Origin of the sequence: Pseudomonas sp. B10(2017) (assembly GCF_002113295.1) — a bacterium.
In the GTDB taxonomy this organism is placed as follows: Bacteria; Pseudomonadota; Gammaproteobacteria; order Pseudomonadales; family Pseudomonadaceae; genus Aquipseudomonas; species Aquipseudomonas pudica.
The window spans coordinates 112,794-170,464 of the sequence record NZ_NEJU01000002.1; the positions used below are offsets into that span (position 1 = coordinate 112,794).

General features: G+C 64.8%; 45 protein-coding genes and 1 pseudogene (1 of these 46 only partly in view). 15 read left to right on the forward strand and 31 right to left on the reverse strand.

Features of this window, described 5'->3' with window-relative positions; translation table 11 throughout:
- Positions 1-76: 76 nt before the first annotated feature.
- The gene (locus CAF92_RS03085; protein WP_085599145.1) at positions 77-1,138 is read left to right on the forward strand and encodes a YeiH family protein; all 1,062 of its coding nucleotides are present in this window, start codon (positions 77-79) and stop codon (positions 1,136-1,138) included.
- 209 nt (positions 1,139-1,347) lie between these two features.
- The gene (gene ppnN / locus CAF92_RS03090) at positions 1,348-2,721 is read left to right on the forward strand and encodes a nucleotide 5'-monophosphate nucleosidase PpnN (protein ID WP_046615244.1); all 1,374 of its coding nucleotides are present in this window, start codon (positions 1,348-1,350) and stop codon (positions 2,719-2,721) included.
- A gap of 62 nt (positions 2,722-2,783) precedes the next feature.
- On the opposite strand, the gene CAF92_RS03095 is transcribed toward ppnN, so the two are convergent.
- Complete coding sequence (locus CAF92_RS03095) at positions 2,784-3,926, reverse strand: GGDEF domain-containing protein (RefSeq protein ID WP_046615243.1); 1,143 nt, start codon at positions 3,924-3,926, stop codon at positions 2,784-2,786.
- Between the two features lie 306 nt (positions 3,927-4,232).
- Here CAF92_RS03095 and CAF92_RS03100 point away from each other — a divergent pair, with 306 nt between their 5' ends.
- Positions 4,233-4,580 carry a hypothetical protein gene (locus CAF92_RS03100; RefSeq protein ID WP_046615242.1) on the forward strand — a complete coding sequence of 116 codons (348 nt, stop codon included), beginning with the start codon at positions 4,233-4,235 and terminating at the stop codon, positions 4,578-4,580.
- A gap of 49 nt (positions 4,581-4,629) precedes the next feature.
- Here CAF92_RS03100 and pssA read toward each other — a convergent pair whose 3' ends face one another.
- Together pssA and katG are read right to left on the reverse strand one after the other, a co-directional pair.
- Positions 4,630-5,958 carry a CDP-diacylglycerol--serine O-phosphatidyltransferase gene (pssA, locus tag CAF92_RS03105; protein ID WP_085599147.1) on the reverse strand — a complete coding sequence of 443 codons (1,329 nt, stop codon included), beginning with the start codon at positions 5,956-5,958 and terminating at the stop codon, positions 4,630-4,632.
- Between the two features lie 116 nt (positions 5,959-6,074).
- Positions 6,075-8,333, reverse strand: coding sequence for a catalase/peroxidase HPI (gene katG / locus CAF92_RS03110; protein ID WP_085599149.1), 2,259 nt, complete (start codon positions 8,331-8,333; stop codon positions 6,075-6,077).
- Between the two features lie 388 nt (positions 8,334-8,721).
- Between katG and CAF92_RS03115 the strand changes: the two genes are divergently transcribed.
- Together CAF92_RS03115 and CAF92_RS03120 are read left to right on the forward strand one after the other, a co-directional pair.
- Positions 8,722-9,627, forward strand: coding sequence for a LysR family transcriptional regulator (locus CAF92_RS03115; protein ID WP_025338767.1), 906 nt, complete (start codon positions 8,722-8,724; stop codon positions 9,625-9,627).
- A 99-nt stretch (positions 9,628-9,726) separates the two neighbouring features.
- Positions 9,727-10,323 (forward strand): hypothetical protein, encoded by a 597-nt coding sequence (locus CAF92_RS03120; protein WP_085599151.1) that lies wholly within the window; start codon positions 9,727-9,729, stop codon positions 10,321-10,323.
- A gap of 69 nt (positions 10,324-10,392) precedes the next feature.
- Here CAF92_RS03120 and CAF92_RS03125 read toward each other — a convergent pair whose 3' ends face one another.
- Positions 10,393-11,271 carry a DMT family transporter gene (locus CAF92_RS03125; protein WP_046615238.1) on the reverse strand — a complete coding sequence of 293 codons (879 nt, stop codon included), beginning with the start codon at positions 11,269-11,271 and terminating at the stop codon, positions 10,393-10,395.
- Positions 11,272-11,518: 247 nt separating this feature from the next.
- On the opposite strand from CAF92_RS03125, the gene CAF92_RS03130 reads away from it, so the two are divergent.
- Positions 11,519-12,343: an aldo/keto reductase gene (locus CAF92_RS03130; RefSeq protein WP_085599153.1), complete on the forward strand. Its 825-nt coding sequence runs from the start codon at positions 11,519-11,521 to the stop codon at positions 12,341-12,343.
- A gap of 169 nt (positions 12,344-12,512) precedes the next feature.
- Here CAF92_RS03130 and CAF92_RS03135 read toward each other — a convergent pair whose 3' ends face one another.
- The 5 genes from CAF92_RS03135 to CAF92_RS03160 all read right to left on the reverse strand — a co-directional run bounded on the left by CAF92_RS03135 (position 12,513) and on the right by CAF92_RS03160 (position 17,890).
- Positions 12,513-14,609 carry a bifunctional diguanylate cyclase/phosphodiesterase gene (locus CAF92_RS03135; protein ID WP_085599155.1) on the reverse strand — a complete coding sequence of 699 codons (2,097 nt, stop codon included), beginning with the start codon at positions 14,607-14,609 and terminating at the stop codon, positions 12,513-12,515.
- Between the two features lie 126 nt (positions 14,610-14,735).
- Positions 14,736-15,230, reverse strand: a complete 495-nt coding sequence (locus CAF92_RS03140; protein ID WP_046615235.1) for a GNAT family N-acetyltransferase — start codon at positions 15,228-15,230, stop codon at positions 14,736-14,738.
- Between the two features lie 118 nt (positions 15,231-15,348).
- Complete coding sequence (gene catA / locus CAF92_RS03145; RefSeq protein WP_046615234.1) at positions 15,349-16,284, reverse strand: catechol 1,2-dioxygenase; 936 nt, start codon at positions 16,282-16,284, stop codon at positions 15,349-15,351.
- A 43-nt stretch (positions 16,285-16,327) separates the two neighbouring features.
- Positions 16,328-16,618 carry a muconolactone Delta-isomerase gene (gene catC / locus CAF92_RS03150; protein WP_013973066.1) on the reverse strand — a complete coding sequence of 97 codons (291 nt, stop codon included), beginning with the start codon at positions 16,616-16,618 and terminating at the stop codon, positions 16,328-16,330.
- A 150-nt stretch (positions 16,619-16,768) separates the two neighbouring features.
- Complete coding sequence (locus CAF92_RS03160) at positions 16,769-17,890, reverse strand: muconate cycloisomerase family protein (RefSeq protein ID WP_085599159.1); 1,122 nt, start codon at positions 17,888-17,890, stop codon at positions 16,769-16,771.
- A gap of 135 nt (positions 17,891-18,025) precedes the next feature.
- Here CAF92_RS03160 and catR point away from each other — a divergent pair, with 135 nt between their 5' ends.
- Positions 18,026-18,898, forward strand: coding sequence for an HTH-type transcriptional regulator CatR (gene catR / locus CAF92_RS03165; protein ID WP_085599161.1), 873 nt, complete (start codon positions 18,026-18,028; stop codon positions 18,896-18,898).
- A 42-nt stretch (positions 18,899-18,940) separates the two neighbouring features.
- Positions 18,941-20,284 carry a D-serine ammonia-lyase gene (locus tag CAF92_RS03170; protein ID WP_085599163.1) on the forward strand — a complete coding sequence of 448 codons (1,344 nt, stop codon included), beginning with the start codon at positions 18,941-18,943 and terminating at the stop codon, positions 20,282-20,284.
- 155 nt (positions 20,285-20,439) lie between these two features.
- Here CAF92_RS03170 and CAF92_RS03175 read toward each other — a convergent pair whose 3' ends face one another.
- From CAF92_RS03175 to CAF92_RS03250, 16 genes are all read right to left on the reverse strand, one after another.
- Positions 20,440-21,273 (reverse strand): helix-turn-helix transcriptional regulator, encoded by an 834-nt coding sequence (locus tag CAF92_RS03175; protein WP_230384923.1) that lies wholly within the window; start codon positions 21,271-21,273, stop codon positions 20,440-20,442.
- A 53-nt stretch (positions 21,274-21,326) separates the two neighbouring features.
- Positions 21,327-22,739 carry an aminotransferase gene (locus CAF92_RS03180; protein WP_085599165.1) on the reverse strand — a complete coding sequence of 471 codons (1,413 nt, stop codon included), beginning with the start codon at positions 22,737-22,739 and terminating at the stop codon, positions 21,327-21,329.
- 34 nt (positions 22,740-22,773) lie between these two features.
- Complete coding sequence (locus CAF92_RS03185) at positions 22,774-23,877, reverse strand: polyamine ABC transporter substrate-binding protein (protein ID WP_085599167.1); 1,104 nt, start codon at positions 23,875-23,877, stop codon at positions 22,774-22,776.
- Positions 23,878-24,157: 280 nt separating this feature from the next.
- On the reverse strand, positions 24,158-24,859 hold the full coding sequence (locus tag CAF92_RS03190) for an NAD(P)H-dependent oxidoreductase (RefSeq protein ID WP_085599536.1): 702 nt from the start codon (positions 24,857-24,859) through the stop codon (positions 24,158-24,160).
- A 43-nt stretch (positions 24,860-24,902) separates the two neighbouring features.
- Entirely contained in the window at positions 24,903-26,318 is a 1,416-nt protein-coding gene (locus tag CAF92_RS03195; protein ID WP_085599169.1) for an aldehyde dehydrogenase family protein, read from the reverse strand.
- Positions 26,311-27,501 (reverse strand): pyridoxal phosphate-dependent aminotransferase, encoded by a 1,191-nt coding sequence (locus CAF92_RS03200; protein ID WP_046615226.1) that lies wholly within the window; start codon positions 27,499-27,501, stop codon positions 26,311-26,313. Before CAF92_RS03200 ends, CAF92_RS03195 begins: the two co-directional genes overlap by 8 nt.
- Before the next feature lie 24 nt (positions 27,502-27,525).
- Positions 27,526-28,755: an alanine racemase gene (gene alr, locus CAF92_RS03205; protein WP_046615225.1), complete on the reverse strand. Its 1,230-nt coding sequence runs from the start codon at positions 28,753-28,755 to the stop codon at positions 27,526-27,528.
- 34 nt (positions 28,756-28,789) lie between these two features.
- Entirely contained in the window at positions 28,790-30,397 is a 1,608-nt protein-coding gene (locus CAF92_RS03210) for a 5-guanidino-2-oxopentanoate decarboxylase (RefSeq protein ID WP_085599171.1), read from the reverse strand.
- A complete protein-coding gene (locus tag CAF92_RS03215; RefSeq protein WP_085599173.1) occupies positions 30,390-32,507 on the reverse strand; it encodes an acetate--CoA ligase family protein in 2,118 nt (705 codons plus the stop codon). Before CAF92_RS03215 ends, CAF92_RS03210 begins: the two co-directional genes overlap by 8 nt.
- Positions 32,508-32,524: 17 nt before the next feature.
- Positions 32,525-33,685: an acyl-CoA dehydrogenase family protein gene (locus tag CAF92_RS03220; RefSeq protein ID WP_015270769.1), complete on the reverse strand. Its 1,161-nt coding sequence runs from the start codon at positions 33,683-33,685 to the stop codon at positions 32,525-32,527.
- Between the two features lie 33 nt (positions 33,686-33,718).
- Complete coding sequence (locus CAF92_RS03225; RefSeq protein WP_085599175.1) at positions 33,719-34,513, reverse strand: enoyl-CoA hydratase/isomerase family protein; 795 nt, start codon at positions 34,511-34,513, stop codon at positions 33,719-33,721.
- Between the two features lie 339 nt (positions 34,514-34,852).
- Positions 34,853-36,259, reverse strand: a complete 1,407-nt coding sequence (locus CAF92_RS03230) for an amino acid permease (RefSeq protein WP_085599177.1) — start codon at positions 36,257-36,259, stop codon at positions 34,853-34,855.
- 217 nt (positions 36,260-36,476) lie between these two features.
- Positions 36,477-38,729: an ATP-binding protein gene (locus CAF92_RS03235; protein ID WP_085599180.1), complete on the reverse strand. Its 2,253-nt coding sequence runs from the start codon at positions 38,727-38,729 to the stop codon at positions 36,477-36,479.
- Positions 38,726-39,502, reverse strand: coding sequence for an ABC transporter substrate-binding protein (locus CAF92_RS03240; RefSeq protein ID WP_085599182.1), 777 nt, complete (start codon positions 39,500-39,502; stop codon positions 38,726-38,728). Before CAF92_RS03240 ends, CAF92_RS03235 begins: the two co-directional genes overlap by 4 nt.
- Positions 39,499-40,215: a response regulator gene (locus CAF92_RS03245; protein ID WP_012271826.1), complete on the reverse strand. Its 717-nt coding sequence runs from the start codon at positions 40,213-40,215 to the stop codon at positions 39,499-39,501. The genes CAF92_RS03240 and CAF92_RS03245 overlap by 4 nt, the downstream gene beginning before the upstream one ends.
- Before the next feature lie 75 nt (positions 40,216-40,290).
- The gene (locus tag CAF92_RS03250; RefSeq protein ID WP_046615218.1) at positions 40,291-40,935 is read right to left on the reverse strand and encodes a TetR family transcriptional regulator C-terminal domain-containing protein; all 645 of its coding nucleotides are present in this window, start codon (positions 40,933-40,935) and stop codon (positions 40,291-40,293) included.
- A gap of 102 nt (positions 40,936-41,037) precedes the next feature.
- On the opposite strand from CAF92_RS03250, the gene CAF92_RS03255 reads away from it, so the two are divergent.
- Positions 41,038-41,784: an enoyl-CoA hydratase gene (locus tag CAF92_RS03255; RefSeq protein ID WP_085599184.1), complete on the forward strand. Its 747-nt coding sequence runs from the start codon at positions 41,038-41,040 to the stop codon at positions 41,782-41,784.
- Between the two features lie 189 nt (positions 41,785-41,973).
- Here the strand turns inward: CAF92_RS03255 and CAF92_RS03260 are convergent, their stop codons facing one another.
- From CAF92_RS03260 to CAF92_RS03270, 3 genes are read right to left on the reverse strand one after another with little or no spacing between them, the layout of a single operon-like run.
- Positions 41,974-43,029 carry a lipocalin-like domain-containing protein gene (locus tag CAF92_RS03260; protein ID WP_085599186.1) on the reverse strand — a complete coding sequence of 352 codons (1,056 nt, stop codon included), beginning with the start codon at positions 43,027-43,029 and terminating at the stop codon, positions 41,974-41,976.
- Positions 43,019-45,481 carry an ABC transporter permease gene (locus CAF92_RS03265; RefSeq protein ID WP_085599188.1) on the reverse strand — a complete coding sequence of 821 codons (2,463 nt, stop codon included), beginning with the start codon at positions 45,479-45,481 and terminating at the stop codon, positions 43,019-43,021. Before CAF92_RS03265 ends, CAF92_RS03260 begins: the two co-directional genes overlap by 11 nt.
- Positions 45,478-46,146 carry an ABC transporter ATP-binding protein gene (locus tag CAF92_RS03270; protein WP_085599191.1) on the reverse strand — a complete coding sequence of 223 codons (669 nt, stop codon included), beginning with the start codon at positions 46,144-46,146 and terminating at the stop codon, positions 45,478-45,480. The genes CAF92_RS03265 and CAF92_RS03270 overlap by 4 nt, the downstream gene beginning before the upstream one ends.
- 211 nt (positions 46,147-46,357) lie before the next feature.
- On the opposite strand from CAF92_RS03270, the gene CAF92_RS03275 reads away from it, so the two are divergent.
- Together CAF92_RS03275 and CAF92_RS03280 are read left to right on the forward strand one after the other, a co-directional pair.
- Positions 46,358-47,425 carry an aromatic ring-hydroxylating dioxygenase subunit alpha gene (locus tag CAF92_RS03275; protein ID WP_085599193.1) on the forward strand — a complete coding sequence of 356 codons (1,068 nt, stop codon included), beginning with the start codon at positions 46,358-46,360 and terminating at the stop codon, positions 47,423-47,425.
- A 12-nt stretch (positions 47,426-47,437) separates the two neighbouring features.
- Positions 47,438-48,388, forward strand: a complete 951-nt coding sequence (locus CAF92_RS03280) for a PDR/VanB family oxidoreductase (protein WP_085599195.1) — start codon at positions 47,438-47,440, stop codon at positions 48,386-48,388.
- Positions 48,389-48,394: 6 nt separating this feature from the next.
- Here the strand turns inward: CAF92_RS03280 and CAF92_RS03285 are convergent, their stop codons facing one another.
- From CAF92_RS03285 to CAF92_RS03295, 3 genes and pseudogenes are all read right to left on the reverse strand, one after another.
- Positions 48,395-49,108, reverse strand: coding sequence for a GntR family transcriptional regulator (locus tag CAF92_RS03285; protein WP_046615211.1), 714 nt, complete (start codon positions 49,106-49,108; stop codon positions 48,395-48,397).
- Positions 49,109-49,311: 203 nt separating this feature from the next.
- Positions 49,312-50,564 (reverse strand): annotated as a pseudogene (locus tag CAF92_RS03290) (OprD family porin).
- A gap of 111 nt (positions 50,565-50,675) precedes the next feature.
- Entirely contained in the window at positions 50,676-52,016 is a 1,341-nt protein-coding gene (locus CAF92_RS03295; RefSeq protein ID WP_085599197.1) for an MFS transporter, read from the reverse strand.
- Positions 52,017-52,578: 562 nt separating this feature from the next.
- Here CAF92_RS03295 and mrdA point away from each other — a divergent pair.
- The 4 genes from mrdA to sfnR form a co-directional block, all read left to right on the forward strand.
- A complete protein-coding gene (gene mrdA, locus CAF92_RS03300; RefSeq protein ID WP_085599199.1) occupies positions 52,579-54,474 on the forward strand; it encodes a penicillin-binding protein 2 in 1,896 nt (631 codons plus the stop codon).
- Positions 54,475-54,872: 398 nt separating this feature from the next.
- A complete protein-coding gene (gene msuE, locus CAF92_RS03305) occupies positions 54,873-55,433 on the forward strand; it encodes an FMN reductase (RefSeq protein WP_085599201.1) in 561 nt (186 codons plus the stop codon).
- A gap of 9 nt (positions 55,434-55,442) precedes the next feature.
- Positions 55,443-56,630, forward strand: a complete 1,188-nt coding sequence (locus CAF92_RS03310) for an acyl-CoA dehydrogenase family protein (protein WP_085599203.1) — start codon at positions 55,443-55,445, stop codon at positions 56,628-56,630.
- A 9-nt stretch (positions 56,631-56,639) separates the two neighbouring features.
- On the forward strand, positions 56,640-57,671 hold the 5' portion of the coding sequence (gene sfnR / locus CAF92_RS03315) for a sigma54-dependent transcriptional activator SfnR (RefSeq protein WP_046615207.1). It continues 69 nt past the right edge of the window; only the first 1,032 of its 1,101 coding nucleotides appear in the window; the start codon lies at positions 56,640-56,642; its stop codon lies beyond the right edge, outside the window.

Consider the following 57,671-nt stretch of genomic DNA (forward strand, 5'->3'; position numbering starts at 1 on the left):
CCTAAATTACGATTTTTTATAAGCTTATAACCAGACTAACGTAAGCCATGTCGAAACACTTTTCCGGAGGACTCACATGGCCACGGCTCCGTCCAACCCCGCCTTTGCTCCTACCCTCTCTACCCGAGGGCGGCTCAATGGCATCCTGTTCGTCGCGCTGTTCGCGCTTGCGGTCACCCAGTTGGCTGCCCTGCCCGCCATTGCCAACATGGGCATCAGCCCGCTGATCGTCGGTATCGTCGCCGGTGCGCTTTACGGCAATGCACTGCGTGACGGTGTACCGGCAAGCTGGGCGGCGGGTATCAACTTTTCGGCCCGCGGCCTGCTGCGCATTGCCGTGGCCTTCTTTGGCCTGCGGGTAAGCCTGCAGGAAATTGCCGAAGTCGGCTGGTCCGGGCTCATCGTGTCGTTGCTGGTGGTGTCCAGCACACTGCTGATCGGCCTGTGGTGCGGCATGAAGCTGTTCAAGCTGGACCGCGATACCGCCTTGCTGACCGCAGCCGGCAGCGCCATCTGCGGCGCCGCCGCGGTACTGGCCTTCGAGTCGGCCCTGCGCAGTGCACCGCATAAAAGTGCCATGGCGGTGGGTAGCGTGGTGCTGTTCGGCACCCTGTCGATGTTCCTCTACCCGTTGGCGATCAATGCCGGCTGGCTGCACCTGGACACCATGGGCGCCGGGCTGTTCCTGGGAGGCACCATTCACGAAGTGGCCCAGGTGGTCGGTGCGGCCAGCAACGTCAGCCCCGAGGCCACGCATATCGCCACCATCGTCAAGATGACCCGGGTGATGTTGCTGGTACCGGTACTGCTGGTGGTGGGCCTTTGGATCAGCCGCGCGCGCCAGCCGGGCCAGGCACAGGGCAATGGGCGCATCGCCATGCCCTGGTTCGCCTTCGGCTTCCTCGCGCTGGTACTGGTGAACTCGCTGCAGGTGTTGCCGGGCAGCCTGACCCAGACGATCAACAGCCTGGATACCTTCGCCCTGACCATGGCCATGACCGCGCTGGGGATGGAGACGCGCCTCAGCCAGATTCGCCAGGCCGGGCCGCGGGCGCTGGCCACCGGGGCGATTCTCAACCTTTGGCTGGTGTTTGGTGGCGTGGCCATTACCCTGGGTGTGCAGAAGCTGTTGGGATGACTTGAGACCGAGTCGCCTGCTTCGCGGGCTTGCCCGCTCCCACAGGTCCAGCGCAAGCCTGAAAGCAGCGCGGCCCCTGGGGGAGCGGGCAAGCCCGCGAAGAAGCCAGCCTGGTCTCAAGCTTTTTCCACTCCCCCCTCGTTGCCGTCCACATTTCTCGGTATGGTGTTGTCAAAGAAGGATGTTTTACCCGCACAGGAAAGACTTAGATGCCTCAACGCAATGTCATCAATGCATCCGTCAGCCCCAAAGGCAGCCTGGAGACGCTGTCACAACGTGAAGTGCAGCAACTGAGTGAAGTCGGTACCGGTAGCCTTTACACCCTTTTCCGCCAGTGCGCCCTGGCCATCCTCAACACCGGCGCCCATGTCGACAATGCCAAGACCATACTCGAGGCCTATCAGGATTTCGAGGTACGTATCCATCAACAGGACCGCGGCGTGCGCCTGGAGCTGCTGAATGCCCCGGCCGACGCCTTCGTCGATGGCGAAATGATCGCCAGCACCCGTGAAATGCTGTTCAGCGCACTGCGCGACATCGTCTACACCGAAAGCGAGCTGGCCAGCCAGCGCATCGACCTGGAAAGCTCCCAGGGCATCACCGACTATGTCTTCCACCTGCTGCGTAACGCCCGCACCCTGCGCCCGGGCGTGGAGCCGAAGATGGTGGTGTGCTGGGGTGGCCATTCGATCAGCAGCGAGGAATACCAGTACACCAAGAAGGTCGGCCACGAGCTGGGCCTGCGCAAGCTGGACGTGTGCACAGGCTGCGGCCCGGGTGTGATGAAGGGCCCTATGAAGGGCGCCACCATTGCCCACGCCAAGCAACGCATGCACGGCAGCCGCTACCTGGGCCTCACCGAGCCGGGCATCATCGCCGCCGAAGCGCCCAACCCGATCGTCAACGAACTGGTGATCCTGCCGGACATCGAGAAGCGTCTGGAAGCTTTCGTCCGGGTCGGCCACGGCATCATCATCTTCCCGGGCGGTGCCGGCACGGCCGAGGAGTTCCTCTACCTGCTGGGCATCCTCATGCATCCGGACAACCAGGACCTGCCTTTCCCGGTGGTACTCACCGGCCCGCGCAGCGCCGAGCCGTACCTGCAACAATTGCATGCCTTCGTGGGCGCCACCCTGGGTGAAGCGGCGCACCGCCTGTACGAGATCATCATCGATGACCCGGCTGAAGTTGCCCGGCACATGGTCGAAGGGCTCAAGGCGGTGAAGCAGTTCCGCCGCGAGCGCAACGATGCCTTCCACTTCAACTGGCTGCTGAAGATCGAGGAGAGCTTCCAGCGCCCGTTCGACCCGACCCACCAGGCCATGGCCGACCTCGACCTGCGCCGCGAGCTGCCGGCTCACGAACTGGCCGCCAACCTGCGCCGGGCGTTTTCCGGCATCGTTGCTGGCAACGTGAAAGACAAGGGCATCCGCCTGATCGAGGAACACGGGCCATATCAGATCCGTGGCGACAGCGCCGTGCTGGACCCACTGGGCCGGCTGTTGCAGGCGTTCGTCGACCAGCATCGGATGAAGTTACCTGGCGGCGCGGCGTATGTACCGTGCTACCAGGTGGTGACCTGAGTCGCCATTCTTGCTGAGGCCCCACGGACGGGGCCTGCAGCTATTTGGCTTTTTGGATATGGCTAACTGAGATCGGCCATCGGTCGTTCGACGAAGCGGATGCTGTCGCGCCCACCGCGCTTGGACTGGTACAAGGCGACATCCCCCTGCTCGATCAAGGCTGCAAGGCTCGTCGGCGGTTGGTCGAACAGGTTGGCGCCGATGCTCAAGGTGACCGGCTGCGGCGTAGGTACCGTCTTGCTGGCATACTGCTGGAACTGCTCGCGCAGCAGTCCTCCCAGCTCCATGACCCGCTCGCTGCTCGCACCACACAGCAGAATGACGAACTCATCACCACCCAGCCGCGCCGCCAGCGAGCGCTCGGGCAGCACCGCACGAATCATCTCGCTCAGGGCAATCAGCAAGCGGTCCCCCGCAACATGCCCGTGCAGGTCGTTGACCAATTTGAAATTGTCGATGTCGATCAATAGCAAGGCCCCGGGTTGCGCCGAGTCCACTGCCTTGAAGAAAGGCCCCGCCCGCACCTCCAGTGCACGTCGGTTGTACAGCGCTGTCAACGGGTCACGGGCTGCCAGGCGGGCAATCCGCTCCTCGCGCCGGTAGCGCACGGTGCCAGTCATCGACAAGGCAATCAGCATGATCGCCATCGCACCTTCGACCAACGAAACCTGAATGATCAGCCCGCCGAAGGTGGCCAGGTCAATCAACGTACCCGGTGTGATCGCAATGATCGCCTTGGCCACATAGAACAACCCATGAACCAGCAACACATAGCGCAACTGCACCGCGCCAACACTCAGCGACCTGCCATGCGGCCGCAACAGCCAGCTGGCCTTGAGCGTCAACAGCGCCACCAGCAACGAGTTGACCATCAGCATCACCTTCGACCACTGCGGCCCCACAGGCAACAGCAGCAAGGCGAACCACACCAGCACGACCGATAACCAGATACGCGACAGCCGCTCCTGGGTGAAACGCAACACACCCATCAGGAAGAACCAGTGCGCCACCACCAGCAGGCCGTTGGCGAACCAGATACCGATCAGCAACAAACCGATGCCGCGCAGCAAGGCCAGGGTGGAACCAATCGTGATGGTGGCAAAGCCTGCGCTCCAGAACAGCAGTGACGGCTCGCGGACGCTGCGCCACTCGATCGCCAGGTACAACGCAGCCGCAGCAGCCAGGGCGATCGAGATAGTCAGCATCGTGGGTGGATCAAGCGCCATGAACGGTTCGGCCTATCTGGTTGACGAGGAAAAGGCCCGATTGTATGCGCTCGTGATGACTTTTCAGAGGAGCCTTACACCACCAGCCTGCAAATGATAGCCCAGCCCTGGCCAATACCGTGCGGGCGAAATGTCATATTGACATCAGCCAGTCATTTGCACCACAAAAACTGCTGTCGTTATGACAACACACCAGCGTAACACCCTCATCTGCAAGGGCTGCCCAGCTGGCACGAAAGCTGAACCATTCTCTTCGCCACTACCTGCCTTGCGGAAATAACCATCATGAAAAATATCCTTCTCCCTCTGGCGATGTCCCTGTCCATCGCCCTGCCCGCCTGCGCCGACGAGGTGCTCTCGGAAAGCCCCGACAACACGGTGGGCCATGGCGTCGGGGGCGTCACCGGCCTGATGGTCGGTGCCGCGCTCGGCGGCCCGTTCGGCGCCATCGCCGGTGCAGCCCTGGGTGCATTTGGCGGAGCCGCCGTGCAACAAGGCAGTGGACACAGCGATGCAGCCTACGTGGTACGCCATGACGACGGCAGTACCCAGCGCTATCGCTCGCCCAATGCCCGCTTCAAGCCCGGTGATCAGGTGCAGGTGAGTGGTATTCGCCTGGCCCCGGCGCAGTAAGCCGTTGCCCGGACAAAAAGGCCGCTCCCACAAAAACGCTTGAATTCCCTCAGAGCACCCGTTTGATCAGCGGCTCCAGCCGGCTATAGCGCAGCCGCCGCAGGAACCTGCGCACTTCCTTGGGGTGCTCGGCCTTGACTCCCAATTCCTCTGCCGAGCCGATCTTCGGCGCATGCCGGCGCAACTCGGCCAACTCTGCCTCCCGTGGCCCCAGCCATTGCTCTTGCGGGTCATCGATCAGCAGGCCGTTCTCCAGGTCCAGGTTGAAGCCGCGCGGGTTCAGGTTGTTGCCGGTCAGCAGCGAATAGCGCTGGTCGACCCACACGCCCTTGGCATGGAAGGTATGCCCGGGGTCGTTCCAGATCCGCACCTGCAGCTGGCCGCTTGCAATCGCAGCGTGGCGACGTCGGGTGAAAGCGCGCAGGTTGTCTTCGTACAGGTAGGGCAACGCGCCGCTGGCGCTGAACGGCTCGCCAGGGGCGATATAGAAATCGTTGGCCGTGCGATCACCAACGATCAGCTCCACCCGCACGCCACGCGCCAGGGCATGGTCGAGCTCGCGCATCAGCACCCGGGGTGGGTTGAAGTACGGCGTGCTGATGATGACCTGTGTGCGCGCCGCCGCCAGCAAGGCGCACAGCGCCCGGTTCAGCGGGTTGCCACGGCCCACACCCAACAGCGGAATAACCCGCAGGCCCTGCCCTGCTGCGCTGGCCGGTGCCTCATAGGCCATGCGCCGCAGCCGCGCGCGCAAGCGCCGGATGTCAACGCGCAGGCTGCGGGTAGAGGGTGGCGCCGGCAGGTCGAGGCGCGGTGTGGCGGTGTGGTGCAGCAGGCGTCGCACCAGCCCGACCATCGCATCGGCCAGCTCTGGTGACTGGAACAGGTGGTAGCGGTCCAGGCGGTAACGGTCGAAACGGTGCAGGTACACGTTGTTGAGGCTGGCGCCGGTGTAGATCACGCAGTCGTCGATGATGCTGCCCTTCAGGTGCAACACGCCGAACAGCTCGCGGGTCTGGACCGGTACGCCATGGATGACGATGTCCAGCCCATGGTGCTGGCGCTGTGCCTGGTACCAGGCGGCGTTACCCGGCTGGCGGCCGGCGCCCAGCAGGCCACGGCGGGCACGGAACCAGTCGACCACGATGGTGATTTCCAGCCCTGGCCGCGCGGCCTTGGCCTGGTACAGGGCATCCAGCACTTCCTGGCCAGCCTCGTCTTCCTGCAGGTACAACGCAACGATGACGATACGCCGGGTTGCGGCGCGGATGCGCTCAAGCAGGCAGGCGCGGTAGGCCTTGGCATCGGGCAGCACCTGGATGGACTCTGCCGACATGGCGTAGCCTGGCAATGCCGCCAGCATGGTTTCGGGGTTCACGAACGATTACCTTCTGTGTGCAACCACTGTCGTGCACCAGCTTGCACAGGAAGATTGAAATGGTCCAGCCCCCGGAGAGCATGGGGGCTGCTTCGCAGCCCCCATTTCTGACGAAGCTATTTCAGGTCAAAGCGATCCAGCTCCATCACTTTCTCCCAGGCCGCCACAAAGTCCCGCACGAACTTGTCCTGGCCATCACTGCTGCCGTACACCTCGCTCAACGCCCGCAACTGGGCATGGGAACCGAACACCAGGTCAACCCGGCTACCTGTCCATTTAACCTGCCCGGTCTTGCGGTCCCGTCCTTCGAAGGCGTCGTTATCCGCCGAGGTCGGCTTCCACTCAACGCCCATGTCCAGCAGGTTGCGGAAGAAGTCGTTGCTCAGGGTACCGACCTTGTCGGTGAACACGCCCTGCTGGCTGCCGCCATGGTTGGCACCGAGCACGCGCAGGCCGCCGATCAGCACGGTCATTTCCGGTGCGGTCAGGGTCAACAGCTGGGCCTTGTCCAGCAACAGCTTCTCGGCCTTGACGCTGTAGCGGGCCTTGGTGAAGTTGCGGAAGCCATCGGCCAGCGGTTCCAGCACGGCGAACGACTCGACGTCGGTCTGCGCCTGGGAGGCATCGGTACGCCCCGGGCGGAACGCCACGCTGACGTTGTGCCCGGCGTCCTTGGCAGCCTTTTCCACTGCGGCGGCGCCAGCCAGAACGATCAGGTCGGCCAGGGAGATTTTCTTGCCACCGGCATTGAACTCGGCCTGGATCTTCTCGAGCGCCGCCAGTACTTTGCCCGTGCCTTGGTTAGCCGGCCAGTCCTTCTGCGGCGCCAGGCGCAGGCGGCCACCATTGGCCCCGCCACGCTTGTCCGAACCGCGGAAGGTCGACGCCGCCGCCCAGGCTGTGGCCACCAGCTCGCCAACGCTCAGGCCCGTCGCCAGCACCTTGGCCTTGAGCTCGGCAACGTCCTGCTCGCCTACCAGCGGATGGTCGACTTTTGGCAGCGGGTCTTGCCACAGCAGCTCTTCGTTGGGCATTTCCGGGCCGAGGTAGCGCGCCAATGGGCCCATGTCGCGGTGGATCAGCTTGTACCAGGCGCGGGCGAAGGCGTCTGCCAGCTGGTCAGGGTTGTCCTTGAAGCGGCGGGCGATCGGCTCATAGATCGGGTCGAAGCGCAGTGCCAGATCGGAGGTGAGCATGGAAGGCGCGTGGCGCTTGGCCGGGTCATGGGCATCCGGCACAGTGCCTGCCCCCTTGCCCTCCTTCGGCCGCCACTGGTGTGCACCGGCCGGGCTCTTGGTCAGTTCCCAGTCGAAGTTGAACAGGTTGTTGAGGTATTCGTTGCTCCATCGGGTGGGGGTCGAGGTCCAGGTCACTTCGAGGCCGCTGGTGATGGTGTCGCCACCTTTGCCGCTGCCGAACTTGTTGGCCCAGCCCAACCCCTGCAGCTCCAGGCCTGCTGCTTCCGGCTCGGGGCCGACGTTGTCGGCAGGGCCGGCACCGTGGGTCTTGCCGAAGGCGTGGCCCCCGGCGATCAGCGCCACGGTTTCTTCATCGTTCATGGCCATGCGGCCAAAGGTGTCACGGATGTCCCTGCCCGAGGCCACCGGGTCGGGGTTGCCGTCCGGGCCTTCCGGGTTCACGTAGATCAGGCCCATCTGCACGGCAGCCAGCGGGTTTTCCAGGTTGCGCTCGCCGGCCAGGTCCCGGCTTTGCTCCTCTGCGTGCTTGGCTGGCTCGGCTACCAGGTCACCCTGGCCTGGCGGCTGGGCCTTGACCTGCTCATTGCCATAACGAATGTCTCCGCCCAGCCAGACCTTTTCCGAGCCCCAGTACACGTCCTCGTCCGGCTCCCAGACATCGGCACGCCCGCCAGAGAAACCGAAGGTCTTGAAGCCCATGGATTCGAGGGCGACGTTGCCGGTGAGCACGATCAGGTCGGCCCAGGAAATCTTGTTGCCGTACTTCTGCTTGATCGGCCACAGCAGGCGCCGGGCCTTGTCCAGGCTGACGTTGTCCGGCCAGCTGTTGAGCGGGGCGAAGCGCTGCTGGCCAGAGCCTGCACCACCCCGGCCATCGCCGATGCGGTAGGTGCCGGCGCTGTGCCAGGCCATGCGGATGAACAGCGGGCCGTAGTGGCCGAAGTCGGCGGGCCACCAGTCCTGGGAGTCGGTCATCAAGGCGGTCAGGTCTTGCTTCAGGGCCTGGAAGTCGAGGCTCTTGAACGCCTTGGCATAGTCGAAACCCGGGTCCATCGGGTCGGACTTGGAGGAATGTTGGTGAAGAATTCTCAGGTTGAGCTGGTCAGGCCACCAGTCACGGTTGGTGGTGCCGCCACCTGCGGTTTGATGGAACGGGCATTTCGATTCGTTCGACATCTGCGGGTACCTTTGGGTCGGTTATCCAGATTTCCGGTCATTGCCAGGTGTTCTTTCAGCCGAGCGCGTGGGCTCGTGCTACCCCTCATCAGGTCTACACGGGGCTTGCGAAGCTGTCACGATGGGGTTGGTGCGGTCTTGCACGCAGGTGCTGACACGCCGCCCGCTCGCGGAACTCGCGGGGCCAGGGGAAAGACTAGCCGAGCTTGGACAGAGTTCTAATAGAGTGGCTATTGAGGGGTGATAGGTTGGCTCTGTCAGCTTTCCGGTGATGATCCTGTGGGAGCGGGTTTACCCGCGAAGAGGCCGGCACATCCATACAAGGCAATCAGGCTGGCCACATGCTTCAATACACCGCCACCCCCTCTACTCCGGAACCCGCCCACTCATGAACCGCAACGACCTGCGCCGCGTCGACATGAACCTGCTGGTACTGTTCGAAGCCCTGATGATCGAACGCAACCTGACCCGGGTCGGCGAAAAGCTGTTCATCACCCAACCCACCGTCAGCGCCGCCCTCGCCCGCCTGCGCGAGCTGTTCGACGACCCGCTGCTGATCCGCAACGGCCGGGCCATGGAGCCGACCCCACGGGCCATGCAGATCTTCGCCGAGCTGGGGCCGGCCATGGACGTGATTTCCGCCGCCATCAGTCGCGCCCGCGAGTTCGACCCGGTCAACAGCTGCAACGTGTTCCGCCTCGGCCTGTCGGACGATGCCGAGTTCGGCCTGTTCCCGGCCCTGCTGCAGGCCCTGCGCGAAGAGGCCCCGAACATCAGCGTGGTGGTGCGCCGGGCCAACTTCCTGCTGATGCCAGGGCTGTTGGCCAGCGGCGAGATCTCGGTGGGCGTGAGCTACACCACTGACCTGCCGGCCACCGCCAAGCGCCGAAAGCTGCGCAACATCGGCGTGCGGGTGCTGCGCGCCGATGACCGCCCAGGCCCGCTGACCCTCGACGAATACTGCGCCCGCCCACATGTAATGGTGTCGTTCTCCGGCGACATGAGCGGCAATATCGACCTTGACCTGGCACGCATCGGCCGTTGCCGCAAGGTGGTGCTGGCGGTGCCGCAGTTCGGCAGCCTGCGCGCCCTGCTGCGCAACACCGAACTGATCGCCACGGTGCCGGACTACGCCGCCTGCGCCCTGGCCGACGACGGCAGCCTGCGCGCCGACCCGGCGCCGTTCGACATCACCGAGGCTGAACTGTCGATGGTCTGGAGCGGCGCCCAGGACAATGACCCCGCCGAGCGCTGGCTGCGCGAACGCATCCTGCAATTCATGGCCACGCAGTGATTCATCGACCTCATCGATAGCTACCATGAATGCCATCAAGTTCCGCTGCGAACAGCCCGGTTGGAAGATGGCGGCATTCACTGATTGATGAGGCCTCCCATGAAAACCGGCATGATCGCAGCCCTGCTCGCCTTGCTGGCCGCCCTTGGCGGTTGTGCCAGCCCGGCGGCTACCGACACGCAGCCCTACGGGCACTTCTATTCGGCCACGGCCATTTCCAGTGTCATCCTGGGCCCTGGCCAGCGGGTGGCCGTGCTGCTGGGACGTGATGCCGCAGCGACCCTCGAATACCTCGGCAGCCATCGCACCCAGGCCACCGCGCCGGCCCGGGGCCAGCGCGTCTCGGTGGCGACCCTGCGCAGCGAGAGCCAGGCGTATGACTGGCTGGCGCGGTCACTGGCGCAGCAGTTTACCGAAGTGACGTTCTATGACGACCTGGACACGCTGCTGGGCGACCACCCGGATGTGATCGTGCTGCTGGACACCGAAAGCCGTTTGGCCAGCGCGGATATCGAAAGCCGGGTGGTAGCTCGCTTTTTCGATGACCAGTTGACCTATATCGGCCGCGCTGAAGGACGGGCCAGCAAGCGCCTGGGCGATGTGGCGCGGGTGGTCGAGGATGAGCGGGCGGTGCAGGCAGATGCGCTGCGGGACTTTGACGATTCGTTGCAGGCGTTGTTGAAGGGTCGCGTTTGAGGGCCTTCCACTGGTCTAGCGCAATGCTTGGGCACAGCTCCTACAGGTCGGTGCTGTAATAACGGCCTTCTACTTACCCCGCTGCATCCACGCCGCCCCTAGCCCACTCAGGCAGATCACCGAGATGCCCACCAGGCTCAAGGTATCCGGCACCTGGCTATAGGCAACCAACCCAAGCAAACCGGCAAACACGATCTGGCAATAACTGAATGGCGCCAGCAACGCCGGTGCCGCATGGCGGAAGGCCTGGGTCAGCAGCAGGTGCGCAGTCATGCCAAAGCCACCCAGCGCCAGCATCAGCAGCGCATGGTCCCAACGCGGCATCTCCCAGAAGAACGGCACCAGCGCACTCATCGCCAGGGTGTTGCACAACCCCGCATAGAAGTTGCTGGTGGTCGGGCTGTCGTGCGAAGCCAGGATACGCGTCAACAATTGGTAGAAGCAGAAGCCCAGCGCCGAACCGAACGGATACAGGATGGCCGGGGTGAACATCGCCCCTCCCGGGTGCACCACCACCAGCACGCCGATGAAGCCCATCACCACCGCCACCCATTGCCCCACCGTCACCCGCTCCTTCAGCAGTGGTGCCGACAGTGCGGTGACCAGCACCGGGGCGAGGAAGTTGACCGCCGTGGCTTCGGCCAGCGGCAGGTACTGCAGGCCGGTGGTGAACAGCAGGCTGGTACTCAGCAGGCTCAGGGCACGTAACGTCTGCAACAGCGGGCGGCGGGTACGCAGCACGTTGAGGCCGGCCTTTGGCAGAAAGATGCCGGCCATCAGCAGCGTATGCACCACATACCGCGCCCACACCACCATGATGATCGGGTACAGGCCGCCGAGGAACTTGGACAGGGCATCGTGGCTGGCGAACAGGAATGTCGCCACCACCACCAGGGCGATGCCGCGCAGGGGTTGGTTGACTCCGGACAGCGGTGTGCTGGAACTCATGGCACTCTCGATGACGGCGCGGCTGGATGCGGCGCCCAGTGAAGGCCGCGCAGGCACAGCCTGGCGGATGCAACAGCTCGGATTCTAGAAGAGATGCCGAAGAATAAGGAAGTTCAATTGCCGCCAGCCAAGGCCGACTGCAGTTTCTGTTCGCTGATCGACCACTTTCCGCCCCGCGCGCATGGCCCGTGCCGTGCTGATCGCCGACCATCCAATGCGAACCCTGCACACCCTACAAGGAATTTACATGCAAAGGCTCACCACCCGAAACGGCCTGGACCTGCCCGCGATCGGTCTGGGCACCTGGCCAATGACCGGCAGCGAGTGCACCCAGGCCGTGCGCCAGGCGCTTGAATTGGGTTACCGGCATATCGATACCGCCACTGCCTATGAAAACGAGGCCGCCGTCGGCCAGGCCCTGCGCGACAGCGATGTACCGCGCGAGCATATTCACCTGACCACCAAGGTATGGTGGGATCGCCTGGCGCCCAAGGCCATGCGCCAGTCGCTGGAGGACAGCCTGCGCGCGCTGGGTACCGAGCAGGTCGACCTGTTCCACATCCACTGGCCCGCCCAGGACTGGGACCTGGCCCGCAGCATCGAAACCCTGGTGGCCCTGCGTGACGAGGGCAAGGCGCGCAGCATCGGCGTGGCCAACTTCCCGCTGGGGCTGCTGCGCCAGGTGGTGGAAACGCTGGGCGCACCATTGTCGGCGATCCAGGTGGAATACCACGTGCTGCTCGGCCAGCAACCGCTGCTGGACTATGCCCGCCGCCACGACCTGCTGCTCACCGCCTACACCCCGCTGGCCCGTGGGCAGGCGGCGGCGCAGCCGGTGATCCAGGCGATCGCCCGCAAGCATGGCGTGCTGCCCAGCCAGGTGGCGCTGAAGTGGTTGCTGGACCAGGACGGCGTGGCGGTGATCCCCAAGGCCGGCAGCCGCGAGAACCAGCTGGCCAACCTGGCGGCCTCGACCGTGCAACTGGATGACGAGGACCGCGCGGCGATTGCCGGGTTGCCGAAAAACCAGCGGGTGGTGAGCCCGGCGTTTGCGCCGGACTGGAACAGCTGATTGCTGCTCAATATCTGAAAGCTGGCACGATCTCTGTGGGAGCGGCCTTGTGTCGCGAAAGGGCCGCAAAGCGGCCCCGACAATTTTTGCGGCGAAGCTGAAAATGTTGGGGGCGCTGCGCGCCCCAATCGCGACACAAGGCCGCTCCCACAATGGGCCGCGCAAACCGTTATGCCGGCGTCATGACCTGCTTCAAGCGCTCGTTCGCCGGTGCAGGTCGCCCGTACAGGTAGCCCTGGAAGTGCGAGCAACCCTCCGCCGCCAACCGGCGCATCTGCTCCTCCGACTCCACCCCCTCGGCCGTCGTCTTGATCATCAGGCTGTTGGACAGGTCGGTAATGGCGCGGATGATCGACATCGCCTCGCGGCTGTCGCACATGTCATGCACGAACGACTTGTCGATCTTGATCCGGTCGAACGGGAACGAACGCAGGTAGCCCAGCGAGGAATACCCGGTGCCGAAATCGTCCAGCGAAATGGCCACCCCCAGGTCCTTCAGTGCACGCAGGGTACGCACGTTTTCCTCGCTGTTGCCCAGCAGCACCGACTCGGTGACCTCCAGCTCCAGCCGCTGTGGCGGCAGGCCTGAGTCGGCCAGCGCCAAGGCCACGGTGTGCACCAGGTTGGCATTCTTGAACTGCACCGCCGACAGGTTGACCGAGACCGTCTGCTCGCTGTCCCAGCTGGCCGCCTCCTGGCAGGCCAGGTTCAGCGCCCGGGCGCCCAGTTCATGGATCAGCCCGGTTTCCTCGGCGATGGGGATGAAGTCCATGGGCATGACCATGCCGCGGGTCGGGTGCTCCCAGCGCAGCAGCGCCTCATAGCCGGTAACGCTGCTGGTCTGCTGATCGACCACCGGCTGGTAATGCAACTGCAACTGGCCCAGGTGCAACGCGGTGCGCAGGTCGGTTTCCACCAGGCGGCGCTGGCGGGCGGCGACGTCCAGTTCGACGTTGAAACACTCGTAGCGGTTGCGGCCATTGCGCTTGGCCTCGTACAGCGCCATGTCGGCGTAGCCCAGCAGTTGCTCGGCCTGGTCGCTGTCGTCAGGCGCAATGGCAATACCGATGCTCACCCCCACCGTGAACTGGTGCCCCTCGATCTGGAACGGTGGGCAGACCGCGTTGATCAGGCGCTGCGCAGTGTTGCATGCGGCCTCCCGGCCTTCCAGGCCGGTCAGCACCACGGCAAACTCGTCGCCGCCCAGGCGGGCCAGGGTGTCGTGTTCGCGCAGCTCGCGGCGCAGGCGCTTGCCCAACGCGCGCAGCAGCTTGTCGCCAAAGGCGTGGCCCAGCGAATCGTTGATGTTCTTGAAGTTGTCCAGGTCCAGGCACAGGGCGGCGGTCAGCTTGGCGTGCTCGCTGTCACGCACCAGCGCCTGGCGCAGGCGTTCGTTGAACAGGGTGCGGTTGGGCAGCCCGGTCAGCGCATCGTGGTGCGCCATGTGGTGGATCTGCGCGTGGGCAGCCAGCTCTTCGGTGGCGTCTTCGGCAACGAACAGCACGTAGTCGGCCTGGCCTTCACGGTTCTGGCTGAGCAAGGTGCGGCTGCGCAGGGTGCGTGGGCCGCAGGCTGTGTCGACCCGGGTTTCGGCGGCATGGCCCTTGGTGCTGCGGGCGCCACGGGCCAGTTGCTGTTCCAGGTAGCCGGCAGCACCCGGTGCCAGGCATTCGCCGGGCAGCTGGCCGATCATGCTGCGCTGCGGCCCGCCGAACAGGCGTTCGGCCTGCTGGTTGGCCAGCAGGATGCGCTGGCTTTCCAGGTCCTGGACAATGACGCTGGCAGGGATGTTGGCAATCACCGAATCAAGAAACTGCGACAGCTTGGCCATTTCCTGGCTGTACTGCTCGGCCAGTTCCTTGGCCTGCAGCAGTTCCAGCTCTTGCCGGTGGCGCTCGGAAATGTCGCGGGTGACCTTGGCGAAGCCCACCAGTTGCCCGGCATCATCGTAAACCGCGTCGATCACCACATGGGCATGGAAGGTCGTGCCGTCCTTGCGCAGGCGCGAACCGACCTCTTCGAAGCGCCCGGTGCTGCGCGCCTGCTCAAGATTGAGCGCGGGCAGCCCGGCGGCGCGCTCGGCATCGGTGTAGAACAACGAGTAGTGCTGGCCGACGATTTCCTCGGCCAGGTAGCCCTTGGCGCGCTGGGCGCCGGGGTTCCAGTTGGCGACGATCCCTTCGGGGGTGAGCAGGTAGAAGGCATAGTCCACCACACTCTGGATCAACAGCCGGTACATGATGTCGGGGCTTGCGACTAGCGACATGAACTTTACCTGGGCCTTCGAAAGGCGTGAAAAGGATTGGTGGCATTATGCCTCCGATGACGATTTTGTGAAGTAGCTCACAAAAAGCCACGATCCCTTCAATTTGCGAACGAAGGCTGGCCACCCTCAATGACGTGCGCCCGTGACCAGGAAATTGAGCAAGCCTGGTTCGTCATCCAGGGCTATGGGCTGCGCCGGGCGCGACAGCTCGGCCAGCACGGCATTGCAGAAGGCCACGGCAGGCGCGTCCTTTGCGTAACAGCGCATCAGCCAATCACCATCGCCGCCCAGCAGCTGCAACGCCACCGCCCGGCCGATGCCCTGTCGGCGGTACTTTTTCAGGATGAACAGGTCGGCCAGTTCGAACGCATCGATGCCCGGCAGTTCGCTGCGCTCGACCAGCACGAAACCGGCGATGAAACCATCTGCCAGCACCAGATACGCGCCCCAGCCATCGGCCTGCCAATATCGTTGCAGGTGCTCGTCATGGATATAGAAGCGGCCGTCCACTTCGACGTCTTCCTGCTCCCAGTCCGAGGACTCGTAGGCGTAGAACTGGTAGAGGTTGCGAATCAGCGGGGCCTGGTCGGCAGTGGTCGCCAGCAGTTCGATGGGCAGCATGATGCGAAGGGCTCGGGTAAAAAGGCGGATTCTAGATCAACAGCCCCTGGCAGCAAAAAGCCCAGGCCCTCCCCGCACGGAAAGGCCCAGGCCAAAACCAGTCATCGATTGATAGGGCTCAACTGTTTTGCAACGCACGCGGGCGATGGCTGCGTGCCTCGGCGTCTGGCGCCTTGGCCGCCTGCAGATGGAAGTCGAACGTCAGCTCGGCAAAACGCTCACCTTCTACGCCGCGATCACGCGCCGCCGCAGCATCCTCGACGAAGCACAGCTCGCCGACCAGCCCGTCACGGGTGGCATAGGCGAAGTCATCCCACAGGTACTTGTCACCAGCCAGGTTTATCTGCGTGGTCAGATGGCGGTGCCCCGGCGCCGAGATGAAGAAGTGCACGTGCGCCGGGCGCTGGCCGTGACGGCCGAGCAGGTTCAGGCATTCCTGGGTCGGCCCCTGCGGGTCGCAGCCGTAACCCGACGGCACGATGGAGCGCGCGCGGTAGCGCCCTTCGGCATCGGTGATGATGCGCCGGCGCAGGTTGTACTCGGTCTGGGTCGAGTCGAAGTACGAATAGGTGCCTTGGGTGTTGGCGTGCCACAGGTCGACGGTGGCGCCGGCCAACGGCTTGCCTTCGGCATCGAACACCTGGCCCTGGAGGAACATCACCACACCCGGGTCGCTACCGTCATCCATTCGCGCTTCGCCCTGCGCCAGCGGCGCCCCTGCCACATACAGCGGGCCTTCGATGGTGCGCGGGGTGCCGCCAGTCAGGCCGGCCTCGGCGTCCTTGGCATCCTGCAGCAGGTCGAGGAAGTGCTCGATGCCCAGGCCCGCCGCCAGCAGGCCGGCTTCGTTACGGCCACCCAGGCGATTGAGGTAGTCGACGGCATGCCAGAACTCGTCTTCGGTGATTTCCAGGTCTTCGACGAGGCGTGCAGTGTCCTGCAGCACACGCAGGATGATCTGCTTGAAGCGTGGGTTGCCTTCGGCATGGCCCAGGCCGGCCACTTCCTTGAAGAACGCCTGAACATCGGCAGTATGGGAAATTTTCACGGTCATCGTGCTTGCCTCATCTTGTTCTTGTCAGGTTGACAGGTGCGTCTCAGCGGTCGTCGCTGTGAATCGACGAGGGGTGCCGGCACAGGCCGTCGACCTCGATGTCCATGTAAGGGAACAGCGGCAGCTGCATCAGGGTGTCGTGCAGCGCCTCGACACTGGGCACGTCGAACACGCTGTAGTTGGCGTAGTGCCCGGCAATGCGCCAAAGGTGGCGCCAAGTGCCTTCGCGCTGCAGGCGCTGGGCCAGTTCCTTTTCGTCGGCCTTGAGCCGGGCAGCCTTGGCCGGGTCCATGTCGACCGGCAGTTTCACGGTCATCTTCACGTGGAACAGCATGCTGGTATCTCCTTTCTCTGATTTGGCGCGAACACTGTGGGAGCAGGTTTACCCGCGAACACGGGCGAAGCCCGTGCCATCCACCGCGTCGCCTGCTTCGCGGCCAAAGCCGCTCCCACAGCGGTTGTGTGTTCTTTCAGCCAGCGTGACTCAGCGGCGGGCGAAGCGCGCAAGGCGCTGTTCGTCCAGGGTCAGGCCCAGGCCCGGTGTGTGTGGCACGTGCAGCTGGAAGTCGCGGTACAGCGGCGGCTCATTGACGATTTCTTCGGTCAGCAGCAGCGGCCCGAACAGCTCGGTGCCCCAGGTGAGCTGGCGCAGGGTCAGGAAGGCGTGAGCCGAAGCCAGGGTGCCGATCGAGCCTTCGAGCATGGTCCCGCCATACAGGGCGATGCCGGCAGCCTCGGCAATTTGCGCGGTGCGCAGCACGGCGCGAGGGCCGCCGTTCTTGGCTATTTTCAGGGCGAAGATGCTGGCCGCGCCGTCGGCTGCCAGGCTGAAGGCGTCCTCGACGCTTTCGATCGACTCGTCGGCCATGATCGGCGCCGGGCTGCGCTGGTTGAGGCGCACCTGGCCGCTGCGATTGATGCGCGAAATCGGTTGCTCGACTAGGTCGATGCCGTTGTCGCCGAGCACCTGGCAGGCACGGATGGCCTGGGATTCGTCCCAATACTGATTGACGTCGACCCGCACGCTGGCGCTGTCGCCCAGTTCGCGCTTGATCGCCACCACGTGTTTGAGATCCTGGGCCAACGGGTTGGCGCCGATCTTCAGCTTGAACACCCGATGCCGACGAATCTCCAGCATGTGCAAGGCTTCGGCGATGTCGCGGGCGGTGTCGCCGCTGGCCAGGGTCCAGGCCACTTCCAGGCTGTCGCGCACGCGGCCACCCAGAAGTTCGCTGACCGGCAGGCCCAGGCGCTTGCCCTGGGCATCGAGCAAGGCACTCTCGATACCCGACTTGGCAAAGGTGTTGCCCTTGGCCAGCTTGTCCAGCTTGAGCATGGCGGCGTTGATGTTGTCTGCCGGCAGGCCGATCAGCGCCGGCGCCAGGTGCGCATCGATGTTGGCCTTGATGCCCTCGGGGCTTTCGTAGCCATAGGCCAGGCCGCCAATGGTGGTGGCCTCGCCGATGCCTTCCACACCATCACTGCAGCGAACACGCAATACCACCAGGGTCTGCTGCTGCATGGTGTGCATCGCCAGCTTGTGCGGGCGAATGGTCGGCAGGTCGACGATAATTGCCTCTATACGTTCAATCAGCGCGCTTGTCATTGTTGCCAGGTCCCGTAGTTTCGGGCTGCCAGCCGCAGGCCCGAGTGGTGCATTTACTTGCTTGTTCAAGGATTGCGCGAGACCCTGATAGCCGTCCAATATCGAATGAATCTCCCACCATACCCTGGAGGTCTGATGGAGCTGCGCCACCTGCGTTACTTCAAGGTCCTGGCCGAAACCCTGAACTTCACTCGCGCCGCCGAGCTGCTGCACATTGCCCAGCCACCGCTGAGCCGGCAGATCAGCCAGCTCGAGGACCAGCTCGGTACTTTGCTGGTGGTGCGCGAGCGCCCGCTGCGGCTGACCGAGGCGGGTCGCTTCTTCTACGAGCAGAGCTGCACCGTGCTGCAGCAGCTGGAGAACATCAGCGACAACACCCGTCGCATCGGCCAGGGCCAGCGTCAGTGGTTGGGGATCGGATTTGCCCCCTCGACCCTGTACAAGGTGCTGCCGGAGCTGATCCGCGAACTGCGTCAGGACAACGAGCTGGAGCTGGGCCTGAACGAGATGACCACGCTGCAGCAGGTGGAGGCGTTGAAAAGCGGGCGCATCGACATCGCCTTCGGGCGCATTCGCATCGATGACCCGGCCATTCACCAGCAAGTGCTGTGCGAAGACCCACTGGTGGCCGTACTGCCCAAGGGCCACCCGCTGGGGAACAGCCCGCTCACACTCGCCCAGCTGGCTGGCGAGGCGTTCATCCTCTACCCGGCCAACCCGCGGCCCAGCTATGCAGACCATGTGCTGGCGCTGTTCGCGCACCACGGCATGAGCATCCGCGTCAGCCAGTGGGCCAACGAACTGCAGACTGCCATCGGCCTGGTGGCCGTCGGCGTAGGCGTCACGCTGGTGCCGGCGTCGGTGCAGCAGCAGCACCGCACCGATATCGAATATGTAAGCCTGCTCGACAGCGGCGCCGTCAGCCCGATCATCCTCAGCCGGCGCAAGGGCGATGTGAGCCCGATCGTGCGGCGCTGCCTGGCATTGATTGCGCAGCAGGCCGTATGAGCGTGCGCTCCCCGGTCATCATCAACCAACAGGAAACCCAGCATGATTCACGGCAAGACACTGCAAGCATGGTGCAGCTCCCATCCTCTGATCGAAGACCTGGTGGCCCTGCGCGAAACCCGTTGGTTCAACCCGCACATCGCCCCTGCCGCCCAGGCCCTGGCCGATGTCGGCCTTGGCGCCGCCGATGTCAGTGCCGCCAGTGCCCGGCTGGCACGCTTTGCCCCGTACCTGGCCAAGGTGTTCCCGGACACCGCCACCAGCGACGGTATCATCGAGTCGCCGCTGCGCCCGCTGCCCACCCTGCACGCCACCTTGCTGCAGGCAGCGGGCCTGCCCGCCAGCGGTTCACTCTGGCTCAAGGCCGACAGCGAGCTGCCGATCTCCGGTTCGATCAAGGCTCGGGGCGGTATTCATGAAGTACTCAAGCATGCCGAGGACCTGGCGCTGGAGGCCGGCCTGATCCACCTCGACAGCGATTACCGGGTACTGGCCAGCGACCAGGCCCGGCAATTCTTCAGCCAGTACAAGGTTGCGGTCGGCTCGACCGGCAACCTCGGCCTGTCGATCGGCATCATGAGTGCCAGGCTGGGCTTTCAGGCCACCGTGCACATGTCGGCCGATGCCCGCCAATGGAAGAAGGACAAGCTGCGCGCCCACGGCGTGTGCGTGGTCGAGTACGAAAGCGACTACAGCGTGGCAGTGGAGCAAGGGCGCCAGCAGGCGGCGGCGGACCCGAGCTGCTACTTCGTCGACGACGAGAATTCACCACACCTGTTCCTTGGCTATGCAGTGGCGGCCGAGCGGCTGGCCGCCCAGTTCGAGGCTGCGGGCATCAAGGTAGACGCCCAGCACCCATTGTTCGTCTACCTGCCCTGCGGGGTCGGCGGCGGCCCAGGTGGCGTGGCGTTCGGCCTGAAGCTGATCTGGGGCGACCATGTGCACTGCATCTTCGCCGAGCCCACCCACTCGCCGTGCATGTTCCTGGGGGTGTATAGCGGTTTGCATGATGCCACCAGCGTGCAGGATTTCGGCATCGACAACCTGACCGCCGCCGATGGCCTGGCGGTGGGCCGCCCTTCCGGCTTTGTCGGCAAGGCGATGCAGCGTTTGCTCGATGGTTATTACACGGTCAGCGACGAGGCGCTGTACCGGCTGTTGGTACTGGCCCATGACCAGGAGAACACGCGGCTGGAGCCTTCGGCGCTGGCGGGGATGCCGGGCATGGTCAAGGTGCTTGAATCACCTGAGTACCTGGCGCGCATTGGCCTGTCGGCCGGGCGCATGGAGCGGGCCACGCATCTGGTGTGGGGGACCGGTGGCAGCATGGTGCCGGAGGCAGAGTTTGCGGCCTATCTGGCTAAAGGCAGGGGCTCAGAATTATAGGGGGGGGCAGCGCTGTACCTGTGGGAGCGGGTTCACTCGCGAACACGGGCGAAGCCCGTGCCATATACCGCGGTGCCTGCTTCGCGGGTGAACCCGGCTCCCACAGGGGACCGCGCCAGCTTTCAGATTTGAGCAAGGCAGTTGCTCCTTTGCTGCTAGGCCGGCAGATGATCGCCGCGCAGCCAGTCGATAAACCGCGCAAACAACTCCGACTGCGAGTTGATCTGCAGCTTCAGGTACAGGTTCTTGCGGTGCATGCGCACGGTTTCCGGCGAGATGCCCAGCTCCAGCGCGGTGGACTTCACCGAATGCCCGCGCAGGATCATGTGCGCCACCTCCCGCTCACGGTCGGTCAGCACCTGGCAGCCGAAACTGTCGAACGCCGCCTGCAGGCCGCCACGCTCCGCCGGCGCGGGGCCGGGCTCCAGATGGTGCCGGGCATAGCGCCCCAGCAGTTCGCGCACCATCGGCTCCAGCGCACGCAGCAGGTCGATCTGCCCCGCGCTCAGGCGCGTGCCGCTGCAGCCTTGGAACAGGCTCAGCGACAACTTGCGGCCAGCGCTCAGGTCGACGATGTAGTAGCTGTCTTCACTGCAACCAGTGCCCAGGTAATAAGCCTTGTAGTAATCGCTGTCGAAGAAGTTGTCCGGGGCGATTTCCTGCAGGTGGTAGAAGCCCTCGGCCAGGCCGCTCTGCACGGCCAGGCAGAACGGGTCGAGCAGGTAGCCGGCAGTGAAATAGCGCTCCAGCACGGCGGCGCGGTGCAGGTCGGGGATGCCTTGCTGGTACAGCAGTTGCGGTGCCCGCCCCTGGCACTCGAGGCTGATCATCATCGATTCCACCTGCACCAGCTGGCCGATGGCTGCCGCCACATGGGCCAGCGCCTCGGGCGTTTCGCTGTGGGCCAATGCGCGTTGCAGCGCCGCATGCCATTGCTGCAGCGCGCCCAGTGAAAGGGTAAGCGGGGTGTCGGGAGAGGCCTGGGTCATGCCCGGCAGTCTAGCCTGCCAGGCACGCCCGCGCACAGGCCTTTGCGCCAGGTTCATCGGCCCTGGTACAGGCCAAGCGCCGTGAGTTCGCGCGCGGTTTCGATGATGCACTGGCGCAGGGTTTCGACGATCTCGTCCACCTGCGCATGGGTGACGATCAACGGCGGCGACATCACGTTCAGGTGCATGATCGGCCGCACCAGCAGCCCCTTGGCCTGGGCCTTGCTGTGGATGCGTTCGCCAATGTTCACCTCGTCGGCAAACAGCGCCTTGCTGGCCTTGTCGGCAACGAACTCGACACAGGCCATCAGCTTCATGCAGCGCACATCCCCCACCAGCGGCAGCTCGCGCAGGCTTTGCAGGCGCTGTTCCAGGTAAGCGCCAACGTCCTTGACATGCTCCAGCAAATGCTCGCGCTCGATGATCTCGATGTTCTTCAGCGCCGCGGTGCAGCACACCGGGTGGCCACTGTAGGTGAAGCCGTGGGTGAAACAGCGGCCCTTGCCCGGCTCGGCGATCACCTGCCAGATGCGCTCGGAGAAGATGCATGCCCCCAGCGGCAGGTAGGCCGAGGTCAGGCCCTTGGCGGTAGTGATGATATCGGGAGTTACGCCGAACAGTTCCTCGCTGGCGAAAAAGGTGCCCAGGCGCCCGAACGAGGTCACCACTTCGTCGGCGACGAACAGGATGTCGTAGGTCTGGCACAGCTGCCACATGCGCTGGAAGTAGCCCTTGGGCGGAATGATCACCCCACCCGAGCCCATGATCGGCTCGGCGAAGAACGCCGCCACGTTGTCGGCCCCCAGCGAGAGGATCTTGTCCTCGAACTCGGCCACCAGGAAGTCGAGGAACTCGGCCTCGTCCAAGTCGTGCGGGGCACGGTACGGGTTGGGGTTGGACACGTGGTGGATCAGGTCGTGGTGATAATCGAACTCCGGCACCCGGTCAGCGGCCTTGTTGCCGATCGACATGGTCAGCGTGGTGGAGCCGTGGTAGGCGTTGTAGCGGGCGATGATGTGCTTCTTGTGCGGCTTGCCACGGCAGTTCTGGTAGTACTGGATCAGCCGGTAGGCAGTGTCGACCGCGGTCGAGCCGCCGGTGGTGAGGAACACATGGTTCAGGTCACCCGGCGCCAGCTGCGCGAGCTTCTGGCACAGCTCGATGGCCACATCGTTGGCCATGTCGGAGAACGGGTTGGAATAGGCCAGCTGGCGTACCTGGTCGGCGATGGCCAGGGCCATCTCCTCACGGCCCAGGCCAATGTTGGTGCACCACATGCCGCCGACTGCATCGAGGAAGCGGTTGCCGTGGGTATCGCGGATGTAGGCGCCCTCGCCGGCAACGATGTTCAGCGCGCCTTGCTCGCGGTGCTCGTCGAACACATGGTAGCCGTGCATGTAGTGGGCCTTGTCGGCTTCCACCAGCGGGTCGTTGGCAGTGGCGAATGCTTTGCTTGGGGTAGCCATGGGCAGCTCCTTGGCAGTGATCGTTGGGCGGTGTTCAGAAACCGGTCTTGACCGTGCTCCAGACCCGGGTGATGGCGCGCATGTCCTTCGGGCTCTGGGTTTTCTGCGCGAACAGGCGCTCGCGGGTTTGCGCGTCGGGGTAGATGGCCGGGTCCTGGCGGATCTCCTCGCGCACCAACGCCGTGGCGGCAGCGTTGCTGTTGGCGTAGTGGATGTAGTCGGTGACCTTGGCCATGGTCTGCGGCTGCAGCAGGAACTCGATGAAGCGGTGGGCGTTGGCCACGTGCGGTGCATCCTTGGGGATGTACAAGTTGTCGAACCAGATCAGCGAGCCTTCCTGGGGGATGAAGAACGACAGCTTGATGTTCTTCTTCGCTTCCACCGCACGAGCCTGGGCGGTGGCGTAGTCGCCGGACCAGGTCAGGGCCAGGCAGATATCGCCGTTGGGCAGGCTGGTGAGGTAGTTGACCGAGTCGAACTTGCGAATGTACGGGCGAATGCCCAGCAGCAGTTGTTCGGCCGCCTTGAGGTCGGCAGGCGATGCGCTGCGTGGGTCCTTGCCCAGGTACTGCAGGGCCAGCGGGATGACTTCGGTCGGCGCGTCCATCAGGGTGACGCCACAGTCGGCAAAGCGCGAGACGATCCTGGGGTCGAACAGCATGGCCAGCGAGCCGATGGGGGCATCGGGCATGCGCGCGGTGATCTTGTCGACGTTGTAGGTTACCCCCGAGCTGCCCCAGGTGTAGGGCGCCGAGTATTTCAGGCCGGGGTCGTAGCCTTGCAGGTTGTTCACCACCTGCTGGTCGAGGTTGTGCCAGCTGGGCAGTTGCTGCTTGTCCAGTGCCTGGAACACTCCGGCACTGATCAGCGGGGGTACCAGGGAAGCATTCAGCATGACCAGGTCGTAGCCGGAGCGGCCGGTGAGCAGTTTGGTCTGTACCGTTTCGTAGCCGTCGAAGGTGTCGTAGATGACCTTGATGCCGGTGGCCTTCTCGAAGTCGGCCAGGGTGGTTTCGCCGATGTAGTCGGTCCAGTTGTACAACCGCAACGTGTTACCGCTGTCCACCTCTGCCGCCTGGGCCAGGCTGGCGCCAGACGCCAGCAGCAGACCGCCAATCACCTTCAGTACCTTGCGCATGGCAACTCCATCGTGTGAATGCTCGGGATCGAGCCGATGCAGGCACTATCGAGGGATTTGCCGAAGGGGAACATACCCCGAATGTGTGGGTGGTCGTTTTTTGGCAGGTGGATCTCAACAGCCTGCCGAATCTTTGGGGGCTGCTTTACAGCCCTTTCGCGACACAAGGCCGCTCCCACAGGTTCACTGCCAGCTTCGAAGGCTGCGCAGTCCTTGTGGGAGCGGCCTTGTGTCGCGAAAGGGCCGCAACGCGGCCCCAGTGGCTGGCACAGGAGAAAGGTCAGGTCAGCGGGTACAACGCCTCATCAAACTGCTCAAGGCGCGGGAACACCAGAGGCTGGTCGTCCGAGAGCTGCTCCAGGCGCTGTCGGTACTGCTGCAAAAAGCCCTGCCGCGCCTCGTCACTGATGTACGGCACATGCCAGGCCACGAACGGCGGCAGCACCTCGAAGCCGACGTAGGCCAGCGTACCGCGCAAGATCGGCCGCAGCATATCCTCCAGCGGCCCATGAATCGCCCGGTCGCCAAACATGTGCTCGCGCCCGCCCAGGGTCACGGTCACCAGCGCTTTCTTGCCTGCCAACCCGCCCTGGTCGTAGAAGCGCTTGCCGCCATAGCACACCCCCGACACCAGCACGCGGTCGATCCAGCCCTTGAGCATGGCCGGCGCCGAGAACCAGAAGATCGGGAAGTTCAGCACCAGCAAGTCGGCCGACAGCAGCTTGTCCAGCTCCTGCTGGATATCCGCGGCAATGGCGCCACGCTTGACCCCCTGGCGCTGCTCCAGGGCATACACCAGGTACTCGGGGTTCTCGCGCTGGGTGAAATCATCGGCACTGGCCACTGGGTTCCAGCCCATGGCGTACAGGTCGCTGACCTGCACCTGGTGGCCCTGGGCGCGGAAGGTTTCCACGGCCTGGTCACGAAGGGCGGCAGTGAACGATTGCGGCTCGGGGTGAGCGTGGACGATCAGTACATTCACAAACATTCTCCTCACACAAAACAGGTTGTCTTCCAGCTGTGGCTCAGCACTGCACCGCTTTCACCTCGACGAACTCCGCCAGGCCCTCCTCGCCCCACTCGCGCCCATTGCCAGACTGCTTGTAACCACCGAACGGTGCCTGGTAGTTGAACCCACCACCGTTGATGAAGCACTGCCCGGCGCGTATCTGCCGCGCCAGGGCCAGGCCGTGTTCGCGGCAACCTGCCCACACCGCGCTGGACAGGCCGAACGGCGAATCGTTGGCCAGGGCCAGCGCCTGGGCCTCGTCGGCATAGGGGATCAGGCACAGCACCGGGCCGAAGATTTCCTCCTGGGCGATACGCATGCAGTTGTCGACATCGGCGAACAAGGTCGGCGCCACGTAGAAGCCACGCTCGAAGCCGGCTGGCGTATCACCGCCGCACAGCAGGCGCGCGCCCTCCTCCTGCCCCAGGCGAATGTAGTCGAGCACGGTGCGCCGCTGGCCTGCCGAACACATCGGGCCTAGGAAGCTGGCCGGGTCACGCGGGTCGCCCATGACCAGCGCACGGGTCTCGGCCTCGGCAATCTCCAGCGCCTCGGCGTAGCGGCTGGCCGGCAGCAGCATGCGGGTCAGCGCCGTGCAGGTCTGCCCCGAGTTGATCATCACGTCCTGCACGCCATGGCGCACCGCCGCGTGCAGGTCGGCGTCGGCGGTGATCAGCAGCGGCGACTTGCCGCCCAGCTCCAGGCACACCCGCTTCACCGTCGGCGCGGCCGCCTGGGCCACGCGCACCCCGGCACCGGTGGAACCGGTGAACGACACCATGTCCACCTGCGGGTGCCGGGCAAGGGCCTCGCCAACCTTGGCCCCCGGCCCGCTGACCAGGTTGAACACCCCGGCCGGCAGGCCGATGGCCTCGATCATCTCGGCCAGCAGGAACGCGTGCAGCGGTGTTTCCTGGCTGGGCTTGACCACCACCGTGCAGCCGGCGGCCAGGGCCGGCGCCAGCTTGCCGATCATCTGGTGCAGCGGGTAGTTCCACGGGTTGATGAACGCGCAAACGCCAACGGCCTCGCGGTACACCAGCGAGTTGCCGACTTCGCGCACCTCATCCATCAGCCCGGCCAGTTCGGCATACTGCTCCAGCCCGGCAATCGGGCCCTCGACCTGTACCGCCTGGCACCACTGCACCGGCATGCCCAGTTCATCGGTGATGACCGAGGCCATTTCCGCCGCGCGGCTTTTCAGCTGTGCGGCCAGCGCCGTTATGTACCCGGCACGTACGCCGGACGGTGTACGCGACCAGCCATCGAAGGCCCGCCGCGCGGCCGTCACCGCCCGCTCGACATCGGCCTCCGCGCCCAGCGGCACCCGGCCGATGACCTGTTCGGTGGCCGGGTCGATCACCTCGGCAATGCCCTGCCCGCTCGGTACCTGCCAGGCGCCGTCGATGTACAGCCGCGCATACTCACGCATGGGCCTGCCCCTGCATCGATGCCGCGGCGCAGCGGGCAATGCGCTGGCAAGCGTCGGCCAAGGCCTCGTTGCCCAACACCAGGCCCAGGCGGATATGCCCGGCAGCGCTGGGGCCGAAGGCTTCGCCGGCGAGCACCGATACGCCCTGGCTGTCGAGCAGGCGATCGGCGAAGGCCTGGGCGCTGAGGCCGGTCTCGCGGATGTCGACCATCACGAACATGCCGCCATCGGGCTTGAGCACCTTGATGCCCGGGCAGCCGGCCAACTGCTCGCACACCAGGTCGCGGCGCTGGCGATAGGCCTCGCGCATGCTGTCGAGCTCGGGCAGTTGCTGCTCCAGTGCCACCACGGCGGCGTCCTGGATGAAGTCCGGCGAGCCATACAGCATGCACAGCGCCAGGTTCTCCAGGTGGGCGGCCAGTTCGCTCGAACCAACCACCCAACCCACCCGCCAACCGGTCATGGCATGCGACTTCGACAGGCTGTTGAGGGTGGCGGTGCGCTCGGCCATGCCCGGCAGGCTGCCGGGGCTGACATGCTCGCCGTCGTACAGCAGCTCGCTGTACACCTCGTCGGAGATCAGCCACAGATCGTGGGCGATGCACAGTTCGGCCAGCGCTTCCCAGGTGGCACGCGGCAGGCTCGCCCCCGAGGGGTTGTGCGGGCTGTTCAGGGCCAGGGCGCGAGTGCGCGAGGTGATGCGCGCGGCCACGTCACGGGGGCAAACGCGGAAGCCGTTCTCCGGCTTGACCGGCACCGGCACCACCTTGGCGCCACAGGCCCCGAACACCGCCTCGTAGGTCACGTACATGGGCTCGGCGACAATCACCTCGTCACCCGGGTCGAGCACGCACTGGGCCACGCAGTACAGCGCACACTGGGCCCCCGCCAGTACCGTCACCTGGTCGGCATCGACGGCCTGGCCGCTGCGCTGGCGGTGGCGGTTGGCGATGGCCTGGCGCAGCGCCAGCTTGCCGCGCACATCGGCGTAATGAGTGTGGCCCGCCCGCAGGCTGTCGATGGCCGCCTCGACGATCGGCGCGGGGGTGTCGAAGTCCGGGTCACCCACCGACAGCAGCAGGATATCCTTGCCCTCGGCCTGCAGCGCCAAGGCGCGGTAGTGGATGTCCCAGGCCGCGGCCCCGTCGCCGGCGATGCGTTGAGTGAGCTTGGCGTAGCGCATGGCAATCTCCCTTCATTGGCGGTTTCAGTCGACGAGAATCTTCGGGTTGGAACTGCCCCATACGGTGTAGAGGTCGGCGAGCAGCGCGCCGTTGATTTCCTCTATCTCGGCCTGTGTGATCTCTCCCCCGGCCTGTTTGCCGAACAGCACCACTTCGTTGCCACCCTTGACATCGGGGAAGTCGGTGACATCGACCATCAAGGTGTTCATCGACACCTTGCCCACTACTGGCACACGGTGGCCGTTGATCAGCACATGGCCTTTGTTGGTGAACACCCGGCGATAGCCATCGGAGTAGCCGACGGTGATGTTCGCCAGGCGCGAATCACGCGCCAGGGTAAAGGTGCGGTCGTAGCCGACGGTGTTGCCAGCCGGGTAGCTGTGCACCGCTGCCACGTGCGACTTGAACTGCATGACACGTTGATATTCGGTATGCGTCGGCACGGTGTCGCCGAACAACGCGCCGCCGGTGCGCACCATGTCCAGGCGCGCTTCCGGCACTTCCAGCGTAGCGAAGGAGTTGGCGGCATGCAGGGTGAGCTTGCTGCGATCAAGTTTGGCGTGCTTGATCAGCCAGTCGGTCTGTTCGTTGAACGCTGCCAGGCCTTTGCGCACATCGTCCTTGTCTTCCACGGCGAAGTGGGTCATCAGCGCGACCAGCTGGAGGTGCTTCTGGTCGGTGATCTGCAGCGCTTCACCACGGCCGGACCAGGTAGCCATCTCCACGCCGTTGCGGCTCATGCCACTGGAATTGAGCGCCAGATGGATGCGCAGGGTCTTGCCGTGGCGTTCGGCGAGGGCATCGAGCTGGCGGGCGAACTCGGCGCTGCCGACCAGTTCTTCCATGTCGTACTGCAAGGCATCTTCAACTTCGCCGAGGCTGGCCAGGCGTACCCGCACCAGTTGCCCGGTAAAGCCACTGGCGCGCACCACCCGGGCCTCTTCGTTGCTGGCCACCGCCACGCAAGGCACGCCCTGGGCGATGATCGACGGCATCACCAGACCGATGCCATGGCCATAGGCATCGGCCTTGAGCACGGCGCACAGTTTGGACTTGCCGCCCAGCTCGGCCTGCAGGGTGCGGATGTTGTGTTGCAGGGCGCCGGCACTGATTTCGACCCAGGCGTTGCTGTTCTGCACGGTCAGGGCCGTGGTGCCGTTGTCCATCGACAGGGGTGGTGCGGCGTACAGCGGGGCCTGGCCGGTGATCAGCAGAGCGAGGGATGCAGCCAGGAGGGTACGGCGAAATGGCATGGTGGTTTCTCTTGTTGTTCGTGGTGTCTGCCGCTTAGCAGACGCAGGTGTGTTTGAGTTCGATGAAGGTGACGCCGGGGGTGGCGAAACCGCTGGCCAGATCGGCCTGCAGCGCATCCAGATCACGCGGCTGGCGCACCGTGCAACCAAAGGCACGGGCCAGGCCGATGAAGTCCGGATTGCGCGGCAGTACGCCGACCGGCTCGATGTCCAGGTCGAGCATGTCGTCACGGATCTGGCCAAGGGCGTCATTGTTCCACAACAGCACGACCAACGGTCGGTCCAGCTCCTCGACTGCCGTGGCCAGCTCCTGGACGGTGTAAAGGAAGCCGCCGTCGCCCACCAGCACCAGGCCTGGGCGGTGGTCGCTGGCGAACATGCCGCCGATGCCGGCCGGCAGGCCGTAGCCGAGGGTGCCGTAACCGGTGGGATGCAGCCAGCTGCGCGGCGCCCGGCTGGCGAAGGCGTAGTTGCCGGTATAGGCCAGTTGGGTCATGTCGCTGCTGATGAAGGCGTCATCGGGCAGCACGGCGGCAATACGGTCGAGGATTGCCTGGTGCACGGCCTGCAGCGGCGCATGCCTGTTGCGGATGGCCAGCCGCAGGTTGGCCACGGCTTCGCTGGCCTGGGCTGGGTCACGGTCCAGCGCTGGCAGGTGCTCGAGCAGGCCGGCCAGGGTTTGCCGGGCATCGCCGTGCAGCGCAATGGCACAGGGGTAGAAGTCATTGAACTTGCGCGGATCGATGTCCACGCGCAGCAGCTCGCCGCTGATCGGCAGGCGCTCGCGCCAGAAGTCGGTGTCGGCCATTTCGGTACCCACTGCCAGCACCACATCGGCCTGGCTGATCAGCTGCCAGCCGGGCTCGACGCACAGGCTGGCGCCAGCATTCAGTGGTGCGTCCGCTGGCAGCAGGCCCTTGCCGGCCACGCTGGTGAACAGTGGGGCTGCCAGCCGGGTGCTCAGTTGCTGCAACTGCTCGGCCGCGTGCAATGCCCCACCACCGGCAATGATCATCGGGCGCCTGGCGGCTGCCAGCTTCACGGCAGCCTGGTCGAGGATGTCACGGCACGGCTGGCCGCGCCCGGGGCGGCGCACCACCTCATCGCTCCAGTCACGGCTGACCGGTGCGGCCAGCACGTCCAGCGGCACCGAGATATGCACCGGGCGCGGCCGTTCGCTGTCGAACACGGCCCAAGCACGAGCGATCAGCTCGGGCAGATCGTCGCCGCGCAGGGCCACGGCGGAGAACGCGGTAATCGGCGCGGTCATGGCGCGCTGGTCCTGGGTTTCGTGCAGGCAGCCCCAGCCCTTGCCCAGGCTGGCAGTGTGGTTGACGCTGGAAATCACCAGCATAGGGATGGAGTCGGCATAGGCCTGGCCGATGGCCGTGGCGGCATTGGTCACGCCCGGGCCGGTGATGACGAAGCATACCCCCGGTTTGCCGCTTATCCGGGCATAGCCGTCGGCCATGAAGCCGGCGCCCTGCTCGTGGCGGGTCAGCACATGACGGATGCCACTGCCCGGCAGACCGCGGTACAGCTCCAGAGTGTGCACGCCGGGGATGCCGAATACCGTTTCCACGCCATAGTTGGCCAGCAGGCGCACCAACGCCTGCCCGGCGGTTGGGGTGTGCTTATTCATGTCGTTCTCCTTGCGCCTGGCCGAGGCGGATCAGCGCATCGACCGCAGTGGTGCCGTGGGCACCTACCATCAATGGGTTCACATCCAGCTCCAGTAATTGCCCGGCGTTTTCGCAGGCGTAGTCGGCCACCGCGCGGATAGCCGCAACCAATGCGTCGAGGTCGGCAGCCGGGCGGCCACGGAAGCCTTGCAGCAGGCTGGCACTGCGCAGGCCGAGCAGCGCGCTACGGATGGCGTCGTCGGTGGTCGGCAACAACAGGCTGACGCTGTCCTTGAGCAGCTCGACCAGCACGCCACCGGCACCGATCACCAGGGCCAGGGCGAAGTCGTGCTCGCGCTTGATGCCGACGATCAATTCGGCCAGCGGCGGCTCGGCCATCGGTTCGAGCAGCACCTGGTCGAACGCTACCTGCGGGGCATAGGCGGCGATGCGCTGGCGCATCTGCACCAGCGCAACCTCGAGGGCAGCGGCATCGCGCAGGTTCAGCGCCACCGCACCGGCTTCGGTCTTGTGCGGCAGTTGCGCGCTGACCGCCTTCAATACCAGCGGGTAGCCGACGCGGGCGGCATCTGCCACGGCACGCTCGGGTGTGCTCAACACCCCTGCCGGTACCGGCAGGCCGAAGGCACGCAGGGCTTGCTTGGATTGCCATTCGTCCAGCAGCTGGCCCTCGCCCGCGATGGTCTGGGGGCACAGCGGCACCCGTGCGGCCTCACCCTGTTCCAGCAGCCGCTGGCGGTTGCGCTGGTAGGCGACGATGCGGCCCCAGGCTGCCAGGCCATCCTCCACACCCTGCAGGGCGGCGATGCCGCGCGCGTGCAAACGCTCGCGCGCGCAGGCGGGCAACAGCTCCGGGAATGCCGAGGTGACGAAGCCGATCTTGCCGTGGCGCTCCAACGCATCGCAGTACAGTGCCAGCAGCAGGTCGCATTCCTTGCGTTCGCCGGTGAACGCCGCCGGGTAGTCCAGCACCAGCATGGCCGCGTCGGCTGCGCCGCTCAGGGTGCTGTCGAGCATGCGTTGCAGGGCCGCTGCATCACCCCAGATGGCAGTGGTGAAATCCAGTGGGTTGACCAGGTTGGCATAGGCCGGCAGCACCTCGGCCAACTGCGCCACCTGTCCTTGTTCGAGCTTTGGCAGGACCAGCTGGTTGCGCTCGGCATAGTCGGCGATCAAGCCGGCATCGCCACCGGAACAAGCCAGGGCTATCAGCTCGCCATTCACCGGCAGGCGGCCACAGGCGGCGGCCTTGAGGGTTTCGACGAAGCTCACCGGGCCACTGACGCGGATCACGCCCAGGCGCTGGAACAGGCTGTCGTACAAGGCATCGGAGCCGGACAGCGAGCTTGTGTGGCTGAGCGCCAGTTCGGCGCCGATCTGCGACACGCCGGTCTTCAGCGCAATGATCGGCGTGCCCTGCTGCAATGCCTTGCAGGCGGCACGGGCGAAGCCCGGCACGTTCTTCAGGCCTTCCAGGTGCAGGCCGATGGCGGTTACCCGTGGGTCGTCGAGCAGCACGTCCATCAGCTCGGCCACGCCCAGTTGTGCCTGGTTGCCGACAGAGGCCATGTAGGCCACCGGCAGCGAGCGGTCGCTCATCGACAGGTTGTAGGCGAAGTTGCCGCTCTGGGTGAGGATCGCCACGCCCTTCTCCACTTGCTGGCCACCATGGGCCACCGGCCACAGGGCAGCGCCGTGCAGGTAGTCGAGCAGGCCGTAGCAGTTGGGGCCGAGCAAGGCCATGTTACCGGCGGCGGCCAGCAGGCGCTGCTGCAGCTGGCCGCCCTCTTCGCCGCTTTCGGCAAAGCCTGAGGCATAGCAGATGGCGCCACCGGCGCCGCGTGCGGCCAGCTCGGCAACGCACTGCAGAGTCAGTTCGCGGTTGGTGGCGATGAACACCGCGTCCGGGGCATAGGGCAAGTCGGCCACCCGCGCCACACAGGGGATACCTTCGAGGCTGTCATGCTGCGGGTTGACCAGCCACAGCTCGCCGCCAAAGCCACCTTCGGCGCAGCGCTTGAGCGCCCGCGCCATGCTGCGCCCGCCGACGAAGGCCAGGTGCCGGGGTGCCAGCAGGCGCTTGAGGTTGTCACGAATCGAATGCGACATGGGTGTTCTCCTGGCGCTCAGCGCAGCAGCGGGCGCAGCAGTTCGCGGGCGATGATGTGCCGCTGGATTTCCGAGGTGCCTTCCCAGATGCGCTCGATGCGTGCGTTGCGCCAGATGCGCTCGACCGGCCCTTCATCCATCAGGCCCATGCCGCCGAAGATCTGCACGGCTTCGTCGGCAACCTTGCCCAGCACTTCGCTGGCGAACAGCTTGGCCATGCCGGCCTCGCCGTCGGTCATGCTGCCCTGGTCCATCTTCCAGGCGGTGTGCAGGGTGAGCATTTCCGCAGCGCGAATCTGCGTGGCCATGTCGGCCAGCTTGAACGACACGCCCTGGTAGCTGCCGATGGCCTGGCCGAACTGCTTGCGGTCGGCGGCCCATTGCAGCGACAGGTCGAGGGCTCGCTGGGCCTGGCCCACGCAGTTGGCGGCGACCATCACCCGGCCGGCGGTGAGCCAGGCGTTGGCCACTTCCCAGCCCTTGCCGACCTCGCCCAGCACCTTGCTGGCCGGCACCCGGCAGTCGTCGAAGAACAGCTCGTAGGTGTGGTAGCCACGGTTGCTCACGCACTTGGGGCCACGGCGAATGGTCATGCCCGGCGTGCCACGGTCGACCAGGAAGGCCGTTACCGCGTTGCGCTTGCGCCCGTTGTGCTCGTAGGTGTCGGTGACGGCGAAGACGATGGCGAAATCGGCGTGGCCGGCATGGCTGATGAAGTGCTTGCTGCCGTTGATGACGAAGTCGTCACCCTGGCGCACGGCACGGGTCTTGATGGCGTTGGCATCGGAGCCGGCGCCCGGCTCGGTGAGGGCGAAGCAGTCGATCTTCTCACCCTGCACGCAGGGCAACAGGTAGTCGTTGATCTGCTCGTCCTTGCAGGCCATGAGGATTTTCGATGGCCGCGCGACGAACACGTGCAGGGCCCAGGACACCTTGGACAGTTCGCGCTCGATCAGCGCCTGGGACAGATAGTCCAGGCCACCGCCGCCGACCTCCTCGGGCATGTTGAAGGCATAGAACCCGGCGGCGATGGCCTTGCCGCGGATCTGCGCAGCCAGCTCGGGCGACACGGCATCGGCGCGGTCCACTGCCTCCTCATGGGGCAGCAGCTCCTTGGCGACAAAACTGCGTACCGCTTCCACCAACATTTCTTGTTCTTGGGTCAGTTGGAAATTCATCTGCGAAGGTCCTGGTGAGGGTCGGTTATCGGGTTACTGGCCGGTGAAACGGGGTGCGCGGCGCTCCACCGACGCTCGCAGCGCCTCGGCACCGTCCTGGCTGCGGCCGCACAGCAGGCCGGCCTGGCGCTCGGCTTCCAGCTGCTCGGCCAGGGTGCGCCGGGCGCCATCGCGGATCAGCCGTTTGGTCTGCGCGTAGGCGAAGGTAGGGCCATTGGCCAGGCGCCCGGCCAGCTCGGCGGCCACGGCGGGCAGTTGCTCGTCGGCGCAGACTTCGCTGACCAGCCCGGCCGCCAAGGCACGTTCGGCACCCCACAGCTCATCGAGGAACAACAGGCGCTTGGCCTGCTCGCTGCCGATCAGCCGTGGCAGGTGCCAGCTGGCACCGGCGTCGGGGCTGTAGCCCATGCTGGTGTAGCCGGCCTTGAAGCGCGCCGAGGCCGCGGCGATGCGCAGGTCGCAGCACAGGCTGAGGTCCATGCCACCGCCCACGGCGGTGCCGTTGATGGCAGCGATGGTGGGCTTGTCGAGGCTGTGCAGGCGCAACATCAGTGCGTGGGCGGTTTCGGTCCAGCCGTAGCTTTCCAGGGTGCCCTGGGCCTCGGCCGCGGCCCATTCGGCAAGGTCGGCACCGGCGCAGAAGCTGCGGCCGCTGCCGGTCAGCACCACCACGCGCACGGCCGGGTCGCTGTTGCAGGTTTCCAGCAGAGTGTGCAGTTGCTTGAGGGTGGGGATGTCCAGCGCATTGCGCTGCTCGGGGCGGTTGAGGGTGATCCAGGCAACGCCGGCTTCGACCTTGCTCAACAGTGACGACGACGGGGTGGTCATGGGGGGCCTCGGTGTTGTTGTGATGGTTTGAGAGGGCTTGATGAGGGAGATACTAAACGAGTGTTCAACAAGGCGGCAATTGGGTGGGGATGGGGCTGTAACAACGCTTGAAAACGATATATGTCGTTGTTTTTATTAGTTTTATTTGTTGGATCAAGGTTGAGATAGGAGGTGGTTGTTACAACTTTGTACAACTGGCGGATTGCTGGGGGCGCTTTGCGCCCCATCGCGATACAAGGCCGCTCCCACAAGTCATTCGCAGACTTCAGGTCTGCGCGGTACCTGTGGGAGCGGCCTTGCGTCGCGATGGGCTGCGTAGCAGCCCCCGAGGTTGAAACCTCAAACCCCCGGCACGCTCGGCTCGAAGGCCCCCTGCCGACGGCGGTTGACGAAGAAGTACGCCGCATAGCACAGGGCAATGAAGCCAAAGCCCCAGTACAACGACGGCCGCTGGGTTTCATCCAGCGCCAGGAACACGAACAGCGAGCTGCACAGGGTGATGCACAGCAGCGGCACCAGCGGGTACAGCGGCGCCTTGTACTTCAGGTCCTGCAGTTGCCCACCTTCACGCAGGTAGACCTTGCGGAAGCGGTACTGCGCCAGGGCGATGACGATCCAGGTCACGGTGCCGGACATGCCACTCACCGCCATCAACACCATGAACAGGGTGTCGGCAGCAATGAAACTGGTCATCAGCGAGATCAGCGCAAAGCACAGGGTGATGCTCAGCGCCCGCAACGGCACGCCACGCTTGCTCAACGGCGACAGGCTTTTCGGCGCCATGCCGCTCTTGGACATGGCCCAGAGGATGCGCGTGGAGGCATACAGCCCGGAGTTGCCCACCGAAAGGATGGCGGTGAGGATGACGAAGTTCATCAGGTCGGCGGCAAAGGGAATGCCGACCATGTCGAACACCTGCACGAACGGGCTTTCCATCAACCCGGCCTGCTCGAACGGCACGATGGCCGAAAGCACGGCAATCGCCAGCACGTAGAAGATCAGCACGCGGAACACAACGTTGCGCACGGCCCGTGGGATGCTCTTTTCCGGGTGCTCGGTCTCGCCGGCCGCCACTCCCATGATTTCACAGCCCTGGAAGGCATAGACCACGGTCATCATCACTGCGAACACTGCCGACAGGCCATGGGGGAACAGCGACTCGCCCACCAGGTTGTCCAGCATCGGTGCCGGCGCCCCGCTGCTCAGCGGGATGGCGCCAAAGATTACCAGCAGGCCGATGATGATGAAGCCGAGTATGGTTGCCACCTTGATCCCCGAGAACCAGTACTCCGCCTCGCCGAAGGCACGGGTGGCCAGGGCGTTGAGGCCGAACAGCACGACCACGAACAGCGCCGACCAATACCATATCGGCACCTCCGGGAACCAGCGGGTCATCAGCATGCCGGCGGCAGTGAACTCCAGGCCCACGGTGGTGGCCCAGCTCATCCAGTACACCCAGCCGATCATGAAGCCGGTGGCCGGGCCGATGAACCTGGTGGCGTGGGCCTGGAACGAACCGGACACCGGCATCTGCACCGACAGCTCGCCCAGGCAGACCATCACCAGGTACATCAGCAAACCCGCGACCAGGTACGCCAGGATCGCGCCTATCGGGCCGCCCTGGTTGATGGTCACGCCCGAGCCCATGAACAGCCCGGTGCCGATCACCCCGCCCAGCGACAGCATGAAGATGTGTCGGCTTTTCAGCGCACGGGTGAGCTGGATCTTTTCGCGGTTGTCAGTCATGGCGCACCTCGCCTTTGCGGCCGGTGCCAGGCCGCGCGTGGGTGCCGCGCGGTGTGGTAGGAAGGAGGGGCTGAGCGCTACGGCATGTCATTATTCTTGTCTCCAATAAGCCTCATGGACCGCGTGCAACACGGTTGCCATGGATTATTGGAAACGGATGTAAGGTGCCGTTGTACGAACGGATCGAAGATGTAAAAAGTCGTAAGTATTTTGTACGTCAGCTCTGGATCAACTGTTCCAGGGTGGCGCGGGCCTGGGCAAGCTCCATGGCCAGCGGCTCGCCGAGCGCGTTCAATGCCTGTTCGTCATGCTGCCGGGCAGCGTCCTCAAGACGACGCAACAGCGCAGCCATGCCAGAAAAACCCAGGGAGTCGCAACTGCCGGCCAGGCGGTGGGCCAGGTGCAGCACTTCGGTATGGTCCTGGGCAGGCAGCGCCTCGGCCAATGCCGTGGCGTGATGTTCCAGCGACTGGCGCAGCACCTTCAACAGGCCTTGCAGCTTCTGTTCACCCAGCAGCGAGCGGTGGGTGTCCAGCAATGACCAGTCCATTCTCGCGTCGATACACGCCACCTCGGTGGGCACCGCTTCGGCCAGCGCCTGGCGCAGGTTGTCCAGCCGCAGGGGCTTGGCCAGCACTCCCTGCATGCCGGCATCCAGGTACCCTGGCACTTGCCCCGGTTGCACGCCAGCCGTCAGTGCCAGGACCCGGCTGTAGCGGTTCGGCCCGGGCGTGGCACGCAGTTGCCGGCAAAGCTCCACCCCGCTCATGCCGGGCAGGTGCACGTCGAGCAGGATCAGGTCGAAGCGCCGCTGCGCGCAGGCCAGCAGGGCTTGCCCGGCGTCCTCGGCAAAGCTCACCCGGTGGCCATCGCGCAGCAGCAACCCACCGGCCACCTCGCGGTTCAATTCCACGTCCTCGACTAGCAGGATGTCCAGGCTTGCCAGAGGCGAAGGGGCTGGTGAGTTGGCCTTCACTGGCTGCCCGCGGGCCATGTCGAGTTCGAACCAGAAGCGACTCCCCTGTCCTTGCACGCTGTCCAGGCCAATGCAGCCCCCCAGTTTTTCTACCAGATGCTTGCAGATCGCCAGGCCCAGGCCGGTGCCGCCATAGCGCCGGGCCACCTCCTCGCTGGCCTGGACGAAGCGGTCGAAGACCCTGGCCTGCACAGCCGGCTCGATGCCGATGCCATTGTCGCTGACCGACACCCGCACGCGCTGCGCGCCCTGGTCACTGGCCAGTACCTGCACCACAAGCCGCACCTGGCCGTGTTCGGTGAACTTGATGGCATTGGCCAGCAGGTTGCTGAGCACCTGGCGCAGGTACTGTTCGGCACCGTGCTGGTACTCGGCCAATTGCTCGTCGATGTGCAGCTGCAGGGCGTCGCCATTGTCCCTGGCCATGGGTTCGAGCAGCGTCAGCACTTCCTGGCACAACTGGCGTAGCGAGAATCCGACCAGCTCGGCGCGGCTCTCGCCTTCCTCGAGCCGGGCGAAATACAGCACTTCGTTGAGAATCGCCAGCAGCCCCTCGCCGGCCTTGTACAAGGCCTCGACGCGCTGACGGTCGGCCACCTCCAGCCGGCCGCCGCGCAGCAGCTCGGCCATGCCGAGAATGCCGTTGAGCGGTGTGCGCAACTCATGGCTCATGGTCGCCAGAAAGCGTGACTTGGCCAGGTTGGCGGCTTCGGCCTCGTCCTTGGCCCGGGCCAGGCTGGCGGTGCGCCGCTCGACCATGGCCTGCAGTTCGTCGCGCTTGTCCTGCAGCGCCAGGCGGTCGCGCTCGCGGCGCTCGATGTCGCTGAGGATGGCGCGGCGCATGTCATCCAGGGCATTGGCCACGGTATCGATCTCGTCCGGGCGTGTCGACGGGCGGCGCCCCAGGCGCAATGGTTCCTGCCACTGGCCGGCACCAATTCGCCGGGCGAACTCGGCCATCACTTGCAGGTGGCGGGTGACCAGGCGATAGAACAGCCCCGACAGCGCCACCGCCAGGCCACACAGGAACACGCCCATCCACAGCAGGCTGGCAAGGCCAGTGGCATACAGCCGCCTGTGCACCGCGCCCAGGTCGATGCTCACTTCCAGCTCGCCAAGGTGCCTGGCCGGCCCCGAGGGCGGCTGGTAATCGAGGGGGAAGCGTTCGATGCGCAGCGGCCCCTTGGGCTCGGCGGCGCCGCGCAGCAGCTGGAAATCGTCGCTGACAAGGCGCACCCGGGCGACATCGGAAAAGTCCACCAGGCCGCGCAGTTGTGTGTCCAGCTGGGCCTCGTCCAGGTCCCACAGGCTGCGCTCCAGGCTGGCCAGGTAACCGGCGCGGATCAACGCCATGCGCGCCTCGATATCGCGCATCTCGCGGCGGTACTCGAAATACAGCTGCACCGAGCTGGCCAGCACGGTGAAGCACAGGCTGAACAGCAGGATGAACAGCAGCAGGCGGCGCAGCAAGCCATCGGTGCGCAGGCGGATCATCGGGAGTCCGCCGGCAGGTTGACCATGTCGCGGTAGGTCACTTCGCTCTGCTCCAGCCAGCGCTCGATCTCGCCGGTCTGGTTCATGCGCAGCAACTGCGCGTCGATTTCGTCCATATGCTGGCTCAAAGGCGATTGCCGTGATATCGCAACGCGCAGGTAGTCCACGCTCAGGGCCGTGGGCAATACGCGGATGTCCTGCGCCCCGGGCAGGTTTTCGATGAACAGCTGACCGGTGCGCCGCTCCTGGATCACGTAGTCGATGCGCCCACGGATCAGCTTGCCGAAGTTCTGCTGACTGGACGACACCCGTTCGATGTTCTGGTGGCGGGCGACGAAGCGGTCGAAATCGGCGCCGTAGCTTTCCCCGTAAAGCAGGCCGCCGCGGTAGCCGGCCAGGTCCTCCAGGCGCTGGAACTGCACTGGCCGCAGGCGGTTGTAGAACACCGCCACTTCCTCACGCACCACCGGCACCGTGGAAAAGCGCATGCGTTGGTCACGCTGGTCGCTGTTGTAGGCCAGCACCACGTCCACCCGCCCGGCAGCGGCGTCCATCAGGCAGCGCTTCCAGTTGCCCAGCACCACGGTCTGCACTTCGTAGCCCATGCGCGCGAACAGCTCTCGCACCACGGTGGGGGCCAGGCCACGCACCTGGTGGCCGTCACTCCAGGAAATCGGCGGGTACACCGGGTAGTCGCAATAGCGCACTGGCTGCCTTGCACTGGCTTGCAAGGCGAACAATGCCAAGGCCAGCACCCAGGGGCTGCGGGTCATGCCGCCACGCTGGCGGTGAACAGGTAGCCGGTGCCGTGGATGGTGATGATCAGCTGGGGCTCGGCCGGGTCATCGTGCAACTTGCGCCGCAGGCGGCCAACCAGCACGTCGATGGAGCGGTCGTTGGGTACCCACTCGCGGTTGCGGATCTGGTCCATCAGCTGGTCGCGGCTGAGAGTATGGCCGCTGTTGCGCAGGAACACGCTGAGCAGCTGAAACTCGCCATGGGTCAGCAGGGTTTGCCCGCCACGGGCGTCTATCAGCCGTCGGCGGTCGGTGTCCAGCGCCCAGTCGGCGAACTGCTTCAGCGATTGTGCGCAGGCCGGCGCCGGGTGCACCTCGCGGGCATGGCGCACGCGGCGGATCAGGTTCTTGGCGCGGGACACCAGTTCGCGGGGGTTGAGCGGCTTGATCACGTAGTCGTCGGCGCCGCATTCCAGGCCGACGATACGGTCGATATCGTCGTTGCGGCCGGTGATGAGGATGATGCCGACCTCCGAACGCACCCGCAGCTCGCGGGTCAGAGTGAGGCCGTCCTTGCCGGGCAGACGGATATCCAGCAGCACCAGGTCGACATCCTGGCTGCCGAGCAGGGCTTCGGCCTTTTCCGCGGTGTCGGCGCAGTGCACGTCATAGCCTTCCTGGGACAGATAGGCCTGCAGCAAGTCACGAATAAGCGGATCGTCATCGACGATCAATACCCGAGGCGTCATTGCGTGTCGTCTCTTTTTTTTATTGGTTTGTTCTACACACTCGCGACAGCAGCGTACTCGTTACTGAACAGGCGATCAACAGCCCTCCGGCAGGCTGAAGCGGCGCCGGCCACCGGCCTGCAGGCCATCGACCCAGGCCTCGCAGATCAGCACGCCCTGCTCGGGGGTGAAGGTACCGGGGTTGAGCCCCGACTCTAGCCACAGGCCATCGAGCAAGGCGCTCAGGCTGATGGCCGCCAGGTCGGCATCGAAGCCCTGCCAGCCCTCCTCCCCGGCCAGCGTGGCCAGCAGCCCGCTCAGTTCATTGCGGTATTCGCCATAGGAATGGTCATGCACCTGGTTGATCGCATCGGCGGTCTTCACCGCACCCCAGAACGCCAGCCAGGCGTCGAGCAATTGCGGGTCGAGCAGCTCGGCGCAGAACGAGGCGCGGAAGAACGCCGACAACCGTTCGCGGGCATTGGGCGCAGCCTGGGCCATGGCCTCGCGCAGCAGGCCCATCACTCGGCCGGTGACCGCCATGTAGGCTTCGGCCACCAGCTCATCCTTGCCTGCATAGTGATGGCTGATCAACCCGACCGAAACCCCGGCCTCGGCCGAAATCTTGCGGATCGACGCGCCCTGGAAGCCATGGCGCTTGAGGCATGCCAGGGTTGCCTCGACCAGGTTGGCTTTGCGCAATTCCGGCAGCATGCGGTGGTAGCGGGCTTCCTGGTTCATCGGCGGCTCTCGGGCTATGGGCTGGGCTGAACGACTGTACAACAAGCCGGACTGCGTGATAAACCCTTGCCACCCTTGCCTACAACAACAAAAGCGGCTGCCATGAACGACCTGATCACACGTGACCTGGACCAGGGCCTGCTGACCCTGGCCTTCAATCGCCCCGACAAGCTCAACGCCTTGAACACCGCCATGTACCAACGGCTGGGCGACCTGCTGCTGGCGGCAGGTGAAGACCCTGATGTCGAAGCCATCATCATCACCGGTGGGCCGCACTGCTTCAGCGCCGGCAATGACTTGCGCGACTTCCTCGACAACCCGCCTGCCGACCTGGACAGCCCGGTGTTCCGCCTGATGCGGGTGGTGATGGGCCTGGACAAACCGCTGATTGCCGCGGTCAGTGGTGCGGCAATCGGCATTGGCGCCACCTTGCTGTTGCATTGCGACCAGGTACTGGTCAGCCGTACCACCAAGCTGCGCATCCCTTTCGCGCCCTTGGGCGTGTGCCCAGAGTTCGGTTCCAGCCTGCTGCTGCCGCGTTTGCTTGGCCATGCCCGGGCAGCTCGCCTGCTGTTGGCAAACGAGTTGCTCGACGGCGAACAGGTGGTGGCCTGGGGGCTGGCCAATGAACTGCATGAAGACGGGGAACAGTGCCTGGCGGCTGCCCGGCGCCTGGCGCGGCAGCTGCAAGGCTACCCGCAGGCGGCGCTGCGCATCAGCAAGCGGCTGCTCAAGGATGGCCAACGGGCCGAGCTTGAGACGACAGTGGCGCGGGAGGCCCGGTTGTTCATCGAGTGCTTGCGCACTGAAGAAGCGCGAGCGGTGTTGCGAGGGTTGATCAAGGATTGAAAACCTGGGGCCGCGTTGCGGCCCATCGCCGGCAAGCCAGTTGCTCCCACCACAAATATCGCTCGCTTGAAGCGTCCTTTGTAGGAGCAGCCTCACTGAACCGATGAGCCCTGGGTTGTTCCATGACAGCTGGCTTGCCGGCGATGGGCTGCAACGCAGCCCCGGTAAAACTCAGAAACCCCAGTATTGCTAATAGCCGGTCATCTCCAGATACCCACGCCCACCCGCACTCCCGGTCAAGCGTACCGGCCCCTCCCAATACGGGAACCGCGTTTCCATCCAGGCTTGCGATTCCACAGCCTCGACCTTTACATCCACGCCATGCCCCGGCACCTGCACCCGCCATCGCGTCGGCACCTGCTTGCCGTTCTTCTGCCGGGCCCAGGCCAGCGCCTGCAGCTGGATCTGCGCACCCTGCAGTGCCACCACCTTACCCTGCGGGCCAACCCAGGTCCCGGCGCGATACGCCTGCCCCTGCACTTCGCGCACCTGGAACAGCATCAATCGGGCACCACTGTCCAGGTGCAGGGAAAACCAGTCCCAACCCGTCTGCCCGGCAGCCAGCGGCTGGCTGCTCCATTCCCGGTCCAGCCAGGCCAGGCCGCTGACTGCAATGCATTGGCCGTCACGCTGCACTTCCCCACTCACCCGATAGAACGGCTGACTGTAATAGTACGAAGCCTGGCCCTTGCCGGACTTCTCGCTGTAGCCCTGGTCCCCGTGCAGCACCAAGGGCCGCTCGCTGTGCAGTTGCAGGTCATAGCGAAAGCCGTCACCACCGGCGAGCATTTGCAGATTTTCGATGCCACTGCTGCCCTGCAACGACCAGTCATTGATCCACGCCCGGAACGGCTGGGCCTGCACGCCGGCCTGGCCGATACCTCCACGCGCCAAGGTTTCGCCGAACTGATGGCCACCGGGACCGGTCAACGCCGCATGTCCCATCCACAGGTTCGGGCTGTTCCAGCCGGCAGTCTCGGGGCCTGGGCGCAGGGCCGAGCGAAACAGCGTCCACTGCGCGCCCCAGTCCCGCCCCAGGAAGTCCTGGAGGTTGGCGGTGACATACCACCATTCGATGCGAAAGCCATCGTGGGCCCCGTGGTCACGCGGAAATTCCAGGCGCTGGCCGCGGCTTACCTGGCTGAATTCGCCCGCCTGCTGCCCGAGCCCGGCATAGCTCTGCTCGGCGGGCTGGTCACAGCCGCCGAGCAACCCACACAGCAACAGCCAGGCGCTACGTTTCATCGGCAAACGGCCTCAACAGTTCGCGCGGCTGGCGACGCGCCAGCTGCCACAGTGGCCAGGCGCTGGCCAACAGGCTGGTAAACACGCCCAGCAGTGTCAGGTGCAGCAGTTGCCCAGGGAACACGTAGAGCGGCAAACGCCAGCCGAATGCCTGCACGTTCACCACCGCTACCAGGCACCAGGCCAGCAGGATGCCCAGCGGGATCGCCAGCAGCACGGTAAGGCTGCTCAGCAACAGTGTCTGCCCAAGGCTCAGCCACACCAGGTGCGTACGCCGCACACCCAGTGCCCACAGCGGCGCCAACTGGCGCAGGCGGGTCTGGCCCAGGGTCAGCAGGTTGATGAACAGCGCCACGCCTGCCACGCCAAGGGTGAGGCTGTTGAGCGCGGCAGTGGCGGCGAAGGTGCGGTTGAACACGTCGGTCGACCAACGTTTGAGACGCGCCTGATCGACCACGCGGCTGTCGTCCAGGGCAAAGCGCTGTTGCAATGCAGCCTCGAGCGCCGACACCTGATCGCCCACCAGATCGACACTCAAGCCGGTCAGGGTTGCCTGTGGCCAGTGCCCGCGCAGCCAGCCGGCGTTGACCAGCATGTGCCCTTTGGGGTTGCCATAATCGGCATAGATGCCCACAACGCTAAGGGCTGGCGAAGTGTCTGCAGGCAGCCTCAGGCGATCGCCCAGTTGCAGGTTCAGTCGCCTGGCCAGCTGTTCACTGAGCATCACGGCCTGCCCGGCAGCCAGTTGCTGCCAGGCGTGCTTTTGCTGCGCCAGCAATGGCCAGCGTATGCGATAGACGGGATGATCGACGATGCCCTGGACCTGCACCGGCCAGCCCTGCAGCTGTGTTTCCTCACGCCAGCCGGGCAACACCACACCCACCGAAGGTTGCTGCCCAAGCCACTCGGCTATCTGCATGCCCTGGGCGGTGTCCCTTGGGGTGACATACAGGTCGGCGGACAGGCGCAAGTCAAGCCAGCCGACGAAGGTCTTGCGAAAGCCCTCGGTCATGCTGCCCACCCCGACACTGGCCGCCAGCGCCAGCAACAGTGCCATCAACGCCAGGCTCAGGGCCGGCAATTGCTGGCGGCTGTCGGCGACGAACCATTGCGCCAAAGGCCGCCGGCAATGGCGCGCCAACCAGGCCAGCACCCGGTCGAGCAAGGCCGGTAGCAGCAGCGCCGCCGCCAGCAGCAAGCCTGCCAGCAGGCCGAACGCGCTGGGCAGGCTGTCGCCCAGCACGCCACAGCCCAGGGCCAGCAAAAGCAACAGGCCGGCCACCAGGGCCTGGCGCCGCAACCAAGGCCCCTGCGCCAACCGCCACGCCTGAGGTTGCGCCAGCGCCAGCAACGGCAACCGCGCCGCACGCAGTACACTGCCCAAACCCGCCAGCAGCGCCCCCAGCACGCTCATCAGCATGCCCAGCAGCCACCACCCTGCGGGCAGGCTCAGCGCCCCGGCGACCTGGGCGCCATACAGGCCGCGCAAGCTGGCGGCCACATCGGGCAGCAACCACGCGGCCAGCCCGTAACCACTGGCCACGCCGGCCAGCCCGCCCAGCACCGCGAACAGCCCCAGCTCCAGCACCAACGCGCACAACAAGGTTTGCAGGCCGATGCCACAGGCGCGCAGGTTGCGGATCAGGCCGCGCCGCTGTTCCAGTGCCAGACCGATTGCGGCATGGGCTATGAACAGGCCGACGACGAACGCCAACAGGCCAAGGGCGGTCAGGTTGAGGTGGAAACTGTCGGTCAGCCGCTGCAAGCCGCCATCGTCCTGCCGGGGTTGCAACTCAAGGTAAGGCGCGATATCCGCTGGCAACGGACCCGGCGAGGCAGCCACCAGCAAGCGCGACAACTGCCCGGGTGCATGCAGCAGCGTCTGGGCGTGGCCGATATCGACCACGATCACCCCTGGGGCCAGCGCTGGCTGTAGAACCAACGGCGGCAGCAGCTGCCCTTCGCTGTCGCGTGCCGAGGCCCCGGGGCCTGCATGCAGCTGGCGCAAGGTGTCCGGCCCGCCCCAGGCTTGCCCGGGCATGCCGACAAAGGCCTGCAGGTCGAACGTTCCGGGCTGCACACCGGCGATGCTGCTGGCCGGCGGCAGGCTCAACGGCTCGATGCCGATCAACCGCACGCTGCGCGCCGGCTCACCAGCAAAGCGCAAGCGCCCTTCCAGTACCGGCGTCACCGCCCAGCCCAGCCTGCGCAACTGCACGTACAGTGCCTGGTCGAAGCGCTCGCCACGGCGCGGCACCAGTTGCGCCTGCAACGGCCCGGCCAGCACCGCGCTGGCCCGGGCATAGTCGCTGCGTGCCTGGCTGTTCAGCGCCTGCACGCCGGTCCACAGCGCCGTTGCCAGCCACAGGCCGGTGAAGATGCTGAAAAACTGCACGCGATGGCGCCGCCAGTGGCTGAGCAGCGCCAGCAGGGCCAGCGATAGAAGCCTCATCCGCCCAGCTCGGGCCGCACGCGGCCGGCCTGCAGGTAACAACACTGCTGCAAGCGCGCCGCCAGCCGCGGGCTGTGGGTCACCAACAGCACCCCACTGCCAGCCTCGGCGACCAGCTGCAACAGCAGGCTCAACACCTCATCGCTGCTGGCTTCATCAAGGCTGCCGGTGGGTTCGTCGGCCAGCAACCAGGCCGGGCGTCCGGCCAGGGCGCGGCCGATGGCAACCCGCTGTTGCTGGCCGCCAGACAATTGCTCCGGGTAACGCGCCAGCAAATTTGCCAGCCCCAGGCGCTGCGCCAGGTACGCCAGCCAATCGGGATCATGCCGAGCGGCCAGCCGGGCCTGAAACGCAAGGTTGGCCCCCACGTCCAGGCTGCTGATCAGGTTGTACTGCTGGAACACCAGGCCGATGCCCTCCCGCCGCCACAGCGCCAGCGACGCCTCGGAACGGCTGTCGAGCGGGGTGTCGTCGATCAGGATGCGGCCACTGTCGGCACGGTCCAGACCGGCCACCAGGTGCAGCAAGGTGCTCTTGCCGCTGCCCGACTCGCCCATCAGCGCCAGGCTGCTGCCGCGCGCCAGGCGCAGGTTGACGCCTTGCAAGACCGGGATTGGGCCTTGGGGCGTAGGGAATGACTTGTAGAGGTTTTCGATGACCAGCATCGAGAGGCCTTGGTGGGTGAGGTCTGTTTAGTAATAGCAGGTCAAGCGCTGCTGGAGCATGAAAGTGCCCATGCGCACTACAAATGGATCCACTAATTATCCGATAACCGCACAAAACTCTGAAATAACGGGCTGTTTATATTGACCGTGCGTACTCGTACGGCTCTAATGGATCCATTAAATAAAAACAAAACCCCCGGAGAGCCTACCCATGTACCCCAAGAACACTTGGTACGTTGCCTGCACCCCCGACGAAATCGCCACCAAGCCCCTGGGCCGACAGATCTGCGGGGAGAAGATCGTGTTCTACCGTGGCCGCGAGAACCGCGTAGCGGCCGTCGAGGACTTCTGCCCGCACCGTGGCGCGCCGTTGTCGCTGGGCTATGTCGAGGACGGCAATCTGGTATGTGGCTACCACGGCCTGGTCATGGGTTGCGACGGCAAGACCGTGTCGATGCCGGGCCAGCGGGTACGAGGCTTCCCCTGCAACAAGACCTTTACTGCAGTCGAGCGCTATGGATTCATCTGGGTCTGGCCGGGCGATCAGGCACAAGCCGACCCGGCGCTGATCCCGCACCTGGAATGGGCGGTGAGTGATGAGTGGGCCTATGGAGGTGGGCTTTTCCACATCGGCTGCGACTACCGCCTGATGATCGACAACCTGATGGACCTGACCCACGAAACCTACGTGCACGCCTCCAGCATCGGCCAGAAAGAAATCGACGAGGCGCCGCCGGTCACCACCGTCACCGGCGACGAAGTAGTCACCGCCCGACACATGGAAAACATCATGGCCCCGCCCTTCTGGCGCATGGCCTTGCGCGGCAACGGCCTGGCCGACGATGTGCCAGTGGACCGCTGGCAGATTTGCCGTTTCACCCCGCCCAGCCATGTGCTGATCGAAGTCGGCGTGGCGCATGCTGGCAAAGGTGGCTACCACGCCGAGGCGCAGCACAAGGCGTCGAGCATCGTGGTCGACTTCATCACTCCGGAAAGCGATACCTCGATCTGGTACTTCTGGGGCATGGCGCGCAATTTCGCGGCACACGACCAGACCCTGACAGACAACATTCGCGAAGGCCAGGGCAAGATTTTCAGCGAAGACCTGGAGATGCTCGAACGCCAGCAACAGAACCTGCTGGCCAACCCCGAGCGCAGCCTTCTGAAGCTGAACATTGATGCCGGCGGCGTGCAGTCGCGCAAGGTGCTGGAGCGGCTCATCGCCAAAGAACGTGCACCCCAGCCGCAACTGATCGCTACCAGCGCCACCCCTGCCTGAGGAACTGCCAACATGATCGATGCCGTTGTGGTATCCCGTAACGATGAAGCGCAGGGTATCTGCAGTTTCGAGCTGGCGGCGGCGGATGGCAGCCTGCTGCCGGCGTTCAGCGCTGGCGCGCACATTGATGTGCATCTGCCCGACGGGCTGGTGCGCCAATATTCGCTGTGCAATCACCCCGAAGAGCGCCACCGCTACCTGATCGGCGTGCTCAACGACCCGGCCTCGCGGGGCGGTTCACGCAGCCTGCACGAGCAGGTGCAGGCCGGTGCCCGGCTGCGTATCAGCGCGCCGCGCAACCTGTTCCCGCTGGCCGAGGATGCACGGCGCAGTTTGCTGTTTGCCGGAGGCATCGGCATTACCCCGATCCTGTGCATGGCCGAGCAGTTGTCCCACAGTGGCCATGATTTCGAACTGCACTACTGCGCCCGCTCCAGCGAGCGTGCGGCGTTTGTCGAGCGTATTCGCAATGCGCCGTTTGCCAATAGGTTGTTCGTGCATTTTGACGAGCAGCCGGAAACGGCGTTGGACATTGCTCAAGTGCTGGGCAACCCACAAGGCGATATGCACCTGTATGTGTGCGGACCAGGTGGTTTCATGCAGCATGTGCTCGAGAATGCCAAGAAGCTGGGTTGGCAGGAAGCCAACCTGCACCGCGAGTACTTTGCAGCTGCGCCAGTGGATGCCAGTAACGACGGTAGTTTCTCGGTGCAGGTCAACAGTACCGGGCAAGTGTTCGAGGTGCCGGCCGACCAGACCGTGGTGCAGGTGCTTGAACAGAACGGCATCGAGGTCGCGATGTCGTGCGAGCAAGGTATTTGCGGTACCTGCCTGACCCGTGTGCTACGGGGTACGCCCGACCATCGCGACATGTTCCTCACCGAGGAGGAGCAAGCCCTGAACGACCAGTTCACGCCTTGTTGCTCGCGGTCGAAAACGCCGTTGCTGGTGCTGGATATCTGAGCCGGCTCAAGAAGTCGGCAGGATGACCTTCATGCCTGGGTCTGGAGCAGCGCCGCCGAAGGTCTCGGCGTAACGAAGGGTGGCATTGGCGTGCTCGCGCATGATCGCTTCGGCGCGGGCACCCTGGCGGTTGATCAAGGCATCGAACACCGCATGGTGCTGCATGTGGGCGAAATTGAAGCGCCGGTATTCGCGGGCCAGGTTATGGCGGTCTACAGCCAGCGCGGTGACCGAAGCGAACGGCAGGTGATCGTTACGCGCCAGTGCTACGGCAATGGCCGGGTTGTGGCTGGCCTCGATGATCACCTGGTGAAAGCGCATATTGAGATCGTGGTAGGCCTCCAGGTCTGCTTCGGTCACGAAGCCCTTGTCGAACAGCTGGTCGCCATCAACCAGGCATTGTTGCAAGGCCGCGCGAGCTTGCGCGGACAAGCCACGTTCTGCGGCCTGGCGCGCAGCCAACCCTTCCAGCACGCCTCGCACCTCGACAGCTCCGGCGATGTCATCGGCGCTGACAGAACGCACCTGGAACCCCCGGCCACCGAAGCGCACCAGCAAGCCTTCCTGCTCGAGGGTACGGAACGCAATGCGCACCGGCATGCGTGAGACACCGAACAATTCTGCGGTGGGGACTTCCATCAAGCGCTCGCCGGCCGCCAGCTCGCCCGAGGCGATCATCTTGCGCAACGCGACCAGCACCATTTGACCGGGTTTGCTCATCCAGGCAGCTTCCAGAGACATGAGCGGGCATTGTAGCGCAAGCCGAGAGGTTGCTGCTGGCCTGTTGAGGCTGGCGGGTTGCATGACAACGCCCCCGCCTCAAGCCATGCGCTGCAGATGCAGGAGCGGGTTTGGCCGCAAAGGAGACGACGCGGGGCATGCGACCCGTTTTGCCCCCCCGCAACCTCAAGGATACGACGCGCTTACAACGTCAGCGGATAGGTGATGATCAACCGTGTCTGGTCAAAATCAGCATTGAAGCTACGCCGGTTGGTCGCGTTGTTAAGCCGGATGTTGAGGTCCTTCAATGCCCCGCTCTGGAAGGTGTAGTTGACCTCGGTATCGCGCTCCCACTCCTTGCCATTGCTGCCTGCCGCCGTGGTCGCGTTCTCGCCGTGCCCGTAACGCACCATGGCCATCAGGCCTGGCACGCCCAACGCGACAAAGTTGTAGTCGTAACGCACTTGCCACGAGCGCTCGTCAGCATTGCTGAAGTTGCCGTTGAACATGTCGTTGCCCAAGGTTCGTCCGCTACTGCCGTACACCGACATCCACTGGCTATCACCACTCACCTTCTGCAGCCCCAGGTACAACGTGTGACCACTGCGCGTGGCAGAAAGCAAGGCGTAGCCTGTACGGCTCTGGATATCACCGATGCGCGCCTGGCCATCGTCCCGGTCGATGAAGTAACCGAGGTTGGCACCCAGCGTCCAATCCCCTACTCGCTGACTATGCAGCAGGTTGAAGAAGCTCTGCTGGTAGATGTCCTCCAGCTGCGAATGCCAGGCGCCGATCAGCGTACGCTGCTGGTTGAAACGGTACTCGGCACCGGCATAGTTGAAACCGTCCGCAGTCACCCCTGGCGCAGCCCAGGCAGAAAGGTCCTGCATGTCCGACGAGTTGCGCAGGCTAACCTCACGGTACTGGCCAGCCTGCAAGCTCAGGCCTTCGATTTCGCGTGAGTCGAACATTGCGCCGCGGAAGGTCTGCGGCAACAGGCGGCCATCGTCGTAGCGCAGCAATGGAATGTCCGGCAGCAGTTCACCTACCTTCAACTCGGTGGCCGAAATGCGCAGCTTCGCCGCCAGCCCGGCGCGCCCATAGTCGTCAGCCGCGCGCCCCTCATCATGCACCGGCAGCAGTTCGGAGCCGCTGGTACCGCGGCCACTGTCCAGCTTCACGCCGAACATGCCGATGCCGTCCAGGCCCAAACCGATCAATCCTGGGGTGTAGCCTGAACTGAACTTGAAGATGAAGCCTTGGGCCCACTCTTCAACCTTGCTCTTGGCCGCCCCTGGGTCGCGAAAATCACGATTGAAATAGTAGTTGCGCATTGTCAACCCGGCCTTGGCATCCTCGAAGCCCCCCCTTCCTCGGCCCAGGCCGGCAACCCCAGGCCCAGCGCCAGCGAAACCGCCAGGGCCGAACGGGTCAGTGTGCAAGTCATGTGCATCATTATTATTGTTCTCCGCTTTTCGTAGGCGCAGCCGACCACCCCGTGCCGGCGTGAGCACAGGGCGACAAGCTGCATTCAGGTGCCCGACCTGACCGGGCAGTACTCAGTGGCTCAGTGGCTCAGTGCATCGCTAGCCAAGCCTGGCGTCGGCCTGGTTCCGCTGCGCAGCAACAGCAGGCAACCTGCGGCCAGCACGAATACGCTGGCGAATACCCCGTACAGGTGCAACGGTTGCCAGCCGCCATCGAGCAGCACACCAGCCACGGTCGGCGACAGGATCGCGCCCATGCGACCGATGCCGATGCCCCAGCCCACACCAGTGGCGCGCACCGAAGCGCCATAGACCACGGGCGACAAGGCATACAGCCCGGCCACGCAGCCGTTGGAGAACAACCCGATCAACAACCCCAATACCAACGCCGCGCTGACCGAGGCGCTATTGGTCACGAACAGCACCAGCAGCGCTGCGGTGATGAGCATGAAAAGCGCAAGCACGCGGGTCAGTGGCCAGCGCGAGGCCAGGCCGCCTATCAGCGCCGCACCGAGGATACCGCCAACGCTCAACAGTACCCCGCCAGTAATGCCCTGCTCGGCCGACAGCCCGGCGGCCACCAGCAGCTTCGGCGTCCAACTCATGACGAAGTAGAAGCCGAACATGACCAGGAAGAACAACAACCAGATCACCAGCGTGGTACGACGCATGACCGGTGTCAGCAGCTGCTTGAAACCGCTGGCTGCGCCCTGCTCCCTTACCGCCAGTGCTGGCAGTTGCTCCAGTGTCGGCTGGCCGAGGCGCGCCGCCAGGCGGTTGACCCGCGCCAGGGCATTGGCTGGCCGGCGTGCCAGCAGGAAGTCCAATGACTCCGGCAACCACAACAGCACCAGCGGAATCACCAGGACGGTGACGATACCGCCGAACAGGAACACCGAGCGCCAGCCCCAGTGCCCCAGCAGCCATACCGCCAGCAAACCGCCCAAGGTCGCGCCCAGCGCATAGCCGGTGGACTGCAGGCTGACCGCCAGGCCACGCCAGCGCTTGCTGGCGTACTCGCTGGCAATCACATTGCTACTGGCCAGGATGCCGCCGATCCCCAAACCGGTCAGTCCACGCAACATTGCCAGTTGCAGCGAGCTTTGGCTCAGCGACGAGAGCAACATGCCAATACCGGACAGCGCCAGGCACAACAGGATCAGCGGGCGACGACCAAGGCGATCGGCCCATGGCGCGATGAACAGCGACCCCGCCGCCATGCCGAACAGGCCGGCGCTGAGCAGCAACCCCACTTGCGCCCCGTTCAGGCTCCACTCAGCAGACACCGAGGCAGCAGTAAAGGCCATGACCAATACGTCGAAGCCGTCGATCATGTTGAGAATGATGCAGATACCAATGGCCAGGCACTGGAAGCGCCCCATCGGTTCGGCGTCCAGGCGTTGCTTGAGGTCGGGATTCATGGGCTCACCTGCCGGTTCACAGGTGAGAGAAGAGATGCGCACGTGCAGGCAAAGCGCAAGGAACCTTGGCGGCTCCACACCCTTGAAAAGCCATTCATGACTGGGCCCTTTTTTTGTAATTGTTGTTGCATACGGCCGGAGGTTTCTGGCCGTTGCCAGGCGCTAATCAACCAGATAATGGATCCATAAACAATCAGTGCGCACACAAGAAAACAGGGTTTCTCTTAGCAAAACGCCACTACATGCTCGACATAATCAACATAAATATATGATTTTCAATATTTTATTAGATCAAACGAACCAATAATTAATGTTCGATTATCGAACAAACAAAATTTATGGATCCATAAAAGCGCCAAAAATCTCCCTTAAACCTTCACGAACGGTCAGCCATGAACAAATCTTCATATAGCCCGCCAGCGCCCTGATCACGGGGCTCACAGCCGATGCCACGCTATCGTCCGACGGCACTCGCCTTGAGGCGGCATAGCGGGTTGCGTAGCATCCCCCGCCCATTCGTGCGCCCGCACGGCCAAGGCGACCCCGTAGAAAAGAGCCCCTGATGCCGCAACCGATCCCCCTCAAGGACCACGAAAAGGAAAAGCACCTGGTCAACCGCCGGCTTCTGGCCTGCGCCGCCCTGGTCTTCAGCCTGGTCGCCGTGCTGGTGGGCCGGCTCTATGTGCTGCAGGTGCTGCAACACGACCAGCAGACCGCCGTATCGGAAAACAACCGCGTGCACGTGCTGCCCATCGCCCCCGAGCGCGGGCTGATCTACGACCGCAACGGCGTGGTGCTGGCCGACAACAAGCCCAGCTTCGACCTGACCATGACCCGCGAGCGGGCTGGCGGCGACACGGCCAAGGTGCTCGATACCCTGGCCCAGGTGCTGAGCCTGACCGACGACGACCGCAAGCAGTTCGACAAGGACCTGCGCCGTGGCCGCAAGCCGTTCGAACCGGTGACCCTGATGGTCGGCCTGAGCGAAGAGCAGATCGCCCTGGTGGCGGTGAACCAGTTCCGCCTGCCAGGCCTGGAGGTGGAACCACAGTTCATCCGCGAGTACCCGCTGGCCGAGCATTTCGCCCACTCGGTGGGCTATGTGGGGCGCATCAACGAGAAAGAGGCCAAGACCCTCGACAGCACCGAATACCGGGGCACCCAGTCGATCGGCAAGACCGGTATCGAGCACTTCTACGAAAGCCAGCTGCATGGCCACGTGGGCTACGAGGAGGTCGAGACCAACGCCCAGGGCCGGGTGATGCGTGTGCTCAACCACAAGGCCCCGACCCCGGGCCAGGACATCGTCCTGACCCTGGACGCCCACCTGCAACTGGCCGCGGAAAAGGCCTTGGGCGACCGCCGCGGCTCGGTGGTGGTGCTCGACCCGGCCAATGGCGACGTGCTGGCGATGGTCAGCAACCCCAGCTTCGACCCCAACCTGTTCGTCAAGGGCATCAGCTTCAAACAGTACGCCGCCCTGCGCGATTCCATCGACCGCCCGCTGTTCAACCGCGTGCTGCGCGGCCTGTATGCCCCCGGTTCGACGGTGAAGCCGGAGGTGGCCATCGCCGGCCTCGACAGTGGCGTGATCACCCCGGGCAGCCGGGTGTTCGACCCAGGCTACTACGAGCTGCCCAACTACGACCATAAGTACCGCAACTGGAACCGCAGCGGCGATGGCTGGGTGGATATGTACACTGCCATCATGCGTTCCAACGACACCTACTTCTACGACCTGGCGCACAAGCTGGGCATCGACCGCCTGCACGACTACATGGCCGAGTTCGGCCTGGGCCAGAAGGTGTCGCTGGACATGTTCGAGGAGGCGTCCGGGCTGATGCCGTCGGCCGAGTGGAAGCGCGCCACACGGCGCCAGGCCTGGTTCCCGGGCGAGACGCTGATCCTGGGCATCGGCCAGGGTTACATGCAGGTCACCCCACTGCAGCTGGCCCAGGCCACCAGCCTGCTGGCGAGCAAGGGCGTGTGGCACCGCCCGCACCTGGCCATGACCGTGGGTGGCGATGCGCCGGTAGACCCCAACCCGATGCCCAATATCGTGCTGCACGACAGACACGCCTGGGACCAGGTCAGCCAGGGCATGCAGATGGTCATGCACGACCCGCGCGGCATCGCCCGCGCGGCCGCGGCCGGTGCGCAATACCGGATTGCCGGCAAGAGCGGCACCGCGCAGGTGGTGGCGATCAAGCAGGGCGAACGCTACAACCGCGACAAGACCCTGGAGCGGCACCGCGACAATGCCCTGTTCGTCGGCTTTGCCCCAGCTGATCACCCGAGTGTGGTGGTGGCGGTGATGATCGAGAACGGTGAAGCCGGCGGGCGGGTGGCAGGGCCGGTGGTGCGGGAGGTGATGGATGCCTATCTGCTGGATGAGCAGGGGCATCTGAAGCCGCAGTATGCGGGTGGGGTAGTGCCTCGCAGCGTGCCGCACACTTGAGACTTCTGGGGCCGCTTCGCAGCCCTTTCGCGACGCAAGGCCGCTCCCACAAGTTCAGTGTTGCGTCACAGGCAGCGCAAATCCTGTGGGAGCGGCCTTGTGTCGCGATGGGGCGCGAAGCGGCCCCAGCACATCAAAATCAAAATAGGGAATAAGAATATAAAATCTTATTCCTTTTTCATCATTCCGTAATCCTCTATAAATCCCCCAACTGCACAGCCGCCAACACCCGGCCAACTGTCTGCAGCGCAACACACGATCAACAGGCAACGCCCACACGGCAACAGCGCCGCAAGCATCATAAATGCGCTAACCTGTTGAAATAAAAGAACATTCATACTCGGCACGACGATTGCTCAAGCAAAGTCCCCCGCTCAACCAGCACCGGAGACCTGCCCATGAGCACCCCACTGAACGTCGTAGCCCTGTCCGGCGGCACTGCCCGCCCATCGCGCACCCTGGCCCTGACCGAGGCGATCCTCGCCGAACTGGCCCTGCACCTGCACATCAAGCCGCACCTGATCGAACTGGGCGAGATCGCCCGCCCGCTGGGCAGCGCCCTGTGGCGCAGCGAACTGCCCGAGGCCGTCGAGCAGCAACTGCGCCTGGTGGAAAAAGCCGACCTGCTGGTGGTGACAACGCCGGTGTACCGCGGCAGCTTCACCGGCCACTTCAAGCACCTGTTCGACCTGATCGGCCAGGACGCCCTGGTCGACACCCCGGTGCTGCTCGCCGCCACCGGCGGCAGCGAGCGCCACGCGCTGGTGCTCGACCACCAGCTGCGCCCACTGTTCAGCTTCCTGCAAGCCCTGACGCTGCCCATCGGCGTGTTCGCCAGCCAGGCGGAAATGGCCGACTACCGGGTGTCCAGCGCAGCCCTTGCCGCCCGCATCCGCCTGGCCGCAGAGCGCGCCGTGCCGCTGTTCGGCGCTCATCATGCGCTGCGCAAGAGCGCCTGAGGAGCGGCCATGAATGCACCTGTGAATACCGCCCAGCGCCCTGCCCTGATCATCGCCCGCGAACTGGCCGGGCAGTTTGCCCAGACCGCCGTCGAACGCGACGAGCGTGGCGGCACGCCAAAAGCCGAGCGCGATGCCCTGCGTGACAGCGGCCTGCTGTCGCTGGTGATCCCGCAGGCCTTCGGCGGCCAGGGCGCCAGCTGGCATGACACCTTCGCGGTGGTGCGCGAGTTCGCCCGGGTCGACAGCTCCATCGCCCACGTGTTCGGCTTCCATCACCTGATGCTGGCCACCGTGCGCCTGTTCTCGCGCCCTGACCAATGGCAACCGTGGTTCGAGCAGACCGCCCGCAAGCAGTGGTTCTGGGGCAATGCCCTGAACCCGCTGGACACACGCACCGTGGTCAAGCACTTCGATGGCTGGTGCGAGTTTTCTGGCAAGAAAAGCTTCTGCTCCGGCGCCAGCGACTCGGAAATGCTCATCGCCTCGGCGGTGGACGAACGTGCAGGCGGCAAGCTGCTGATTGCCGCCATCCCGAGTGGCCGCACCGGCATCAGCCTGCACAGCGACTGGAACAACATCGGCCAGCGCCAGACCGACAGCGGCAGCGCCACGTTCGAGCGGGTACGGGTGGAGCACAACGAACTGCTGCTCGACCCTGGCCCCCTGAGCACGCCGTTCGCCGCCCTGCGCCCGCTGATTGCCCAGTTGCACTTCGCCAACCTGTTCCTCGGCATCGCCGAGGGGGCGTTCGAGGAGGCCCGCCAGTACACGCTCAAGGAAAGCCGGCCGTGGTTCCGCTCAAGCGCCGCCAGCAGCGCCGAAGACCCCTACGTGCTGCGCCATTACGGCGAGTTCTGGGTCGGCCTGGAGAGCGTGCGCCTGCTGATCGAACGGGCCGCACGCCAGCTCGATGCCGCCTGGGCCAGGGAGCACGCCCTCACGGCGCAAGAGCGCGGCGACCTGGCCCTGGCCATCGGCACCGCCAAGGTTGCCGCCAGCCGCCATGGCCTGGACATCTGTAACCGCCTGTTCGAGGTCACCGGCGCCCGCGCCACCCATGCCTCGCTACGTTTCGACCGGCACTGGCGCAACCTGCGCACGCAAACCCTGCACGACCCGGTGGACTACCGCATCCACGAACTCGGCGAGTGGGCCCTCAACGACAAGCGCCCTGCCCCATCCTTCTATTCCTGAGGATTGCCCATGCAACTGCTGACCCTCCCCCCGTCCCCGACACTGGCCACCTCGATCCGGGCCACCGCACAGGTTTTCGAAGACCCCAGGTCGCAGGCGCTGCTTGCCCACCTGCAACAGGTCGCCCCCAGCGAGGCCAGCGTGCTGATCATCGGCGAAACCGGCACGGGCAAGGAGCTGGTCGCACGCCACATCCACAACCTCAGTGGCCGGCGCAACGGCCCGTTCGTCGCTGTCAACTGCGGTGCCTTCTCCGAATCGCTGGTCGAGGCGGAGCTGTTCGGCCATGAAAAAGGCGCCTTCACCGGTGCCCTGGCGGCCAAGGCCGGCTGGTTCGAGGAAGCCAACGGCGGCACGCTGTTCCTCGACGAAATCGGCGACCTGCCGTTGCCGATCCAGGTCAAGCTGCTGCGCGTGCTGCAGGAGCGCGAAGTGGTGCGGCTGGGGTCGCGCAAGAGCATCCCGATCAATGTGCGGGTACTGGCGGCGACCAATGTGCAGCTGGAAAAGGCCATTAACGCCGGGCATTTTCGCGAAGACCTGTACTACCGGCTGAACGTGGTGACCTTGCAGTTGCACCCATTGCGCGACCGCCCTGGCGACATCCTGCCCTTGGCCCGGCACTTCATCCGCAGCTACAGCGACCGGCTGGGCTACGGGCCGGTGGAACTGAGCGCCAAGGCCCAGGCCAAACTGGTGGAATACAGTTGGCCGGGCAACATCCGCGAGTTGGAGAACGTGATTCACCACAGCTTGCTGACCTGCGGCGACGGCACGGTGCAGGCGCAGGACCTGCGCTTGTCCAACCTGCGTATCGAACGGCAGGAGGAAGAGCCGGCGGGCAATGGTGTGGAGGATCTGCTGCAGCGGGCGTTCAGCCGCTTGTTCGAAGAGCAGTCGGGTGACCTGTACGAAAAGGTGGAAAATACCCTGCTGCGGTCGGCGTATCGGTTCTGCCATTACAACCAGGTGCATACCGCGCAGTTGCTGGGTTTGTCGCGCAACATCACCCGCACCCGGCTGATTGCGATCGGTGAGTTG

What these genes read in the sequence shown, in the direction of transcription:
- CAF92_RS03170 (WP_085599163.1), top strand. Translation starts at nt 18,941, where the DNA reads ATGATTCACGGCAAGACACTGCAAGCATGGTGCAGCTCCCATCCTCTG.
- ppnN (WP_046615244.1), top strand. Translation starts at nt 1,348, where the DNA reads ATGCCTCAACGCAATGTCATCAATGCATCCGTCAGCCCCAAAGGCAGC.
- CAF92_RS03285 (WP_046615211.1), bottom strand. Translation starts at nt 49,108, where the DNA reads ATGAGCAAACCCGGTCAAATGGTGCTGGTCGCGTTGCGCAAGATGATC.
- catR (WP_085599161.1), top strand. Translation starts at nt 18,026, where the DNA reads ATGGAGCTGCGCCACCTGCGTTACTTCAAGGTCCTGGCCGAAACCCTG.
- CAF92_RS03130 (WP_085599153.1), top strand. Translation starts at nt 11,519, where the DNA reads ATGCAAAGGCTCACCACCCGAAACGGCCTGGACCTGCCCGCGATCGGT.
- CAF92_RS03260 (WP_085599186.1), bottom strand. Translation starts at nt 43,029, where the DNA reads ATGAAACGTAGCGCCTGGCTGTTGCTGTGTGGGTTGCTCGGCGGCTGT.
- CAF92_RS03140 (WP_046615235.1), bottom strand. Translation starts at nt 15,230, where the DNA reads ATGCTGCCCATCGAACTGCTGGCGACCACTGCCGACCAGGCCCCGCTG.
- CAF92_RS03280 (WP_085599195.1), top strand. Translation starts at nt 47,438, where the DNA reads ATGATCGATGCCGTTGTGGTATCCCGTAACGATGAAGCGCAGGGTATC.
- CAF92_RS03295 (WP_085599197.1), bottom strand. Translation starts at nt 52,016, where the DNA reads ATGAATCCCGACCTCAAGCAACGCCTGGACGCCGAACCGATGGGGCGC.
- CAF92_RS03100 (WP_046615242.1), top strand. Translation starts at nt 4,233, where the DNA reads ATGAAAAATATCCTTCTCCCTCTGGCGATGTCCCTGTCCATCGCCCTG.
- CAF92_RS03085 (WP_085599145.1), top strand. Translation starts at nt 77, where the DNA reads ATGGCCACGGCTCCGTCCAACCCCGCCTTTGCTCCTACCCTCTCTACC.
- CAF92_RS03245 (WP_012271826.1), bottom strand. Translation starts at nt 40,215, where the DNA reads ATGACGCCTCGGGTATTGATCGTCGATGACGATCCGCTTATTCGTGAC.
- alr (WP_046615225.1), bottom strand. Translation starts at nt 28,755, where the DNA reads ATGCCATTTCGCCGTACCCTCCTGGCTGCATCCCTCGCTCTGCTGATC.
- CAF92_RS03120 (WP_085599151.1), top strand. Translation starts at nt 9,727, where the DNA reads ATGAAAACCGGCATGATCGCAGCCCTGCTCGCCTTGCTGGCCGCCCTT.
- CAF92_RS03240 (WP_085599182.1), bottom strand. Translation starts at nt 39,502, where the DNA reads ATGACCCGCAGCCCCTGGGTGCTGGCCTTGGCATTGTTCGCCTTGCAA.
- CAF92_RS03215 (WP_085599173.1), bottom strand. Translation starts at nt 32,507, where the DNA reads ATGTCGCATTCGATTCGTGACAACCTCAAGCGCCTGCTGGCACCCCGG.
- CAF92_RS03200 (WP_046615226.1), bottom strand. Translation starts at nt 27,501, where the DNA reads ATGCGCTACGCCAAGCTCACTCAACGCATCGCCGGCGACGGGGCCGCG.
- CAF92_RS03180 (WP_085599165.1), bottom strand. Translation starts at nt 22,739, where the DNA reads ATGGCTACCCCAAGCAAAGCATTCGCCACTGCCAACGACCCGCTGGTG.
- CAF92_RS03310 (WP_085599203.1), top strand. Translation starts at nt 55,443, where the DNA reads ATGAATGCACCTGTGAATACCGCCCAGCGCCCTGCCCTGATCATCGCC.
- CAF92_RS03125 (WP_046615238.1), bottom strand. Translation starts at nt 11,271, where the DNA reads ATGAGTTCCAGCACACCGCTGTCCGGAGTCAACCAACCCCTGCGCGGC.
- CAF92_RS03160 (WP_085599159.1), bottom strand. Translation starts at nt 17,890, where the DNA reads ATGACAAGCGCGCTGATTGAACGTATAGAGGCAATTATCGTCGACCTG.
- CAF92_RS03265 (WP_085599188.1), bottom strand. Translation starts at nt 45,481, where the DNA reads ATGAGGCTTCTATCGCTGGCCCTGCTGGCGCTGCTCAGCCACTGGCGG.
- CAF92_RS03175 (WP_230384923.1), bottom strand. Translation starts at nt 21,273, where the DNA reads ATGACCCAGGCCTCTCCCGACACCCCGCTTACCCTTTCACTGGGCGCG.
- CAF92_RS03210 (WP_085599171.1), bottom strand. Translation starts at nt 30,397, where the DNA reads ATGAATAAGCACACCCCAACCGCCGGGCAGGCGTTGGTGCGCCTGCTG.
- catC (WP_013973066.1), bottom strand. Translation starts at nt 16,618, where the DNA reads ATGCTGTTCCACGTGAAGATGACCGTGAAACTGCCGGTCGACATGGAC.
- catA (WP_046615234.1), bottom strand. Translation starts at nt 16,284, where the DNA reads ATGACCGTGAAAATTTCCCATACTGCCGATGTTCAGGCGTTCTTCAAG.
- CAF92_RS03185 (WP_085599167.1), bottom strand. Translation starts at nt 23,877, where the DNA reads ATGCGCAAGGTACTGAAGGTGATTGGCGGTCTGCTGCTGGCGTCTGGC.
- CAF92_RS03195 (WP_085599169.1), bottom strand. Translation starts at nt 26,318, where the DNA reads ATGCGTGAGTATGCGCGGCTGTACATCGACGGCGCCTGGCAGGTACCG.
- CAF92_RS03235 (WP_085599180.1), bottom strand. Translation starts at nt 38,729, where the DNA reads ATGATCCGCCTGCGCACCGATGGCTTGCTGCGCCGCCTGCTGCTGTTC.
- CAF92_RS03115 (WP_025338767.1), top strand. Translation starts at nt 8,722, where the DNA reads ATGAACCGCAACGACCTGCGCCGCGTCGACATGAACCTGCTGGTACTG.
- CAF92_RS03275 (WP_085599193.1), top strand. Translation starts at nt 46,358, where the DNA reads ATGTACCCCAAGAACACTTGGTACGTTGCCTGCACCCCCGACGAAATC.
- katG (WP_085599149.1), bottom strand. Translation starts at nt 8,333, where the DNA reads ATGTCGAACGAATCGAAATGCCCGTTCCATCAAACCGCAGGTGGCGGC.
- CAF92_RS03225 (WP_085599175.1), bottom strand. Translation starts at nt 34,513, where the DNA reads ATGACCACCCCGTCGTCGTCACTGTTGAGCAAGGTCGAAGCCGGCGTT.
- CAF92_RS03135 (WP_085599155.1), bottom strand. Translation starts at nt 14,609, where the DNA reads ATGTCGCTAGTCGCAAGCCCCGACATCATGTACCGGCTGTTGATCCAG.
- CAF92_RS03220 (WP_015270769.1), bottom strand. Translation starts at nt 33,685, where the DNA reads ATGAATTTCCAACTGACCCAAGAACAAGAAATGTTGGTGGAAGCGGTA.
- CAF92_RS03255 (WP_085599184.1), top strand. Translation starts at nt 41,038, where the DNA reads ATGAACGACCTGATCACACGTGACCTGGACCAGGGCCTGCTGACCCTG.
- mrdA (WP_085599199.1), top strand. Translation starts at nt 52,579, where the DNA reads ATGCCGCAACCGATCCCCCTCAAGGACCACGAAAAGGAAAAGCACCTG.
- CAF92_RS03095 (WP_046615243.1), bottom strand. Translation starts at nt 3,926, where the DNA reads ATGCTGACTATCTCGATCGCCCTGGCTGCTGCGGCTGCGTTGTACCTG.
- msuE (WP_085599201.1), top strand. Translation starts at nt 54,873, where the DNA reads ATGAGCACCCCACTGAACGTCGTAGCCCTGTCCGGCGGCACTGCCCGC.
- CAF92_RS03250 (WP_046615218.1), bottom strand. Translation starts at nt 40,935, where the DNA reads ATGAACCAGGAAGCCCGCTACCACCGCATGCTGCCGGAATTGCGCAAA.
- CAF92_RS03270 (WP_085599191.1), bottom strand. Translation starts at nt 46,146, where the DNA reads ATGCTGGTCATCGAAAACCTCTACAAGTCATTCCCTACGCCCCAAGGC.
- CAF92_RS03230 (WP_085599177.1), bottom strand. Translation starts at nt 36,259, where the DNA reads ATGACTGACAACCGCGAAAAGATCCAGCTCACCCGTGCGCTGAAAAGC.